56 protein-coding genes (1 of these 56 only partly in view) are annotated in these 55,859 nt (G+C 60.6%); 31 read left to right on the top strand and 25 right to left on the bottom strand.

Features of this window, described 5'->3' with window-relative positions; translation table 11 throughout:
- Positions 1–429: 429 nt before the first annotated feature.
- The 12 genes from J3P73_RS14265 (at position 430) to J3P73_RS14210 (ending at position 15,372) form a co-directional block, all read left to right on the top strand.
- Positions 430–1,665 (top strand): ABC transporter substrate-binding protein, encoded by a 1,236-nt coding sequence (locus tag J3P73_RS14265; RefSeq protein ID WP_024322073.1) that lies wholly within the window; start codon positions 430–432, stop codon positions 1,663–1,665.
- A gap of 183 nt (positions 1,666–1,848) precedes the next feature.
- Positions 1,849–2,754 (top strand): carbohydrate ABC transporter permease, encoded by a 906-nt coding sequence (locus tag J3P73_RS14260; protein ID WP_017964644.1) that lies wholly within the window; start codon positions 1,849–1,851, stop codon positions 2,752–2,754.
- Positions 2,747–3,691: a carbohydrate ABC transporter permease gene (locus J3P73_RS14255; RefSeq protein ID WP_024322072.1), complete on the top strand. Its 945-nt coding sequence runs from the start codon at positions 2,747–2,749 to the stop codon at positions 3,689–3,691. Before J3P73_RS14260 ends, J3P73_RS14255 begins: the two co-directional genes overlap by 8 nt.
- Before the next feature lie 4 nt (positions 3,692–3,695).
- Entirely contained in the window at positions 3,696–4,787 is a 1,092-nt protein-coding gene (locus tag J3P73_RS14250; RefSeq protein ID WP_018074626.1) for an ABC transporter ATP-binding protein, read from the top strand.
- A 124-nt stretch (positions 4,788–4,911) separates the two neighbouring features.
- The gene (locus J3P73_RS14245) at positions 4,912–7,374 is read left to right on the top strand and encodes a beta-mannosidase (RefSeq protein WP_024322071.1); all 2,463 of its coding nucleotides are present in this window, start codon (positions 4,912–4,914) and stop codon (positions 7,372–7,374) included.
- 37 nt (positions 7,375–7,411) lie between these two features.
- Positions 7,412–8,173 carry a sugar phosphate isomerase/epimerase family protein gene (locus tag J3P73_RS14240; RefSeq protein ID WP_130691946.1) on the top strand — a complete coding sequence of 254 codons (762 nt, stop codon included), beginning with the start codon at positions 7,412–7,414 and terminating at the stop codon, positions 8,171–8,173.
- A 9-nt stretch (positions 8,174–8,182) separates the two neighbouring features.
- Complete coding sequence (locus J3P73_RS14235; RefSeq protein WP_024322070.1) at positions 8,183–9,316, top strand: Gfo/Idh/MocA family protein; 1,134 nt, start codon at positions 8,183–8,185, stop codon at positions 9,314–9,316.
- A 323-nt stretch (positions 9,317–9,639) separates the two neighbouring features.
- Entirely contained in the window at positions 9,640–10,671 is a 1,032-nt protein-coding gene (gene mgrA / locus J3P73_RS14230; protein WP_018074630.1) for an L-glyceraldehyde 3-phosphate reductase, read from the top strand.
- 97 nt (positions 10,672–10,768) lie between these two features.
- A complete protein-coding gene (locus J3P73_RS14225) occupies positions 10,769–12,382 on the top strand; it encodes a glycoside hydrolase family 43 protein (protein WP_130655702.1) in 1,614 nt (537 codons plus the stop codon).
- 454 nt (positions 12,383–12,836) lie between these two features.
- Complete coding sequence (locus J3P73_RS14220; protein ID WP_130655701.1) at positions 12,837–13,763, top strand: ABC transporter ATP-binding protein; 927 nt, start codon at positions 12,837–12,839, stop codon at positions 13,761–13,763.
- A complete protein-coding gene (locus tag J3P73_RS14215) occupies positions 13,760–14,521 on the top strand; it encodes an ABC transporter permease (protein ID WP_018074633.1) in 762 nt (253 codons plus the stop codon). The genes J3P73_RS14220 and J3P73_RS14215 overlap by 4 nt, the downstream gene beginning before the upstream one ends.
- A gap of 113 nt (positions 14,522–14,634) precedes the next feature.
- Positions 14,635–15,372: an SDR family oxidoreductase gene (locus J3P73_RS14210; RefSeq protein ID WP_024322067.1), complete on the top strand. Its 738-nt coding sequence runs from the start codon at positions 14,635–14,637 to the stop codon at positions 15,370–15,372.
- On the opposite strand, the gene J3P73_RS14205 is transcribed toward J3P73_RS14210, so the two are convergent.
- The 5 genes from J3P73_RS14205 to J3P73_RS14185 form a co-directional block, all read right to left on the bottom strand.
- Positions 15,335–16,258: a LysR family transcriptional regulator gene (locus tag J3P73_RS14205; RefSeq protein WP_024322066.1), complete on the bottom strand. Its 924-nt coding sequence runs from the start codon at positions 16,256–16,258 to the stop codon at positions 15,335–15,337. The genes J3P73_RS14210 and J3P73_RS14205 overlap by 38 nt on opposite strands.
- 129 nt (positions 16,259–16,387) lie before the next feature.
- Entirely contained in the window at positions 16,388–16,825 is a 438-nt protein-coding gene (locus tag J3P73_RS14200) for an EamA family transporter (RefSeq protein WP_024322065.1), read from the bottom strand.
- Between the two features lie 166 nt (positions 16,826–16,991).
- Positions 16,992–17,693, bottom strand: coding sequence for a TIGR02281 family clan AA aspartic protease (locus tag J3P73_RS14195; RefSeq protein ID WP_024322064.1), 702 nt, complete (start codon positions 17,691–17,693; stop codon positions 16,992–16,994).
- Positions 17,690–17,908: a DUF1289 domain-containing protein gene (locus J3P73_RS14190; protein ID WP_024322063.1), complete on the bottom strand. Its 219-nt coding sequence runs from the start codon at positions 17,906–17,908 to the stop codon at positions 17,690–17,692. The genes J3P73_RS14195 and J3P73_RS14190 overlap by 4 nt, the downstream gene beginning before the upstream one ends.
- An 18-nt stretch (positions 17,909–17,926) precedes the next feature.
- Positions 17,927–18,709 carry an adenosylcobinamide-GDP ribazoletransferase gene (locus J3P73_RS14185; protein WP_024322062.1) on the bottom strand — a complete coding sequence of 261 codons (783 nt, stop codon included), beginning with the start codon at positions 18,707–18,709 and terminating at the stop codon, positions 17,927–17,929.
- 157 nt (positions 18,710–18,866) lie between these two features.
- On the opposite strand from J3P73_RS14185, the gene cobT reads away from it, so the two are divergent.
- Together cobT and J3P73_RS14175 are read left to right on the top strand one after the other, a co-directional pair.
- On the top strand, positions 18,867–19,883 hold the full coding sequence (cobT, locus tag J3P73_RS14180) for a nicotinate-nucleotide--dimethylbenzimidazole phosphoribosyltransferase (RefSeq protein ID WP_024322061.1): 1,017 nt from the start codon (positions 18,867–18,869) through the stop codon (positions 19,881–19,883).
- A gap of 139 nt (positions 19,884–20,022) precedes the next feature.
- Entirely contained in the window at positions 20,023–20,412 is a 390-nt protein-coding gene (locus J3P73_RS14175) for a diacylglycerol kinase (protein WP_130691942.1), read from the top strand.
- A gap of 105 nt (positions 20,413–20,517) precedes the next feature.
- Here J3P73_RS14175 and J3P73_RS14170 read toward each other — a convergent pair whose 3' ends face one another.
- Positions 20,518–22,053 carry a sensor histidine kinase gene (locus J3P73_RS14170; protein ID WP_024322059.1) on the bottom strand — a complete coding sequence of 512 codons (1,536 nt, stop codon included), beginning with the start codon at positions 22,051–22,053 and terminating at the stop codon, positions 20,518–20,520.
- A 106-nt stretch (positions 22,054–22,159) separates the two neighbouring features.
- Between J3P73_RS14170 and J3P73_RS14165 the strand changes: the two genes are divergently transcribed.
- From J3P73_RS14165 to J3P73_RS14145, 5 genes are all read left to right on the top strand, one after another.
- Entirely contained in the window at positions 22,160–22,717 is a 558-nt protein-coding gene (locus J3P73_RS14165) for a thermonuclease family protein (protein WP_024322058.1), read from the top strand.
- Positions 22,718–22,721: 4 nt separating this feature from the next.
- Positions 22,722–23,354, top strand: a complete 633-nt coding sequence (locus tag J3P73_RS14160) for a uracil-DNA glycosylase family protein (protein WP_024322057.1) — start codon at positions 22,722–22,724, stop codon at positions 23,352–23,354.
- Positions 23,355–23,423: 69 nt separating this feature from the next.
- Positions 23,424–23,912 carry an Lrp/AsnC family transcriptional regulator gene (locus J3P73_RS14155; RefSeq protein ID WP_003540387.1) on the top strand — a complete coding sequence of 163 codons (489 nt, stop codon included), beginning with the start codon at positions 23,424–23,426 and terminating at the stop codon, positions 23,910–23,912.
- Between the two features lie 716 nt (positions 23,913–24,628).
- On the top strand, positions 24,629–25,696 hold the full coding sequence (locus tag J3P73_RS14150; RefSeq protein WP_027689125.1) for a porin: 1,068 nt from the start codon (positions 24,629–24,631) through the stop codon (positions 25,694–25,696).
- Between the two features lie 452 nt (positions 25,697–26,148).
- Positions 26,149–27,045 carry a LysR substrate-binding domain-containing protein gene (locus J3P73_RS14145; RefSeq protein ID WP_018067940.1) on the top strand — a complete coding sequence of 299 codons (897 nt, stop codon included), beginning with the start codon at positions 26,149–26,151 and terminating at the stop codon, positions 27,043–27,045.
- A gap of 133 nt (positions 27,046–27,178) precedes the next feature.
- Here the strand turns inward: J3P73_RS14145 and J3P73_RS14140 are convergent, their stop codons facing one another.
- Positions 27,179–27,862: a DNA alkylation repair protein gene (locus tag J3P73_RS14140; protein WP_024321910.1), complete on the bottom strand. Its 684-nt coding sequence runs from the start codon at positions 27,860–27,862 to the stop codon at positions 27,179–27,181.
- Positions 27,859–28,728, bottom strand: a complete 870-nt coding sequence (locus J3P73_RS14135) for an NAD(P)-dependent oxidoreductase (protein WP_024321909.1) — start codon at positions 28,726–28,728, stop codon at positions 27,859–27,861. The genes J3P73_RS14140 and J3P73_RS14135 overlap by 4 nt, the downstream gene beginning before the upstream one ends.
- A gap of 162 nt (positions 28,729–28,890) precedes the next feature.
- Here J3P73_RS14135 and J3P73_RS14130 point away from each other — a divergent pair, with 162 nt between their 5' ends.
- From J3P73_RS14130 to J3P73_RS14085, 10 genes are all read left to right on the top strand, one after another.
- Positions 28,891–29,259, top strand: coding sequence for a hypothetical protein (locus J3P73_RS14130; protein WP_024321908.1), 369 nt, complete (start codon positions 28,891–28,893; stop codon positions 29,257–29,259).
- Between the two features lie 200 nt (positions 29,260–29,459).
- Positions 29,460–30,425, top strand: a complete 966-nt coding sequence (locus tag J3P73_RS14125; protein WP_024321906.1) for an aliphatic sulfonate ABC transporter substrate-binding protein — start codon at positions 29,460–29,462, stop codon at positions 30,423–30,425.
- 368 nt (positions 30,426–30,793) lie between these two features.
- The gene (gene ssuD / locus J3P73_RS14120; RefSeq protein ID WP_024321905.1) at positions 30,794–31,984 is read left to right on the top strand and encodes an FMNH2-dependent alkanesulfonate monooxygenase; all 1,191 of its coding nucleotides are present in this window, start codon (positions 30,794–30,796) and stop codon (positions 31,982–31,984) included.
- Between the two features lie 86 nt (positions 31,985–32,070).
- Positions 32,071–32,907 carry an aliphatic sulfonate ABC transporter permease SsuC gene (gene ssuC, locus J3P73_RS14115; protein WP_018067948.1) on the top strand — a complete coding sequence of 279 codons (837 nt, stop codon included), beginning with the start codon at positions 32,071–32,073 and terminating at the stop codon, positions 32,905–32,907.
- A 10-nt stretch (positions 32,908–32,917) separates the two neighbouring features.
- Positions 32,918–33,745, top strand: coding sequence for an ATP-binding cassette domain-containing protein (locus J3P73_RS14110; protein ID WP_024321904.1), 828 nt, complete (start codon positions 32,918–32,920; stop codon positions 33,743–33,745).
- A gap of 249 nt (positions 33,746–33,994) precedes the next feature.
- Entirely contained in the window at positions 33,995–34,318 is a 324-nt protein-coding gene (locus tag J3P73_RS14105) for an ArsR/SmtB family transcription factor (RefSeq protein ID WP_024321903.1), read from the top strand.
- Entirely contained in the window at positions 34,315–34,725 is a 411-nt protein-coding gene (locus J3P73_RS14100) for an SRPBCC family protein (RefSeq protein WP_018067950.1), read from the top strand. Before J3P73_RS14105 ends, J3P73_RS14100 begins: the two co-directional genes overlap by 4 nt.
- A gap of 57 nt (positions 34,726–34,782) precedes the next feature.
- The gene (locus J3P73_RS14095) at positions 34,783–35,004 is read left to right on the top strand and encodes a hypothetical protein (RefSeq protein WP_024321902.1); all 222 of its coding nucleotides are present in this window, start codon (positions 34,783–34,785) and stop codon (positions 35,002–35,004) included.
- A gap of 11 nt (positions 35,005–35,015) precedes the next feature.
- A complete protein-coding gene (locus J3P73_RS14090) occupies positions 35,016–35,486 on the top strand; it encodes a DUF1801 domain-containing protein (RefSeq protein ID WP_024321901.1) in 471 nt (156 codons plus the stop codon).
- Positions 35,487–35,587: 101 nt separating this feature from the next.
- Positions 35,588–36,055 carry a DUF1801 domain-containing protein gene (locus tag J3P73_RS14085; RefSeq protein WP_130691938.1) on the top strand — a complete coding sequence of 156 codons (468 nt, stop codon included), beginning with the start codon at positions 35,588–35,590 and terminating at the stop codon, positions 36,053–36,055.
- A gap of 55 nt (positions 36,056–36,110) precedes the next feature.
- Here the strand turns inward: J3P73_RS14085 and J3P73_RS14080 are convergent, their stop codons facing one another.
- The 4 genes from J3P73_RS14080 to J3P73_RS14065 form a co-directional block, all read right to left on the bottom strand.
- Positions 36,111–36,587, bottom strand: coding sequence for an SRPBCC family protein (locus J3P73_RS14080; protein WP_018068614.1), 477 nt, complete (start codon positions 36,585–36,587; stop codon positions 36,111–36,113).
- On the bottom strand, positions 36,584–36,925 hold the full coding sequence (locus tag J3P73_RS14075) for an ArsR/SmtB family transcription factor (RefSeq protein WP_018068615.1): 342 nt from the start codon (positions 36,923–36,925) through the stop codon (positions 36,584–36,586). The genes J3P73_RS14080 and J3P73_RS14075 overlap by 4 nt, the downstream gene beginning before the upstream one ends.
- The gene (locus J3P73_RS14070) at positions 36,922–37,608 is read right to left on the bottom strand and encodes a glutathione S-transferase family protein (RefSeq protein WP_207579652.1); all 687 of its coding nucleotides are present in this window, start codon (positions 37,606–37,608) and stop codon (positions 36,922–36,924) included. The genes J3P73_RS14075 and J3P73_RS14070 overlap by 4 nt, the downstream gene beginning before the upstream one ends.
- A 98-nt stretch (positions 37,609–37,706) precedes the next feature.
- Complete coding sequence (locus J3P73_RS14065) at positions 37,707–38,525, bottom strand: class I SAM-dependent DNA methyltransferase (protein WP_024321899.1); 819 nt, start codon at positions 38,523–38,525, stop codon at positions 37,707–37,709.
- A 115-nt stretch (positions 38,526–38,640) separates the two neighbouring features.
- Between J3P73_RS14065 and J3P73_RS14060 the strand changes: the two genes are divergently transcribed.
- Complete coding sequence (locus tag J3P73_RS14060) at positions 38,641–39,366, top strand: DUF2270 domain-containing protein (protein WP_018068618.1); 726 nt, start codon at positions 38,641–38,643, stop codon at positions 39,364–39,366.
- A gap of 165 nt (positions 39,367–39,531) precedes the next feature.
- On the opposite strand, the gene J3P73_RS14055 is transcribed toward J3P73_RS14060, so the two are convergent.
- The 4 genes from J3P73_RS14055 to J3P73_RS14040 all read right to left on the bottom strand — a co-directional run bounded on the left by J3P73_RS14055 (position 39,532) and on the right by J3P73_RS14040 (position 42,539).
- Positions 39,532–39,798, bottom strand: coding sequence for an usg protein (locus J3P73_RS14055; RefSeq protein WP_018068619.1), 267 nt, complete (start codon positions 39,796–39,798; stop codon positions 39,532–39,534).
- 221 nt (positions 39,799–40,019) lie between these two features.
- A complete protein-coding gene (locus J3P73_RS14050) occupies positions 40,020–40,850 on the bottom strand; it encodes an ABC transporter permease (protein WP_130691934.1) in 831 nt (276 codons plus the stop codon).
- Positions 40,847–41,653, bottom strand: coding sequence for an ABC transporter permease (locus J3P73_RS14045; RefSeq protein ID WP_024321898.1), 807 nt, complete (start codon positions 41,651–41,653; stop codon positions 40,847–40,849). The genes J3P73_RS14050 and J3P73_RS14045 overlap by 4 nt, the downstream gene beginning before the upstream one ends.
- 112 nt (positions 41,654–41,765) lie before the next feature.
- Positions 41,766–42,539, bottom strand: coding sequence for a transporter substrate-binding domain-containing protein (locus J3P73_RS14040; RefSeq protein WP_018480745.1), 774 nt, complete (start codon positions 42,537–42,539; stop codon positions 41,766–41,768).
- Positions 42,540–42,870: 331 nt separating this feature from the next.
- Between J3P73_RS14040 and J3P73_RS14035 the strand changes: the two genes are divergently transcribed.
- A complete protein-coding gene (locus J3P73_RS14035; protein ID WP_024321897.1) occupies positions 42,871–45,048 on the top strand; it encodes an OmpA family protein in 2,178 nt (725 codons plus the stop codon).
- 275 nt (positions 45,049–45,323) lie between these two features.
- On the opposite strand, the gene J3P73_RS14030 is transcribed toward J3P73_RS14035, so the two are convergent.
- From J3P73_RS14030 to J3P73_RS13990, 9 genes are all read right to left on the bottom strand, one after another.
- The gene (locus tag J3P73_RS14030) at positions 45,324–46,412 is read right to left on the bottom strand and encodes an ABC transporter ATP-binding protein (RefSeq protein WP_018068624.1); all 1,089 of its coding nucleotides are present in this window, start codon (positions 46,410–46,412) and stop codon (positions 45,324–45,326) included.
- A gap of 216 nt (positions 46,413–46,628) precedes the next feature.
- Positions 46,629–48,083 carry an extracellular solute-binding protein gene (locus J3P73_RS14025; RefSeq protein ID WP_018068625.1) on the bottom strand — a complete coding sequence of 485 codons (1,455 nt, stop codon included), beginning with the start codon at positions 48,081–48,083 and terminating at the stop codon, positions 46,629–46,631.
- A 44-nt stretch (positions 48,084–48,127) separates the two neighbouring features.
- Positions 48,128–49,156, bottom strand: coding sequence for a carbohydrate ABC transporter permease (locus J3P73_RS14020; RefSeq protein ID WP_018068626.1), 1,029 nt, complete (start codon positions 49,154–49,156; stop codon positions 48,128–48,130).
- The gene (locus tag J3P73_RS14015) at positions 49,153–50,028 is read right to left on the bottom strand and encodes a carbohydrate ABC transporter permease (protein WP_003560016.1); all 876 of its coding nucleotides are present in this window, start codon (positions 50,026–50,028) and stop codon (positions 49,153–49,155) included. The genes J3P73_RS14020 and J3P73_RS14015 overlap by 4 nt, the downstream gene beginning before the upstream one ends.
- Positions 50,025–50,957, bottom strand: a complete 933-nt coding sequence (gene rbsK, locus J3P73_RS14010; RefSeq protein WP_024321896.1) for a ribokinase — start codon at positions 50,955–50,957, stop codon at positions 50,025–50,027. The genes J3P73_RS14015 and rbsK overlap by 4 nt, the downstream gene beginning before the upstream one ends.
- Before the next feature lie 11 nt (positions 50,958–50,968).
- Positions 50,969–51,424, bottom strand: coding sequence for an RbsD/FucU family protein (locus tag J3P73_RS14005; protein ID WP_018068628.1), 456 nt, complete (start codon positions 51,422–51,424; stop codon positions 50,969–50,971).
- A 159-nt stretch (positions 51,425–51,583) separates the two neighbouring features.
- Positions 51,584–53,971, bottom strand: a complete 2,388-nt coding sequence (locus J3P73_RS14000; protein WP_018068629.1) for an aldehyde dehydrogenase family protein — start codon at positions 53,969–53,971, stop codon at positions 51,584–51,586.
- Positions 53,972–53,976: 5 nt separating this feature from the next.
- On the bottom strand, positions 53,977–55,005 hold the full coding sequence (gene deoC / locus J3P73_RS13995; protein ID WP_018068630.1) for a deoxyribose-phosphate aldolase: 1,029 nt from the start codon (positions 55,003–55,005) through the stop codon (positions 53,977–53,979).
- 177 nt (positions 55,006–55,182) lie between these two features.
- A protein-coding gene (locus tag J3P73_RS13990) for a DeoR family transcriptional regulator (protein ID WP_018068631.1) crosses the window boundary here: on the bottom strand, positions 55,183–55,859 show its 3' portion. The gene runs 46 nt beyond the window's last position; only the last 677 of its 723 coding nucleotides appear in the window; its start codon lies off the right edge, out of view; it ends in the stop codon at positions 55,183–55,185.

Raw genomic sequence — 55,859 nt, 5'->3', positions numbered from 1 at the left:
TGGTGTCGCTTATAGAGGCTTTTTCCAGCGTCGTAAGCCCGCCGCATGCCAAAATCGCACCTCCCTGAAGAATGCAATCTGTAACGATACAGTAGAAATGTCGAGTGCTTTTTGTTGTGTGCATTGCAGCATCATACGCATAGGTTGAATCGGCAATTCGTGCTCTGTTTTTTTGCGTTTGCGAAGAGGCTAAATCGCTCTGCTAAATTTATCATGTAAAATTATTACGTAAATTCAAATAGATAAATTGAAAACGCATGTGCGAGAACGGCCGACTGAATATCGCTTCAGGGGATGCGGCGCCTCTGATGGAAACAGCCAAAAGTAGCAATTCTCGTTATCGCGGAAAAATTTGCCTGCGGACAGTTGCGTGGAGAAATCGATTGATCTAAGTTTTTCCGGCAACGTTTCAGTGAGGGAGGAGAACTCATGAAAATCCGTATATTGGCGGCCGTGCTTGCCGCCTCGGTCGCGCTTCCGTTCGGCGGCGCCAACGCCACCGATCTCGAAGTCACGCACTGGTGGACTTCGGGCGGCGAATCCGCTGCCGTCGCCGAGTTGGCAAAGGCATTCGACGCCACCGGCAACCACTGGGTCGACGGTGCTATCGCCGGTTCCGGCGGCACTGCCCGTCCGATCATGATCAGCCGCATCACTGGCGGCGATCCAATGGGCGCCACTCAGTTCAACCATGGCCGCCAGGCCGAGGAACTCGTTCAGGCCGGCCTTATGCGCGACCTGACCGATGTGGCGACCGCCGAGCACTGGAAGGATATCATTCGTCCGTCGAGCCTGCTCGATTCCTGCACCATCGACGGCAAGATCTACTGCGCTCCCGTCAACATCCACTCCTGGCAGTGGCTGTGGCTTTCGAACGCCGCCTTCAAGAAGGCCGGTGTCGAGGTTCCGAAGAACTGGGATGAGTTCGTCGCTGCGGCTCCGGCTCTCGAAAAGGCCGGCATCATTCCGCTCGCCGTCGGCGGTCAGCCGTGGCAGGCGACAGGCGCTTTCGACGTGCTGATGGTCGCGGTCGCCGGCAAGGATACCTTCAACAAGGTCTTCAAGGACAAGGATGCGGAAGTTGCCGCCGGTCCCGAAATCGCCAAGGTGTTCAAGGCGGCCGACGATGCTCGGCGCATGGCCAAAGGCAGCAACGTTCAGGATTGGAACCAGGCCACCAACCTTGTCATCACAGGCAAGGCCGGCGGCCAGATCATGGGCGACTGGGCACAGGGTGAGTTCGCGCTCGCCGGTCAGAAGGCCGGTACCGACTATACCTGCCTGCCGGGCCTCGGCGTGAACGAGATCATCTCGACGGGCGGCGACGCCTTCTACTTCCCGCTGCTGAAGGACGAAGAAAAGTCCAAGGCGCAGGCGGTGCTTGCCAAGACCCTGCTCGATCCCAAGACCCAGGTTGCCTTTAACCTGAAGAAGGGTTCGCTGCCGGTTCGCGGCGACGTCGATCTCGCTGCCGCCAACGACTGCATGAAGAAGGGTCTCGACATCCTGGCCAAGGGCAACGTGATCCAAGGCACCGACCAGCTGCTTTCGGCCGACAGCCAGAAGCAGAAGGAAGACCTTTTCTCCGAATTCTTCGCCAATCCGTCGATGACGCCGGAAGACGCTCAGAAGCGTTTCGCCGGGATCATCGCTTCTGCTGACTGATCAGCAGATTTGCTGCCCTTGCGGTCCGGCTCCCATCGGGGCCGGATCGTTCCGGACGGTCGGTGATGGTCCGGCGGGCGGCGGCGTCTCTCTGGTATCTTCAGCAGGTTTCAGAGGTGGAGACGACAGGCGGCGCCTTGCCGTTCTGTTAGTTGTCGCAGTTGCGATTGAGGAGAAGTGTTTATGACGGGTCAAGCGCGAGCAGGCCGGCCAAACAAGTTACTGCGCAATCTGAATGCCAAGATTGCGTCTATCCCGATGATCCTGACAGCGCTGGTGATCTTTGTCGGCGGCACGTTTTGGACGGTCTTTTATTCTTTCACCAATTCCAAGCTCCTTCCGCGGTTGAGCTTTGTCGGCTTCGATCAGTACCAGCGCCTCTGGGCGGCACCACGCTGGGTGACGGCGATCGAGAATCTGGCTGTCTACGGCATCCTCTCGCTGATCTTCAGCCTGGTCATCGGTTTCATGCTCGCGGCGCTGATGGACCAGAAAATCCGCTTCGAAAACACCTTCCGCACCATCTTTCTCTATCCTTTCGCGCTGTCCTTCATCGTGACAGGCCTCGTCTGGCAATGGGTTCTGAATCCCGATTTCGGCATTCAGGCGGTGGTGCGCTCGATCGGGTGGACGAGCTTCACCTTCAATCCGCTCTATACGCCTGAAATCGTCATCTACGGCATTCTGATCGCGGCGCTGTGGCAGGGAACGGGTCTCGTCATGTGCCTGATGCTTGCCGGCCTGCGTGGGATCGACGAGGATATCTGGAAAGCGGCGCGCGTGGACGGCATTCCGATGTGGAGGACCTATCTCTTCATCGTGATCCCGATGATGCGGCCGGTCTTTATCACGACGATCGTGATCATCGCCTCCGGCATCGTCAAGGTCTACGACCTCGTGGTCGCGCAGACATCGGGCGGACCGGGCATCTCGTCGGAAGTGCCGGCGAAATATGTCTACGACTACATGTTCCAGGCGCAGAACCTGGGGCAGGGCTTTGCTGCCTCGACCATGATGCTCGTCACAGTCGCGATCATCATCGTTCCGTGGGCCTATCTGGAATTCGGCGGAGGGCGCAAGCGTGGCTGAAGTAGGAACTCTCAACACCACCGCTGCCGGCATCGACGCCGTCGGGGCTAAACTCGCCGAAGGCCCCAGCGGCCCCCGGCCACGCCCGGCACTGTCGGCGCGCAACATCATGCTCTACGGCACGCTGATCGTCGCAGCGCTTTACTATCTGCTGCCGCTCTATGTGATGGTGGTGACTTCGCTGAAGGGCATGCCGGAAATCCGGCTCGGCAACATCTTTTCGCCGCCGGTGGAGATCACCTTCGAACCCTGGGTGAAAGCCTGGGCGCAGGCCTGTACCGGGCTCAACTGCGATGGCCTGTCGCGGGGTTTCTGGAATTCGGTGCGCATCACGGTGCCGTCGGTCATCATCTCGATCGCGATAGCCTCGGTGAACGGCTACGCGCTGGCAAACTGGCGCTTCAGGGGCTCTGAGCTTTTCTTCTCGATCCTCATCATCGGCGCATTCATTCCCTATCAGGTGATGATCTATCCGATCGTCATCATCCTGCGCGAAATCGGCATCTATGGCACGCTGACCGGCCTCGTCATCGTGCATTCGATCTTCGGCATGCCGATCCTGACGCTGCTCTTCCGCAATTATTTCGTGTCGCTGCCGGAGGAACTGTTCAAGGCGGCGCGTGTCGACGGGGCGGGCTTCTGGCAAATCTTCCTGCGGATTATGCTGCCGATGTCGCTGCCGATCTTCGTGGTCGCGATGATCCTGCAGGTGACCGGCATCTGGAACGACTTCCTGTTCGGCGTGGTCTTCACCCGGCCGGATACCTATCCGATGACCGTGCAGCTCAACAACATCGTCAATTCCGTCCAGGGCGTGAAGGAATACAACGTCAACATGGCGGCAACGATCCTGACGGGTCTCGTGCCGCTCATCGTCTACTTCGTGTCGGGACGGCTTTTCGTCCGCGGCATCGCCGCCGGCGCAGTGAAGGGTTGATCTCATGAATATGAATGCAAGCGTCTCCATCAAGGATCTATCCCTGAATTTCGGCGCGGTCAGCGTGCTGAAGGATCTCAATCTCGACATCAACGACGGTGAATTCCTCGTTCTGCTCGGCTCGTCCGGCTGCGGCAAGTCGACCTTGCTGAATTGCATCGCCGGCCTGCTCGACGCCTCGGAAGGGCAGATCTTCATCAAGGGCAAGAACGTTACCTGGGAAGAGCCTAAGGACCGCGGCATCGGCATGGTGTTCCAGTCCTATGCGCTCTATCCGCAGATGACCGTCGAGAAAAACCTGTCCTTCGGTCTTCGTGTTGCCAAGGTGCCGCAGGCAGAGATCGACAAACGCGTGGCGCGTGCCTCCGAAATCCTGCAGATTCAGCCGCTCCTGAAGCGCAAGCCGGCCGAGCTTTCCGGCGGCCAGCGCCAGCGCGTGGCGATCGGCCGGGCACTGGTGCGCGATGTCGACGTCTTCCTGTTCGACGAGCCGCTATCCAATCTCGACGCCAAGCTGCGCTCGGAGCTGCGTGTCGAGATCAAGCGGCTGCACCAGTCGCTGAAGAACACGATGATCTACGTCACCCACGACCAGATCGAGGCGCTGACGCTTGCCGACCGCATCGCCATCATGAAGAGCGGCATCATCCAGCAGCTCGACGATCCGACGACGATCTACAACAGGCCGCGCAATCTGTTCGTCGCCGGCTTCATCGGTTCGCCGTCGATGAATTTCCTGCACGGCGAGCTGGTCAAATCAGGCGACGGCATTGCCTTTTCGGCCAACGGCGTCATTTTCTCGCTCGCTGCCTACGACGCCAGCGAGACGCTGCAGCCCGGCCGCAAGGTGGTGCTCGGCGTTCGTCCAGAACACATCAAGGTCAACGAGAATACCGGCGGCGAAGAACATGACGCCACCGTCGATATCGAGGAGCCGATGGGTGCGGACAATCTGCTGTGGCTGAAACATGCCGGTCACACGATGTCGGTACGTGTCAACGGCGCACGCCGCTTCAACGTCGGAGCCAAGGTGAAGCTCAGCTTCGACATGACGGTCGCCTCGGTCTTCGACGCCGAAAGCGAGCTGCGTCTCTAGAAGGTTCTGCGGGCGGGGCCGAAATGGCGCCGCCCTATTTCCAATCGGCCATCAGGCCAGCCAAATTCGGCCGCGGTCCGGCTTGTCCGGCGATTCCCAGGAGCGGTCCGATCAGGATATGACTATGACATCCTTGCCGAAGAACGGTTTCAACATCGACCTTTCCGGTTCGTGGCAGCTCGCCTCCGTCGACGGCGAGATCCGCACCGCGATCATGCTGCCGGGCGACGTGCACACGGCTCTGCACCGGGCAGGATTGGTCCCCGATCCCTATTTCGGCCGCAACGAGGAAAAGGTGCAGTGGGTCGCCGAGCGCGAATGGGCGGTCGAGCGCAGCTTCACGCTTCAGGAGGTCGAGGGCGACTGGTATCTCGATATCGACTATCTCGACACGGTCGCCAGCGTCCACGTCAACGGCTTCCTGGCGCTCGAAGCCGATAACAGCTTCCGCCGCTACCGGCCTGATGTCTCCAGCATGCTGAAATCAGGCGACAACAGTATCCGCATCGTCTTTGCCTCCAACATTGCCGTCGGCGCTGCGCGACAGAAGCAGCAGCCGTTCTACATTCCCTACAGTACCGGTAATTCGCCAATCCCCGACGGCAACATGCTGCGCAAGCCTCAATGCCATTTCGGCTGGGACTGGAACATCGCCATTGCCCCGCTCGGCCTTTACGGGACGATCGCGCTGAAGAAGCTCGAAACCGCGCGCATCGAACATGTGGTCACCCGCCAGACCCACAATAACGACGGCTCGGTCGACCTCAAAGTGACGGCGACGCTGTTTTCCAAGGGGCCAGACATTGCCCAGGTCTATTTTGAGCTCGACGGCGAGCGCGTGCGCCTGGATGTCGGCGTCAATGGCGAGACCCATGTCAACCACCTCTTCCATATCGACAATCCACGCCTCTGGTGGCCCTCCGGCAGCGGCGAGCAGGCGCTCTACAGGCTTTCCGTCGAATTGCCGACCGATGAAGTGACCAAGCAGATCGGCCTTCGCACCGTCGAGCTGATCACCACGCCGGATGCGTCAGGCAGCCGCTTCGCCTTCAAGGTCAACGGCCGCGAGATTTTCTGCCGCGGCGCCAACTGGATCCCGGCCGACGCGCTGTTTTCGCTGTCTTCGCCTGAGAAGACCGAGGATCTGCTGCAATCGGCCAAAGCCGCCAATATGAACATGATCCGCGTGTGGGGCGGCGGCTTCTACGAGCAGGATCATTTCTACGATCTCTGCGACCGGCTGGGCCTCATGGTCTGGCAGGACTTCATGTTCGCCTGCAACCTCTATCCCTCGACCGAGGACTTCCTCGACAATGTAACGATCGAGGTCGATTACCAGGTGCGCCGGCTCTCCTCGCATCCGTCGATCGTGCTCTGGTGCGGCGACAATGAGCTGGTCGGAGCGCTGACCTGGTTCGAGGAGTCGAGGAAGGATCGCGACCGCTATCTCGTCTCCTATGATCGGCTCAACCGCACGATCGAGCAGGCCGTGAAGAAGGCGCTGCCCGGCGCGCTCTGGTGGCCGTCGAGCCCGGCGTCCGGCTATCTCGATTTCGGCGATGCCTGGCATGCGGACGGGTCCGGCGATATGCATTACTGGTCGGTCTGGCACGAGAACAAGTCGTTCGACAATTACCGCACGGTGCGTCCACGCTTCTGCTCGGAATTCGGCTTCCAGTCCTATACCTCGCTGCCCGTCATCAAGACCTATGCCGAGGCGAAGGACATGAACGTCGCTTCCCCAGTCATGGAACTGCACCAGAAGAATGCCGGCGGCAACGAGCGCATCGCCGCCACGATGTTCCGTTATTTCCGCTTCCCCAAGGATTTTCCGAACTTCGTCTATCTCAGCCAGATCCAGCAGGGGCTGGCGATCAAGACAGCGGTGGAATACTGGCGGTCACTCAAACCCCATTGCATGGGCACGATCTACTGGCAACTCAATGACACCTGGCCGGTCGCCTCCTGGTCGAGCCTCGATTATGGCGGCCGCTGGAAGGCGATGCACTATCTCGTCAAGCGCTTCTTCCAGCCGGTCGCGGTCGCCGCCATTCCTTCCGACGACGGAAAGACGATCCGTTTCTCGCTCGTCAACGACACGCTTGCCGATGTCAGCGTTGATCTTGCAGTCTCGATCCTGACGGTAAAGGGCGAACGCCGGCACCTGAAGGACGTGCAGGCCAAATGTTCGCCGGATGCGGCCGTCACTGCCATGAGCATCGACGTTTCCGATATTCCCGAGGGAACGCTGCTTGCCTGGCACTTCACCGCGTCGAACGGCATGGGCGGCGAGGGGCATTACGTCAACGGCACCTACAAGGCGCTGGAGCTGGAGCCCGCGAGGCTGACGATCACCCACGAATATGTCGAGGAGAGTGGCTCTCTCGACATCAACGTCACCACTAGAGGACTTGCGCTTTTCGTGATGATCGAGACGGAGACGGACGGCAAATATTCCGACAACGCCTTCGATCTTGCCGCCGGCGAGAGCCGCCGCATCACCTTTACGCCGGCACGGCCGCTTGATCGCGGGGCGCTTCCGGAGTTCCGGTTCTACGACCTGTATTCCTGCCAGTCGGCGGATTGATCTTGAAAGAATGGGCACGAGGCCCAAGGAGAACATGATGACAAAACTCAGCTACCAGCTCTATAGCGCCCGCAACTTCCAGCCTTATTCGGCGATCTTCGAAAAGCTCGGCAAATCAGGCTATGCCGAGGTCGAGGGCTTCGGCGGCATTTATGCCGATCTCGACGATGCCGGGCTGAAGAGCCTTCGCGCTGAGCTCGACAAGAATGGCCTGGTCATGGCGAGCGGGCATTTCAGCCCCGATTTCCTCGAGAAGGAGGTCGAGAAGTCGCTGAACATTGCTAAGATTCTCGGCATGAATTCGATCTATGCGCCGCATCTGGCGGCCGAGGAACGCCCGTCCGACGCTGCGGGCTGGGTCGCCTTCGGCAAGCGCCTGCAGGAGATCAGCAAGCCCTACAAGGCTGCCGGCTACGAATTCGGCTGGCACAATCATGATTTCGAATTCTTCAAGCTGCAGGACGGCTCGCGGCCGATCGAGCACATCTTCGAAGGCGCGCCCGACATTTCCTGGGAAGCCGATATCGCCTGGGTGATCCGCGGCGGCGCCGATCCCTTCGCCTGGATCGAGAAGCTCGGACCGCGCATCACCGCTGTGCATGTCAAGGACATCGCACCGGCCGGCGAGGCGACGGATGAGAGCGGCTGGGCCGATGTCGGCCACGGCAAGGTCGAGTGGGCCAGGCTGATGACGGCGTTGCGCGCCACCAAGGCCAAGCACTACGTCGTCGAACACGACAACCCGAATGACATCGACCGCAACATCAGCCGCTCGATCGCATCCTTCCAGACCTACTGAGGCTTCATCATGACCAAGGAACTTGGCGTCGGCATCATCGGATGCGGCAACATCTCCACCACTTACTTCTCACTGGCACCGCTCTTCAGGGGGCTGAAGGTGCTGGCCTGCGCCGACATCAACGCGCAGGCGGCCGAGGCGCGCGCCAAGGAATATGGCGTCAAAGCGCAGACGATCGACGAGCTTCTCGTCAATGACGAGATCGACGTCGTCGTCAACCTGACGATCCCGGATGCGCATTTCCGGGTATCGAAGGCGATCCTCGAGGCCGGAAAACACGTCTATTCCGAAAAGCCGCTGGTGCTTTCGCTTGAAGAGGGCGAGGAGCTTCGCCACATCGCCAAGCAGAAGAACCTTGCCGTCGGCTGCGCGCCCGACACTTTCCTCGGCGGCGCCCATCAGCTCGCCCGCAAGTTCATCGACGACGGCGGCATCGGCCGAGTGACCTCGGGCGCCTGCTACGTGATGAGCCCCGGCATGGAGATGTGGCATCCCAACCCGGATTTCTTCTTCCTTCCGGGCGGCGGCCCGATCCTCGATCTCGGCCCTTATTACATCGCCAACCTGATCAACCTGATCGGCCCGGTCAAACGTGTCGGCAGTATGACCTCGATGGCGTCGCCGACCCGCACCATCACCAGCCAGCCGCGTAACGGCGAGATCATCCCGGTCAATACGCCGACGACGATCCAGGCGCTGCTCGAATTCGTCAACGGCGCCACGGTGACGCTGACGGCGAGTTGGGACGTCTGGTCGCATCGCCACGCCAACATGGAGCTCTACGGCACCGACGGCTCGCTCTACGTGCCGGACCCGAACTTCTTCGGCGGCACCGTCGAGGCAAGCGGCCGCGACAAGGACATCAAGCCGCTCGACGCCTGGGAGCATCCATTCGGCAAGATCAACCAGGAAAGCCCGAACGGATCGCGCGCCAACTACCGCACCGCCGGCCTTGCCGACATGGCGATGTCGCTGATCGAGGGCCGCGATGCGCGCTGCTCGCTCGACCGCACGCTGCACGGCGTCGACGTCATGACCTCGATCCTGAAATCGGGCGAAGAGGGTCGTTTCATCGACCTGACCACGACCTGCACGCAACCGGCCGCGCTTGGCATCGAAGAAGCGCAGGCGCTTCTGAAGTAGAGAGCACGCACGCCTTGGGCTTGCCGTATCGGCGCGCTTGTTACAATAGTTTCGTCAACCTCGGGCCTGTCCCACGGCTGTGCGGTTCGCGCCGATGGCTGCCCCTCACCCTAACCCTCTCCCCGTAAAGGCGGGGAGAGGGGACGCGCCAAACGCAGCGTCGAGGTCGAGGTTGAGGTTGAGGAAGGCGGCGCGGCGTGTCCCTTCGCCCCGTTTACGGGGAGAAGGTGGCGGCAGCCGGATGAGGGGCAGGTGTCGGCAATCTCTTGGGCCGATAATGTCTCATGACGACCATATAGCTATTTTATCAAGGAGACATTCAGATGAGCTGGCAACCGGCCGCAGACCGTTATTCGAAAATGAAATATAACCGCACGGGCCGTTCCGGCCTGAAGCTCCCGGCCGTCTCCCTCGGCCTCTGGCACAATTTCGGCGGCGACACGCCGCATGACCGCAAAATCGATATGTGCCGCACGGCCTTCGACCTCGGCATCACCCATTTCGACCTCGCCAACAATTACGGCCCGCCTCCCGGCAGCGCCGAGACCGCCTTCGGCGAAATCATGCGTACCGAATTCGTCGGGCTTCGCGACGAGTTGATCATCTCATCCAAGGCCGGCTACGACATGTGGCCTGGCCCTTACGGCGAATGGGGCAGCCGCAAGTATCTGATCGCCTCCTGCGATCAGAGCCTGAAGCGGATGGGCCTCGACTATGTCGACATCTTCTATTCGCACCGCTTCGACCCGGAAACGCCATTGGAAGAGACCTGCGGCGCTCTCGACCATATCGTCCGTTCCGGCCGGGCACTCTATGTCGGCATCTCCTCCTATAATTCGCAGCGCTCGAGAGAAGCCGCGGCAATCCTCAAGGAGCTCGGTACGCCGTGCCTGATCCACCAGCCGAGCTATTCGATGCTCAACCGCTGGGTCGAGGACGACAGGCTGCTCGATACGCTCGACGAGGTCGGCATGGGCTCGATCGTCTTTTCGCCGCTTGCCCAGGGCATGCTGACGACGAAATATCTCGGCGGCATTCCCGAAGACAGCCGCGCGGCGCAGAACCATTTCCTGAAGCGTGACTACATCCGCCCCTCGATCATCGACAATATCCGCAAGCTCAACGAGATCGCCGAAAGGCGCGGCCAGACTCTGGCGCAGATGGCGATCGCCTGGGTGCTGCGTGGCGGGCGCGTGACCTCGGCGCTGATCGGCGCAAGCCGCTCGTCGCAGATCGTCGATTGCGTCAAGGCGCTCGACAATCTCGAATTCAGCGTCGAGGAGCTTGCCGAGATCGACGTCTACGCCCGCGAGGCCGACATCAACCTCTGGGCAAAGTCCGCCGAACGCGAATAGCTACGTCAGGCCCGGAGGCAAGTCTTCCGGGCCTTTTTCTGCTATAATCTGATGTACGTACAGCAAAAAAGCACCGCCGGTCGGAGGAGACCCTGTCATGATCCGCAATCCCATTCTGCCGGGGTTCAACCCCGACCCGTCGATCTGCCGCGTCGGCGCGGATTATTACATCGCCACCTCGACCTTCGAATGGTATCCCGGCGTGCAGATCCACCATTCGCGCGACCTGGTGAACTGGACACTGGTGCGCCGGCCGCTGGAGCGCAGATCGCAGCTCGACATGCGCGGCAATCCCGATAGCTGCGGCATCTGGGCGCCGTGCCTGTCTTATGCCGACGGGCAGTTCTGGCTGGTCTATACCGACGTCAAGCGCTACGACGGCAATTTCAAGGACGCGCCGAACTACATCGTCACCGCACCCACGATCGAGGCCGAATGGTCCGAGCCGGTCTATGTCAATTCCTCCGGCTTCGATCCCTCGCTCTTCCACGACGATGACGGCCGGAAGTGGTTCGTCAACATGCAGTGGAACCACCGCACCGAAAGCTATGGCGGCTCGCCGAAATCGCCGGCCTTCGACGGCATCCTGCTGCAGGAATGGGATCCGGCGGCAAAGGCGTTAAAGGGGCCGATCAAGAACATCTTCGCCGGCAGCCCGCTCGGCCTCGTCGAGGGCCCGCATCTCTTCAAGCGCAATGGCTGGTATTATCTGACCACCGCCGAGGGCGGCACCGGCTACGACCATGCCGTCACCATGGCGCGGTCGCGAAAGATCGACGGACCCTATGAGATGCATCCGAACATGCATCTCATCACCTCCAAGGATCACCCGGGCGCGGTGCTGCAACGGGCAGGGCATGGCCAATATGTCGAGACGCCCGAGGGCGAGGCCTATCACACCCATCTCTGCGGCCGGCCGCTACCGCCGAAACGGCGCTGCACGCTGGGGCGCGAGACATCCTTACAGAAATGCGTCTGGCGCGACGATGACTGGCTCTATCTTGAAAACGGCACCTCAGTGCCCGATGTCGATGTGCCGGGCCTCTTTGGCGCGGTGCCGGTGGAAAAGCCGATGCGCAGCGAATACAGCTTCGACGGCGGCACGCTGCCTGCCGATTTCCAATGGCTACGCACGCCCGAGCCCGCGCGCATCTTCAACCTGACGGATCGTCCCGGCCATCTGCGCCTGATTGCGCGCGAAAGCATCGGCTCCTGGTTCGAACAGTCGCTGGTTGCCCGCCGCCAAGAGCATCACAGTTTCCGTGCCGAGACCGTGGTCGACTTCTCGCCCGACACCTACCAGCAGGTGGCGGGGCTGACGCATTACTACAACCGCCACAAATTCCACGCCGTCGCCGTGACGCTGCACGAGACACTCGGCCGCTGCGTGACGATCCTCTCCTGCAACGGCGACTACCCGAACGGACGGCTGAGCTTTCCCGCCGAAAGCGGGGTTTCGATTACCGCCGAGGGTCGTGTCCAGCTCGCCATGGAAATCCGCGAGAACGACCTGCAATTCTTCTGGCAGACCGAAGGTAAGGGCGCCTGGCAGCCGATCGGCCCGGTCCTCGACGCCGGTGTGATCTCAGACGAGGGCGGACGCGGCGAACACGGCTCCTTCACCGGCGCTTTCGCCGGCGTGTTTGCCTTCGACACGTCAGGCCGGGCGAAGATCGCGGATTTTGACTGGTTCAATTACGACGAGCTGTGAGGGCACCCCTGGTCGCTTTCATCCGCGGTGGACCACGGAAAGAATGAGGTGTGAAACGAAAAAAGAAAGCCGGCGCAGGGCCGGCTAAGACGAACGCGGCTGAACAGGGGATACTGGCCGGTTCCAAACACTTCGTGACTGAACAATAACTTTCACTACATGCCGAGGCAGCAAAAATGGGGCGCAACGAGAACACCCGGAGACGGCTCCGCAAAGGGGTGGGCGGCGGGGCGGATGCCGGTGCTGACCTCGGCTCTCTTATCGGGCACGAAGATCACCGGATGATGACATCTGAAGCCGGTCGCTGCCTTTCTTTCGCCGGCCAACCGCTTCGGCGGACCAACTATGTTAGCAGCGCGCGAATGCAGTGTTCATAGGCTTAAGGATGTTAAAGCGTTACAAAGGGACTATATAGCGGGCCGAAGTAACCTCCGAGAATCCGCAAGAGTCCCGCATGGCCCCCATCATTTCCGTTCAAAACCTTACCAAGACCTACGCCAATGGGTTCGAGGCCCTGAAGGGCATCAACCTCGACGTCGAAAAGGGTGAGATTCTGGCGCTGCTCGGGCCGAACGGTGCCGGCAAGACGACGCTGATCTCGATCATCTGCGGCATCGCCAATCCAAGCGGCGGCCGGGTACTGGTCGCCGGCCGCGACGTCGTGAAGGATTTCCGCGCCACCCGCGGGATGATCGGGCTGGTGCCGCAGGAGCTGACCACCGATCAGTTCGAAACGGTGTTCAATACGGTAAGCTTTTCGCGCGGTCTGCACGGCAAGAAAGCCAATCCTGCCCATATCGAGAAGGTGCTGCGCGCGCTCTCGCTCTGGGACAAAAAGGACAATATGCTGCGCCAGCTCTCCGGCGGCATGAAGCGGCGGGTGCTGATCGCCAAGGCGCTATCCCATGAGCCGGATATTCTTTTCCTCGACGAGCCGACCGCCGGCGTCGACGTGACGCTGCGCAAGGACATGTGGCATGTCGTCGAAGAGCTTCGGGCCTCCGGCGTCACCATCATCCTGACCACCCATTATATCGAAGAGGCCGAGGAAATCGCCGACCGCGTCGGCGTCATCAATGGCGGCGAATTACTGCTCGTGGAGGACAAGGCGGCGCTGATGGCCAAGCTCGGCCGCAAGCAGCTCATCCTCGATCTCACCGAACCGCTGAGCGGGCTGCCGGATTGTTTTGCCGGCAATGGACTGACGCTGGAGGCAGACGGCAACCGCCTGACCTATGATTTCGACACTGACGATGAGCAGGAAAGCATTGCGGCTCTGCTGACCCGGCTCGGCGAGAACAATATCCATTTCAAGGATCTCTCGACGCGGCAAAGCTCGCTCGAGGACATCTTCGTGGCGCTGGTGGGAGCGAGCAAATGAACGTCGAGGCCGTCAAATCCATCTATTTCTTCGAGATGGCGCGCACGCGCCGCACGCTGCTGCAGAGCGTCATCTCGCCCGTCATCTCAACCTCGCTCTATTTCATCGTCTTCGGCGCCGCTGTGGGATCACGCATTCAGGAGGTGGAGGGCGTGTCCTACGGCGCCTTTATTACGCCCGGCTTGATCATGCTGACGCTGCTTGGCCAGTGCATCAGCAACGGCTCTTTCGGCATCTATTTCCCGAAATTCACCGGCACGATCTACGAGGTGCTTTCGGCGCCGGTAGCGATGACGGAGATCCTGCTCGGTTATGTCGGGGCGGCGGCGACCAAGGGCATGATCATCGGCTTCATCATCCTCCTGACCGCCAATCTCTTCGTCGACGTCAGGATCGAACATCCCTTCATGATGATCCTATTTTTCTTGTTGACGGCGATCACCTTCAGCCTGTTCGGCTTCATGATCGGCATCTGGGCCGGTAATTTCGAGCAGCTGAACCTCATTCCCATGCTGGTCGTGCCGCCGCTGACCTTCCTCGGCGGGAGCTTCTATTCCGTCAGCATGCTGCCGCCGTTCTGGCAGGCGGTCAGCCACCTCAACCCGGTGCTCTATCTCGTCAGCGGCTTCCGCTGGAGTTTTTACGGGATCGCCGACGTCAACCCGGCGATCAGCCTGGCGATGATCACAGTGTTCCTGGTGATCTGCCTGGGAACACTCGGCTGGATCTTCAAGACCGGCTATCGGCTCCGAAACTGACCATTCACCCGAACACGTGTCATCGGAAAACTCGATGACACCATCGGTTTCTTCCGTTTTTCTTCCGCTCCGGTCCGAGGCATCTGCTGTATCAGCCGAGAAGGAGATGGCAGATGACGGATATCAGGATCGAAGGCGCGAGGATCATTATTGCTGGCGGCAGCTCCGGAATGGGGCTGGCGCTGGCGAGGCGTTTGCTCGGGGAAGGGGCGGCGGTGACGATCGCAGGACGCAGCGAAGACAAGCTTGCGGCGGCCCGCCGCGATCTCGGCGAGCATCCTGGATTGTCGACGGTTGCCGTCGATATATCGCGGGAGGAGGAGGTCGCGGCGCTGTTTTGCAATAGCGGGCCGGTCGATCACATCGTCAGCACGGCGGCCGATATCGAAGGAGCCTATCAGTTGCTGTCGTCGATTGAGCTGACGGCGGCGCAAAGGGTTGTCGAAAGCAAGTTCTACGGGCCGCTGCTGCTGGCAAAATATGGTGCCGTCCATCTGCCGGCCTCAGGATCGATTACCTATACGTCAGGTGTCGCGGCCTACCGGCCGGCGGCGCGTGGATCGGTGGTGGCGGCCGTCAATGCTGCGCTGGAAGGCTTGGTCAGGGCGCTGGCGATCGAGCTGGCGCCGATCCGCGTCAATGCCGTATCGCCAGGGTGGGTGGATACGCCGATCTGGAGCCTCGTTGCCGGTGACGCCAAACAGGCAATGCTGGAGGCGATGGCGGAGCGCCTGCCGGCCGGCCGCGTCGGTAAGCCGGAAGACATTGCCGATGCGATCCGCTTCCTGATCGGCAACGGATTCACGACAGGCACTATCCTGCATGTCGAAGGCGGACATCGGCTGGTCTGAGCGGCGAGAATTCTTCGCTTGCCGATTGCAGCAGGAGGGTAAGCACCGGCGGTTGCACGCGCCTGCGCCGCCACATCATCACCAGCGAGGCTGCAGGTGGTTTGCCCGGCCATGGCAGCTCGACGATGTTGCTCCGCGTTGCGGCCGGGCCGACCGCAAGGCGCGGGACGAGGCCAAAGCCGGCGCCGGATGCGACGAGCCGGACGATTGTCGCGATGCTGTCGGCTTCCGTGACGATTGGTGGTGCTGCAACATGTGCTTCTGCAAAGGCAGCGTCGAACAGGTGACGGTAGACGCAGCCGGTTTCGGTGGCGACGAAGGGGGCGGTGCTCAGGGCCGCAAGGCTCTCCGGTGGTCGGGCTTGCGAATCGCCGCCGGCAATCAGCACCAGCGGTTCGTCGCAGATGCGACGCGTCAAGAAGCGCTCATCTTGCTGCCCGCGATCGAAGGTGAAGGCGATGTCAATCGAGCCCTGCTGCAATTGCGCGAGCAATTCGCCGCTGCCGCCGACCTTGAGCTTGAGGCCGACGTTCGGGTTCTTCTTGCGAAAGAGTGCAAGCCACGGCGCCAGCCGCTCGGCGGCGATGGTTTCGAGCGTGCCCAAGGTGACGGACTGCTCCGCACTGCCGGCTGCCGCACCGACGGCGGCCTTCGCTTCCTCGTTGAGCGCTAATATCTCTTCGGCATAGGCCTTGAGGACCGCACCTGCCGGTGTCGGGACGACGCCCTGTCGGGAGCGGAGGAAGAGCTCTGCGCCGACTTCTTCTTCCAGCATCTGTATCTGGTCGCTGAGGCTTGATTGAGCCAGATTGACCTCGGCAGCGGCGCGCGTGAGATTTTCGTGTCGGATCACCGCAAGGAATGTCTTCAATTGTCGTGGGTTCATGTCGGGCTCCGGTATGGCGCGCGGAGGCGCCCTGACGCAGGATATCAACAAAGCAGAAGAGGCTGCAACGCAGGAGCATCTGGCGGCGAACTGATCATCTTGGTGCTGCGCTATTGCGTCCGATTCCCGTCAGGCGCGGCTGACGAGCAGGGCCCCGGAGATGATGAGGAGGGTGCCGGCGACGAGCTTTATTATGTCGAGCTCGGAGGCTTCGCCGAGAAAGACGGCGCCGATTGCCAGGGTCACCAGCACGTTGCAGCTCCAGATTGGGGCGAGTTTCGAGACCGGGACGCCGTAGGCGAAGAGCGTAAAGCTGATGAGGCCGGTACCGACGGCAAAGCAGGCGCCTGATGTGGCGGCAAAGCCAAGGCCCTCGGCGGTCCAGGGGGCGGGGCGCCAGATCAGTGCGGCGATCACGCCGGCGAGCGCGCAGGCAGCGCCGAAGGCGATCAGATAGACGGCGGAGCCGGTGGCGGCGGTCGCACTCTGCTTCTGGAAGATGGCGGTGATGCCCCAGAAAATGGCAGGCAGAATGCCGCCGATGACGATCGGCCAGAGTGAATTCATTGCGAAACTCCTGTCGCACCCATGGGTCAAGGCCTCGCCTTGGGCAAAGGCCGGTCGAACATGCGGTGCCACCAGACTAGGAGTTTCTTTTTGCTCTTTGTGGTCTTGTTGTTCTTGGGCTCAAGCTGTCAGATCCGGTCGTCGCCGTAAAGCGGCGGAGCCGCAATTAGTCGCGCATACGGAGTTCGTCGGTCTGCATCTGCAGCGAGCGCAGCGTTTCCAGGAAGCTCATGCCGAGCAGGCTCTGGTCGAGCCGGCCGTCCTCGGCGACGCTGGCTGCGACATTGTTGCGGACGATCGGGCCGATCGCCACCTGGTCGAGGGTGACAGGTGCTGCGCGGCCGCGGCCGTTGGCTGTCATGACCGTCATGGAATAGGTGAGGCGGGAGAGGTCGATACCGATCCGTTCGGCATCTTCGCGCGACAGCGCCACCATGCTGGCGCCGGTATCGACGAGCATCTCGATCGTCTGGCCGTTGACAGCGACATCGGCTTCGAAATGGCCGTTCAGCAGCTTGTGCAGAATGATTTCCTGGCCGCCCTCGCTTGTCGTGACGACAACGGCACGGCCGGGAACGAGACCGGCGAGCAGCCTGTTGCCGACGCCGAGTGCTTCCTGGCGATAGAGATAGACGGTCACGAGTGCCAGGATGATGACCAGCCAGATCATCATATGTCGCATCGTTTCACCGACGCTGCGCCGGCTCGCCCAGATGCCGGCCGATAGCATCAGCGCGATCGGCAGCAGGTAGACGACACGGCCGAAGTCATCACTCTGCAGGCCGAGGATGCGGCTGTTGTCATTGTTGACGATCAGCACGGCAAGGCCGATGCCGATTACGACGAGGAAGACAGTCAAACGAATCATAAAGGCCGCTCCGGCCCGGCGACGAGGCTTGATTTCATATGGTTCGGCACCGTGGTGGTGCCTGCAAGCCTTGCCGGCAGCAGTGCCATGATCTGTCTTCGCTCGGTGTCGGAGTAGCTCATCCAGCTGCTGATTTCCTGAAGAGTCCGCCCGCATCCGGCGCAAAATCCGGTGGCTGAAACGAGGGAGCAGAGGTGAATGCAGGGTGTTTGCATGAAGGATATATCGGAGTTTCAAAGAGCGGTGGCAAGGGCGCAAAGAGTGGCGATCTCGCAAATCTGCTGCGTCGCACCCAGCGTATCGCCGGTGTGGCCGGCAAGCTTGCGGCGGATGAAAGCGGTGAAGGCAAGGCCTGCGATACCGGTGGCGAGCAGGCTTACGATGAGCGGCCGCAGGCCGAAAGCCGGCCAGATCAGAAGCGCTGCGACGAGGCCGGCCGAGGCGAGCGCAAACTGCATCGCCGCCTCGTCCGGCTGGCCGGTCGAGGCGGCTACCCCATCGGCCTTTGCCGGTGGCAGCCGTTGCCAGTGCCAGGCGATGGCGCCGCGACTGAGGGCCGCGACTGCGGGAATGGCAAGGGCGGCAGCGAGCGGCGAGGAACGGCCGGCGATAGCGGCAAGCGCGGCTGCGCGGATCGCGAAGGAGAGGATCAGCGCTATCGCGCCATAGGTGCCGATCCGGCTGTCCTTCATGATGAGGAGGCTCTGCTCACGGCTCTTGCCGCCGCCAATGCCATCGGCCGTATCGGCCAGCCCGTCCTCGTGCAGCGCCCCGGTGACGATGACCTGAACGGAAAGCGCGATCAGGGCCGCCATCAGCGGATCGGCACGCAGCCCCAAAAGCAGGAAGAGGGCGAGTGCGGGGACGAAGCCGATGACGATGCCTGCGAGGGGAAAGGCGCGCACCAGCCGGCCAAGCCTGCCGTCATAGCCTCTGAACAGCGATTGCGGCAGGGGAATGCGGCTGAGGAAGGCGACGGCGCGGGCGGTATCGACCGCATGATCCTTGATCTTCATTCTACTTCGTTCCGCCCGGAGGTCTCGGCTTATGGTCGCGGCGGCGCTTTTAGAGTTGTTCGCCTCGTCCGCCCGCTTTAAGAGAGTTGCCACCCGCAAGGAAGCTGATTTGCGTGGAAAAAACAAGAATACCCGGATTCATAGGAAAACCGCACAAATGAGCGTTTCAGGCCTGCCGTTCGACGATTTCCGTACCCTGCTCCGCGACCTGCCGGGGCCGGATGCCCGCGCGCTGGTGGCTGCCCGCGAACGCGACGCACAACTGACCAAGCCGCCGGGCGCGCTCGGACGGCTCGAGGAGATTGCCTTCTGGCTTGCCGCCTGGACGGGCCGCACACCCGCCGTCAATCGGCCGCTGGTGGCGATCTTCGCCGGCAATCACGGTGTCACCAAACAGGGCATCACGCCCTTTCCGCCCACGGTGACGCAACAGATGGTCGATAACTTCGCGGCCGGCGGTGCTGCGATCAACCAGATCTGTGTTGCCTATGATCTCGGGCTGAAGGTCTTCGACCTGGCGCTCGATTATCCCACCGGCGACATTACCGAAGAGGCCGCGCTTTCCGAGCGCGATTGCGCCGCCACCATGGCCTTCGGCATGGAGGCGATCGCCGGCGGCACCGACCTGCTTTGCATCGGCGAAATGGGCATCGGTAATACGACGATTGCGGCGGCGATCAACTATGCGCTCTACGGCGGTTCGGCGCGCGACTGGGTGGGACCCGGCACCGGTTCGGAAGGCGAGATGCTGGAGCGCAAGATCGCGGCGGTGGAAAAGGCGGTGGCACTGCATGGTGACCATCTCGACGATCCGCTCGAGATCATGCGCCGGCTCGGCGGCCGCGAGATCGCGGCGATGGCCGGCGCCATTCTTGCCGCCCGCATGGAGCGCATCCCGGTGCTGATCGACGGTTATGTCGCGACCGCCGCGGCAGCGATCCTGAAGGCCGCCAATCCGTCCGCGCTCGATCATTGCCTGATCGGCCATGTCTCCGGCGAGCCCGGGCATCTTCGCGCAATCGAGATGCTCGGCAAGACGCCGCTTCTGGCGCTCGGTATGCGGCTCGGCGAAGGCACCGGTGCGGCGCTTGCCGCCGGTATCGTCAAGGCGGCCGCCGCCTGTCATTCCGGCATGGCGACCTTCGCCCAGGCAGGTGTGTCGAATAAGCATTAAGGCCGCGACGGGCGCCGTCGATCCGCACGCGTTCGCTTGCGCGCCTCAAGTGGATTCGGTATTTGCGTATTCGCTCATCAAAGAGGAGACGGCAAAGCCTCTCCCGGTCTGTGATGCAACGGGAAGAGGAGAGGGCATCTTGACGAAGCCTGCGGTGACGAAAGAGACCGGACTTCGGCATTTCATCGCCGCCGCCAGCTACTCTTGGGCGGGCTTCCTGCGGGTGCTGAAAGAGGCGGCCTTCCGTCAGGAACTCCGTTTCTTCGTCGTTTCGATCGCGGCGCTGGCGCTGGTGGGAGCGACTGCGGGCGAGATCGTCGTCGCGGTGCTTCTGTTTCTCGGGCTCTTTTCGATGGAGGCGATGAATACCGCCGTTGAAGAGGTGATCGACCGGATTTCGCCGGAGATTTCAATCGTCGGCAAACATGCCAAGGATCTCGGCTCCTTCGCGGTGACCTGCATGATCGCCGCCTGCAGCCTCTATCTCGGCTTCGTCCTCAGCAAGCACCTGTTCTTTGGATCCGGATGATTTCGCGCTGGATCGGCCTGAAGTCATCCGGATCCAAGTCTAAAAATTGGAGCATGATATTGCCCGAAAACCGTTCACGCTTTTCGGCATCATGCTTTAGCTGAATCAGGCAAAACTCTTGCGCTTGCGCGCGACGGCCTGAGCCTCCTCGACGGCCGGCAGGCTCTGGAGCACGCGCTTGGCGGGCAGGATGGCGATAACTTCGGTGCCTTCGCGTAGCTTCGATTTCAGCAGGAACTGTCCGTCATGCTTGGCAAGGATCGCCTGGACGATCGGCAGGCCGAGGCCTGTACCCTGTTCGGCGCTCTTGATGGCGATTGAGCCCTGGCCAAAGGCCGACAGGACGACGGGAATCTCTTCTTCCGGAATACCGGGGCCGTTGTCCTTGATCGAGATGTACTGTCCGCCGCCGGCTGTCCAGCCGACCTTGACGTGGATCTCGCCGCCCTGCGGCGTGAACTTGACGGCATTGGAGAGAAGGTTGAGCACCACCTGGCGCATCGACTTCTCATCCGCCCAGATGGCCGGCAGCTGGCGCTCGAACTGGTCCGAAATGGCAATGTTCTTGGCGCGGGCGCGCAGCTGGACCATGCCGATGCAATCTTCGGTGATATCGAGCAGCGAAATCGCCTCCTCGCTCAGTTCGTATTTGCCAGCCTCGATGCGCGACAGGTCGAGGATCTCGTTGATGAGATCGAGCAAGTGTTGGCCGGAGCGGTGGATATCGCCGGCATATTCCTTGTAGGTCGGATTGGCGAGCGGTCCCATGACTTCGGCCGACATCACCTCGGAAAAGCCGAGGATGGCGTTTAGCGGGGTCCTGAGCTCGTGCGACATGGAGGCAAGGAAGCGCGACTTGGCGAGGTTTGCCTCTTCGGCGCGGCGGCGAGCCTCGTCCGACATCGATTTCGCCACTTCCAGCTCGGCGATCAGGTCGTCCTTCTCCGACTGATAGGAGAGAATCCTGAGGTTCGACTTGAAGAGCCGGTCGCTGATATAATTGAAGAAGACAAGGGTGGTGGTGAAGGCCCCCGTCAGGCTGATTTCGAGGAGGTCGCGTGACAGGCCGCTCTTGGCGGCGAGTGCCAGGACCGCAGGTGAAAAGGCGGCGAGCACGGCCGGCGTCAGCATGAAGTTCGACATCGCCGTAACGGAGAGCGCGATCAGCAGCGTCGTGCCCTTATAAAGAATGAAGCTCGACGGCTCGCAGGTATCGCAGCCCTGCAGCGCAAAGACGGCCCAACAGCAGCCGAGGAGGAACTGGCCGAGCAGCAGCAGCCGGCGCCATTTGCGGGCGCTCTCGGAGGTAATCTCCTGCCGGCGCGCGCGCCTCGCGAGCAGGATATTACCGGCGTGACAGGTGAGCGTCAGCAGCGCCCAGAAGAGCAATTGCGTGTTCTGGGTGAAATAGACGCCAAGCGCGGTGATGATGACGACGAAGAGGGGCATGATCGTCGCGCTCTGCAGCACCGACGCCACATACATCTTGAGCACGTCAAGATCGAAGGAGGAATTGGACGCGTGACCGGACTGAAGACGTTCGCGCGTCTGCCGCACGGCCTTGGAAACGGCCTTGTTGCGGTGGCTGCGCGACCTGTCGACGATGATCTTGTCGGTCGATGTGCTTACGCCGGTACTCATGTGCACGTTGAAACTTCATCCCAGGGTGGATAAGAGCTTAACCGGCAATTCTTAAGAAGATGTTTGCCATCTTTGCCAAGGATTTGTTTTTTAAGGAGGCGAAAGCGTGACACGGGGCCTGCGCCTGATTCGCGACGGCGTGACCGCTTTTGCCCTGCTGGCGCTCGTGGCGCTGATCGCCGCCAAGCTCAACGATGCAGCAAAAATCGAGCACGCCGGCGCCTTTCATGCTGCCGACGGTGACAGTCTGACATTGGGAGACGAGCGGTTGCGCCTCGAAGGCATCGATGCGCCGGAGCTCAACCAGAGCTGCGAGCGGGCGGGGAAAGCCTGGGCCTGCGGGCGCGCGGCGCGCGAGGCGCTGCAGGACATGGTGCTGGCATCGGGAACACTTTGTCAGGGCAGCCGGCGTGACCGCTACAACAGGCTGCTCGTCATCTGCCGGAGCGGGGCAGGCGGCGACATCAATGCCGCCATGGTGCGCCGGGGCATGGCCATTTCCTATGGCGATTATGGCAAAGAGGAGGCCGAGGCGAGGGCTCAGAAGGCAGGCCTCTGGGCCGGAACTTTCGAGCGGCCGCGCGACGTGCGCAATCATGCGCACCAGAGGTCGGGTTTCGACGGCGCCCTGCGTTTCATCGCGCAGATCGTCGGATGGGAGTAAAGTCATGACCGACGAAGCCATGCTGGAGACGCTCCGGCGGGAGATCGCCTCCTGTCGGATCTGTCGTGACACGCCGGCGAAAGGCCCCGAACACCGGCTGCCGCACGAGCCGCGGCCGGTGGCGGTGATCTCGTCGAGCGCGCGCATACTGATCGCCGGGCAGGCGCCGGGGCTTCGGGTGCATGAGAGCGGCCTGCCATTCGACGATGCCTCGGGCGACCGGTTGCGGTCATGGCTTGGCGTTGACAGGGCAAGCTTCTACGACCGCGGCCGATTCGCCATCGTGCCTATGGGCTTCTGCTTTCCTGGCTATGACGACAAGGGCGCCGATCTGCCGCCGCGGCGCGAATGCGCGTCGTTCTGGCGGCAAAGAGTGATCTCAGCCATGCCGCAAATCGAACTGGTGCTGGTCATCGGCCAATATGCGCAGGCCTGGCATATGGCCGGTGAAAGGCGGGACAATATGACCGAGACGGTGCGGGCATGGCGTGACTGTCTTCTGTCCGACCGATTGCCGGCCGTGCTGCCGCTGCCGCATCCGAGCTGGCGCAACAGCGGCTGGCTGAAGCGCAATCCCTGGTTCGAGAAAGAATTGCTCCCGGTCTTACAGGAACGAACGAAAACGCTGCTTTCCTGAAACAAAATTCTTTTAGTTGCGCGGAATCGAGTTATACAAAGAAAATAATTCGAAAGGACTGTTGTGCGCATGGACCGCCTCGACCGGAAAATACTGCGTCTTCTGCAAGAAGATTCGACACTTGCCGTTGCCGATCTCGCCAAGAAAGTGGGTCTCTCGACGACGCCATGCTGGCGGCGCATCCAGAAGATGGAAGAAGACGGCGTCATCAAGCGCCGAGTCGCCATCCTCGATCCGGAGAAGGTCAACACCAAGGTCACCGTCTTCGTGTCGATTCGCACTGCCACGCATTCGATCGAATGGCTGCGCCGCTTTTCCGAGGTGGTCGCCGAATTCCCCGAAGTGGTGGAATTCTACCGGATGAGTGGTGATGTCGATTATCTCTTGCGAGTCGTCGTGCCCGATATTGCCGCCTATGACGCTTTTTATAAGCGGATGATCGCCAAGATCGAGATTCGCGACGTTTCCTCCGCCTTTGCGATGGAGCAGATCAAGTATTCGACGCAGCTGCCGCTCGACTACATGATTCTCGATAATGCCAAATCCAACGAGGATTGAGGTCAAGTGTGCGGCCGTGACCGCACGCGACACGGCAAAGTCCAGCGCGGCCTCATACCAGGCGTGAGTCTGCGACCTCGGATATGCCCGTTGGAGGCGACTTGTGACATCCTGGCCGCACGTGGGAATGCCAGTTAGCAAGGCCGAGTTTGGGGATGTGCGGTCCCGCGACTGAAAAAAAGCCTCAAAAATAGCGAAAAAACGCTCAAATCGAACCAAATTCCTGGAAAAATGAATAGCCTGGTAAGGATTCTGGGGTTATGGTCGATTAAACCAGTGGGCGATATGTCATAATTTTGTCTCATTGGTATCGAATTCAGAACACTATGTTCTAAACCGCCACCTTGTTTGTGCTTGTTAGCCGGCGGTAGAGTTTACGCGCTTCACCAGTATGTTCGACGGGGTCGGACGGTGGAGAATTTGACAATGGGTGTAGCGTGTGCGGCTTGCGATGGAGGATCTCCGTCGCGGAGCCGTTTTGCATGTTTTTCGTATAAATATTTGAAATTGTTGTATAAAAATCACGTTGCCGGGGAAAGTAGCCCGTGAGAACCCATCTGGCGTATATCGACAATTGCTTGATAGAGCCTTGTATGTGATGACGGTTTGGCGGTTCGATCGATCCGCACGCCGAGATGGCTGTTCAAACTGGGCCGGCTTCAAATCGACTACCCGATCTGAAGCCAGCCCCGATCGACAAAGGAATGGATTGGTAAATGAACATCAGAATGGTTTTGCTTGCATCAGCAGCAGCATTTGCTGCATCGACGCCGGTTCTTGCAGCTGACGCTATTGTTGCTGCTGAGCCGGAACCGGTTGAATATGTTCGCGTCTGCGACGCTTACGGCACCGGCTACTTCTACATCCCGGGCACCGAAACCTGCCTCAAGATCGAAGGCTACATCCGTTTCCAGGTCAACGTTGGCGAAGATGTCGGCGGCGATTCGGACTGGGATGCCGTCACCCGCGGTCAGGTTCAGTTCACGGCCAAGAGCGACACCGAGTATGGTCCGCTGACCGGCGTCATCGTCATGCAGTTCAATGCTGACAATGCCACCGATCAGGACGCCATCCTCGACTCCGCTTACCTCGACGTCGCGGGCTTCCGCGCCGGTCTGTTCTACAGCTGGTGGGACGATGGTCTCTCTGGCGAAACCGACGACATCGGTTCGGTCGTAACGCTCCACAACTCGATCCGCTATCAGTATGAAAGCGGCACCTTCTACGCCGGCCTCAGTGTCGATGAACTGGAAGACGGCGTTTACCAGGGTACCTTTACTCCCGGCGTCATTCCCGGCACCACCGACTTTACTGCGGACGATGGTCCGAACAATGTCGGCGTTGCCTTCGGCGTTGGCGGCACTGCCGGCGCATTCAGCTACCAGGTCACTGGCGGCTGGGACTTCGACAACGAAGACGGCGCTATCCGTGCAATGGGTACGGTTGACATCGGTCCCGGTACGCTCGGCCTCGCCGGCGTTTACTCTTCCGGCCCGAACTCCTACTACTCCTCAGCTGAATGGGCTATCGCTGCCGAATACGCTATCAAGGCAACCGACAAGCTCAAGATCACCCCGGGCGTTCAGTACTACGGCAACTACTTCGGCGGTGGCACGGAAGTTCCGGAAGACTTCGACGGTCTCGGCGATGCCTGGAAGGCTGGTCTGACGGTTGATTACCAGATCGTCGACAACTTCTACGCCAAGGCTTCGGTTCAGTGGCTCGATCCGGAAGATGGCGACGACACCACGACGGGCTACTTCCGTCTGCAGCGTTCGTTCTAATCCACTTGGTGGATATGCTCCCGGTCTTCGGACCGGGAGCACTTAAATCAGTTTCTGATCCGAGTGACCTCCGATCAGCTACGGGGACGGGTCCGGTCTTCCCTGCCGGACCGTCCTTGCAGCGTTTTTGACGCACAGTCTTCAAGGCAGTCTTTCTGGATCGTCTTTTCAGGTGAGCCGAACAGGTACGTTTCGTATCGTATGTCGGCATTTTGTTAGCCTCGGCTATTGAGGCACCCCCGTTTTCAATTTTTCAAGCAAGCTGGATCGGCCGAGATATTGCCGTGCGGACGGCTGTCGATTGATTGACTTCGTCTGCATCGGCTAGCTTGCCGCAACGGGTCGTGAAAAGAAAATCTAATGCCGACAATGTGATTACAGCTTTTTGGGAGAGAGGATACAACCTTTGCTGGGGGCTGGCATTCATTCACACTCTCGGATAGCTTGTTCTTATGGACGATCTCAACGACTACTATTATTTCGCCGCTGTCGTCTCCAGCGGCGGTTTCGCTTCTGCAAGTCGCGATCTCAAAATACCACGTTCGAAACTCAGCAGGCGGGTCAGCCGTCTCGAGGATGGGCTTGGCGCAAGGCTTATAGAACGCTCGACGCGTCACTTCCGGGTGACAGAGATCGGTCAAGCTTTTTACGAAAGATGCCAGACCATCCTGCAGGAGGCCGACCGCGCCAAGTCGATCGTCACCGAGGCCCAATCCGATCCACAGGGCGTGGTGCGGATGGGGTGCCCGCTCGCTCTCGTCGACATCTCGGTCGGGGGCATCCTGCCTGAATTCTTGGAACGTTACCCGAAGATCAAGCTGCAGATCATCGGCTCCGACCGGCGCGCCGACCTCATCAACGAACGGATCGATCTCGAGGTGAGGGCGACCAACGAGCCGGAGACGCAGACGAGCCTGACGATGCGCAAGCTCGACCGGGCGCGACGTATCCTGGTCGCAAGTCCCTCGCTCGTCGAGCGTACCGGCAGTTTGAATTGCGTTGACGAGCTCGCCGACCTTCCGACGCTGGCAATGACGTCATGGGTGTCGTTCCACACCTGGGAACTGGTCGGTCCGAATGACGCCAAACAGGTGATTCGTCATCAGCCGCGGCTCACCTGCCGCAGCATGACCGCCATCCTCGACGCGGCCCGGGCCGGTCTCGGCTTCGGGCTTCTGCTCGAAAGCGCCTGCGAGGCCGATCTCCAGGCTGGCAAGCTGGTGCGGGTGCTGCCGGAATGGCAGTCGGAGGAGAGCCAGTTCTACATCGTTTTCACGACGGCCAAGGGCATGCCGCCGGCGGTGCGGGTGCTGATCGATTTCCTGGTCGAGAAATCCAGGCAGCATTGACGAAGAGGCTTCAGCCTGAAGCGCGTCGCAATCTTTCAGAATCGCTCCTTGCACTTTGGGGCTTTATTTTCCGTATGTCGTCATCGCAAAACACTGCACAGTTTGCGCGACATAGTTTGGGAGCCGATCGGCCTTATCTCAACCGTGCCAGCAGCTTTTCGCCGGCCAGCTCCCTGACGGCATCCTTGCCGATCCAGCGGGCAGTTTTATCAGGGCTTTCCGCCAGGGCCTTTGCGAGTGCCAGCGCCGGCGCATGGCAGGCCAGATTGCGCTTGCCGACATTGCGCAGCGCCCAATTCACCGCCTTGCGCACGAAGTTTCGGGGGTCGCCGGAATGAGCCTTGATCAGCGGCAGCCAGGCAAGAATGGTGGCGTCGGGCTCCTTTTTCCGGTGGACGGCACCGCCGGCAATCATGGCGAAGGCTGTGCGCCGGACGAATTCGCGCTCGTCGGCAGCGAATTCCCAGATGAGCTCGTCCAACCGGGCCTCGACGAAGAGATCGGCGGCGCAATCGACGATCTCCCAGGAGTTGAAATCATCGGCCCAATTTTGGGCTTCTTCCGTCGTCAACCGCTTCGGCTCGGCCGTGTAGAGGGCAAGTAGGCGGGCTTCGCGGATATCGCTTCGCCAGAGCTGCATTGCCCTGACGTGATCCTTCTTCGCCACTCTGGCGACCGCCTTGATATCGGGATTGGAGATACCGAGGGCGCGGCCGGTAACAATACCGAAGCGCGCCATGCCGGCGACATTCTCCTCCGAGCGCAGCGTTTCGAGATGCGCGATCAATTCGGCCGCATCGGAGGAGGGGCCGATCATTTTTCCAGGCGGGCGAGCAGCGAGGATGTGTCCCAACGATTGCCGCCCATCGCCTGCACGTCGCCGTAGAACTGGTCGACGACGGCGGTGACCGGCAGCTTGGCGCCGTTGCGGCGGGCTTCGGTGAGCACGATGCCGAGATCCTTGCGCATCCAGTCGACCGCGAAGCCGAAATCATACTTGCCTGCGTTCATGGTCTTGTGGCGGTTTTCCATCTGCCAGGAGCCGGCTGCCCCCTTGGAAATCACCTCGACCACCTTTTCGATATCGAGGCCGGCACGCTTGCCGAAATGCAGCGCCTCGGCAAGTCCCTGGACGAGGCCGGCGATGCAGATCTGGTTGACCATCTTGGTCAACTGGCCCGAGCCTGCCGGTCCCATCAAACCAACCATGCGGGCATAGGCGTCGATGACAGGCCTGGCGCATTCGAAGACGGCCTCGTCGCCACCGCACATGACAGTCAGGACGCCGTTTTCAGCGCCGGCCTGGCCGCCGGAGACGGGAGCGTCGATGAAATCGACAGCTTTTTCCTTCGCCGCGGCATAAAGTTCGCGGGCGACTTCAGCGCTGGCGGTGGTGTTGTCGATCAGCACCGAACCGGGCTTCATGCCGTGTAAGGCGCCGTTCTCGCTCAATGTCACCGATCGGAGATCTTCGTCATTGCCGACGCAGACGAAGACGAAGTCGGCGCCAGCGGCGGCCTCAGCCGGAGTAGGGGCCGATTTGCCGGAGAATTTCTCGGCCCAAGCGGCGGCTTTTGCCGGCGTGCGGTTATAGACGGTGACATCGTGGCCGCCTTTCGTCTTCAAATGCCCCGCCATTGGGAAACCCATGACGCCGAGACCGATGAACGCGACTTTTGCCATATGTCCTATCCTTTTCCTCAAGTGCAGGCCCGAGGATTAACCGAAACGGCGGGAGCAGAAAAGCCCGTGAAGGCAGACTTCCTTCCGATTGACGCATATGAGGCTGGCTACCGTTCGGCCGAGCCCTAAATTGGAAGGAAGGCATTATGTTCCTGGGGTGACATGAGCGAAATTCCGACGATCAAGCCGCGGCGCAAAGGCCGTAGCGGAATGCAGGCGATGCTTATTCCATCGCAGCAGATGGTCGCAGAGCAGATTCGATCGGCACCGGAAGGTGTACTCACCGAAGTCGGCGTTCTCCGCCGCCGTCTTGCCGCTCAATACGGGGCGGACGCCTGTTGTCCGGTGACCGTGCAGCGGCATTTGCGTGCGATCGCCGAGTTGTCCTTCGGCGCGCTGGAGAAGGGCGAGCGGGTTTCGACGGTTACGCCCTATTGGCGCATGGTCGATCCCGCAAGCCTGCTTGCGAAGCGTCTTGCCGGCGGCCCCACCTTCATCCGCGAGCGGTTGGCCGCGGAAGGTCGGGAGTGAGCCGGGATAGTACTCAGCATAAAGGACGCGCGAAAAAATTCCGCTTAAGGGCGATTTCCGGGCCGCAAAATTTCAGTAAAGGCGGAATCTTGCAAATAAAATTGTCGATATAAATTATAGATTTAATCATCATGGCATTCATCACTGACAGGGTCGACCAGCCGAAAACAGGCCCGGCACCATCAAAAAAGGGGAAAGTCATGATTTCACGTCGACAAACGCTCGGGCTTTTCGCAGCCGCTGCGGCCACGGCAATCCTGCCGGCTGTCCGGCCGGCACGCGCTGCCGCCAGCGAATTCCGTATAGGCTGGCAGAAGAACGGCGTGCTGGCGCTCGCCAAGCGTCGCAGCGCACTTGAAAAGCGGCTTGCCGACCACGGCATTACCGTCAGCTGGTCGGAATTCACCTCCGGCCCGCCGCTTCTCGAAGCGCTGGGCGCCGGCGCTCTCGATTTCGGTGCGACCGGCGATGTGCCGCCGCTCTTTGCCCAGGCGGCTGGCGGGCAGCTCTATTATGTCGGTCTCTACAAGGGCAGCCCGGCAGCCTCGGCTATCCTCGTGCGCAAGGATTCGTCCATCAAGACACTTGAAGACCTCAAGGGTAAAAAGGTCGCTTTCAAGCGCGGCTCCAGCGCGCATAATGTAACCGTTAAGGTTTTGCGCAAGGCGGGCCTGAAGCCCGAAGATGTCGAGCAGGTCGATCTTTCGCCGCCGGATGCCGCCGCCGCGTTCAAGAATGGCAGCATCGACGCCTGGTCGATCTGGGATCCTTATCTGGCGATTGCCGAAGCCGATCCGGAGACACGTATCCTGACGACCGCTGAAGGCGTCGTTGATTCCTACAGCTTCTTCCTCGCCAATCGCGATTTCACCGATGCCAACGCGCAAGTGATCGTCGACGTGATCGATGAGCTTGCCAAGGTCGGGAAGTCGGCACAGAGCAATCTCGACGAAACGGTCAAGGAGCTTTCCGAAATTACCGGCGTGCCGGCTGACGTGACGCGCGTAACATTGACGCGCAAGGGCGCCGATCTCGGCAGCGTCTCGACCATCACCGATGCCGCCGCCGCCTATCAGCAGGCACTCGCAGACGAATTCTACGGGCTCGGCATCCTGCCGAAGAAACTCGCGACCGGCGATATTATCTGGCGTCCCAAGGCGAGCTGATTTTCCGCCCGGTGCCAAGATTTCCGGTTCAGCGGCATGGAGAGGGCTTCCATGCCGCTGAACCGGAAAAATATTCTCCAAAACGGATTACAATAGCAAATTGATATTGTCGATCTAATTACTGGTCTATGTCAATATCCTCTCGATTGGAGCGGACACCGAAAAGCATCGGCCAGCCGCCATCCGATCGACAGGGACATTTTAGATGCTCACGCACAGACAGACAGCCGGCCTTCTTGCACCCTCCGCCACCACCACGATCCTCCCAAGCATCCGTGCGGCGGCGTTATGCGGGCAGACGGTCTGTGCGTCGTCACTTGCAGAGAGCCATCTCGACCGCGAATTCCGCAGCTAAAGGACCGTCTTCTATGACCACCACCTCCCATACAGGTATATCCGGACCTATCAATTTCCTCTGGTTCATCCCGACATCGGGCGACGGCACCTATCTCGGCTCCTCCGAGCTCAACCGTGCGCCGGAGATCGGTTATCTCACGCAGATCGCCCAGGCCGTCGACCGGCTCGGCTATTCCGGCGTGCTGCTGCCGACCGGGGTTGCCTGCGAGGAATCCTTCGTGACGGCGGCAGCCCTTGCCGCCAAGACCGAGAAGCTGCAGTTCCTGGTGGCAATCCGCCCCGGCACGGCATCGCCTGCCTATTACGCGCGTCTTGCGACGACGCTCGACCGCATCTCCAACGGCCGGCTGCTGCTCAACATCGTCGTCGGCGGCAGCCCGGCGGAGCTTGCCGGCGACGGCATCCATCTCGAGCATGACGAGCGCTACGCCCATGCCGAGGAGTTCTTCACCGTCTTTGAGGAACTGCTGGAAAAGGGAACGGCAAGCTTCGACGGCAAATACATCAAGGCGACCAATGCGCGCCTCGGCTTTCCCTCGGTGCAGAACCCGCGCCCGCCGCTCTATTTCGGCGGTTCGTCGGATGCCGGCATCGATTTCTCCGTTGGCCGGGTCGACAAGTATCTGACCTGGGGCGAGCCGCCGGCACAGGTTGCCGAGAAGATCACCAAGGTGCGCAAGGCCGCCGGCGAACGCGGCCGCGAGGTGAGCTTCGGCATCCGCCTGCACTTCATCGTACGCGAAACCGATGATGAGGCATGGGAGGCGGCCGAGCGGCTGATCCGCCATCTTGACGATGATACGATCCGCGAGGCGCAGGAGCGCTTCGTCCAGGAGTCCGACTCAGTCGGCCAGAAGCGCATGGCCGCCCTTCATGGCGGGCGCCGCGACAAGCTCGAAGTCTCGCCGAACCTCTGGGCCGGTGTCGGCCTGGTGCGCGCCGGTGCGGGCACGGCGCTTGTGGGATCGCCGAAGACGGTGGCTGCGCGCCTTCGCGAGTATCAGGAGATCGGCATCGATACGGTGATCGGCTCCGGCTATCCGCATCTCGAAGAGGCCTATCGCGTCGCCGAGCTGCTTTTCCCTGAGCTCGGCATTACCCGCGACCAGCAGCGCCTGGGTTTCAACAACGAGTTCGGCCGCAAGCAGGTCTTCGCAGGCGGCAGCCATGGCGGCAATCTGAAAGTCGTCTCCGGCTCCTGATCTCGAACGAAGACGCAGAGCGTGACACCGTCGCAAGCCGCTTGGGGCTTGCGGCATCCTGCTCCCGATAAGCGCGAGGACAATGCATGTCGACTTTCGATACTCCGTTCGTACGGTCGGTCGCTTCCGAAAAGGCCGGGAAGGCGCGGTTCCGCCTGCCGCTGCCCGGCCTGGAGAAGCTAACGCCCTATCTGGTGCCGGTGGCGATCGTGGCGTTCTGGCAGCTTGCCTCCTCGGCCGGCTGGATCTCGTCGCGCATCATGCCCTCGCCGGCCGATGTCGGCCTCGCCTTCTGGTCGACGACGGTTTCCGGCCAGTTGCCGAATGACGTGCTGGTGAGCGCCGGCCGCGCCTTTGCCGGCCTTCTCGTTGGCGGCTCGATCGGCTTCCTGCTCGGTATCGCCAATGGCGTATCGCGTATTTCCGAGCAGCTGACCGATACCACGCTGCAGATGCTGCGCACCATTCCGCACCTGGCAATGATCCCGCTCGTCATCCTGTGGTTCGGGATCGGCGAGGAATCGAAGCTGTTTCTCACCTCGCTCGGCGTGCTCTTCCCCGTTTATCTCAACACCTATCACGGCGTGCGCAATGTCGATCGCGATCTGATCGAGATGGGCAAGGTCTATGGCATGGGCAACTGGACGCTCTTCCGCAAGGTGATCTTTCCAGGCGCGCTGCCGTCGATCTTCGTCGGCCTGAGATATGCCCTCGGCATCATGTGGCTGACGCTGATCGTATCGGAATCGATCGCAGCATCCTCAGGCATCGGCCACATGGCCAACAATGCCCGCGAATTCATGATGACTGACGTCGTCGTGCTCGCCCTCGTCATCTATGCCGTGCTCGGCAAGCTTGCCGATGTCATCGCCCGGGTTCTGGAGAGGCGGCTGCTCGCCTGGAACCCGGTCTATCAGAAATAGGAGAGACGCCATGACATCGATCGCGCATGAGCGTTTTCACGCCGTCGCCGAAGAGCCAGCTTATGCGCGCGAAAACGCGCCCACGGCCGGTCGTAGTGCACCCGCGGCGATTAGCCTGAGGGGGCTTGAAAAGAGTTTTGGGGCCAACCGCGTGCTGCGCGGCATCAACCTGCATATCCCAGCTGGCCAGTTCGTCGCCGTGATCGGCAAGAGCGGCTGCGGCAAGAGCACGCTGCTGCGCATTCTGATGGGCCTCGACGAGCCGAGTGCCGGCGCGTTGCATTTCGAGGATGCCGATGGCGCGCCGGCGAGCCCGAACGCGCGCATCGTCTTCCAGGAGCCGAGGCTGCTGCCCTGGCTCAGTGTCGCAGATAATGTCGTGGTCGGGCTCGGAGACGGCATCGACGGCCGGGCTGCGGCGAAGGCGGCTGAGGCCGTGCTTGCCGAAGTCCAGCTCGGCGAAAAGACCAGGGAATGGCCGGCGCGGCTTTCCGGCGGGCAGCGGCAGCGCGTGGCGCTGGCGCGGGCGCTGGTGAGCCGGCCGGGCGTGCTGGTGCTCGACGAACCGCTCGGTGCGCTCGATGCGCTGACGCGGATCAGCATGCAGGAACTCATCAACCGTGTCTGGCGCGAACTCGGCTTCACCGCCGTGCTCGTCACACATGATGTCAGCGAGGCGGTGCATCTCGCCGACCGGGTCATCGTGCTCGACGAGGGGCGGATCGCACTCGATCTTCCCATTCCCTATCCGCATCCGCGCCGGCACGGCCATCCCGGCCTTGCCGAGCTGGAGGGCCGACTGCTTGCCGCGATCCTCGGTACAGACAGCGGCCATTGATCCCGGCGCTATTCGCGAGGTTGCATGACCTCGGCATAGGCGAGGCGTGTCGGTGCGAGCATGCATCACCAATGGCGAAGATGTATAGCCGCCTGGGTATGAGAGAATCAGCCGTCTCTGCCGAAGTGCGCTGCGGCACGCGCCAAAATCAGCAACAATAGTTTTCCTAGCTCGCCTTACGTCCAGCTTGACACACTCATACCTTCATGGCTATACGTCAACCCATAGCCAACGGGGTATGGATTGTAGATGTCGGACACCCAAGACGTGCTCTTCAGAACGCTCGCCGATCCGACCCGGAGGGCTCTTTTCGAACGGCTATGCCGCGAAGGAGAAAAGACGGTCGGGGCTCTGACGGCTCGGGCCGGGGTCTCGCAACCGGTCGTCTCAAAACATCTCGGAATCCTGAAACAGGCCGGATTGGTGCGTGATCGTCACGAAGGTCGCCAGACGCATTACAGCGCGCAGCTCGGTGCGCTGGCGCCGCTGGTCGACTGGACAAGTGAGATGGCCGACTTTTGGCAGAATCGGTTCGACCAGCTGGAAGATCTACTGAAAAGGATGGACCAATGACCGAAATATCCACCGAAACTCGTTCCGTCGTCGTCGAACGAGAGATCCCTTTTCCGCCGGAAAAGATCTGGCGGGCGCTCACCCAGCCACATCTGATCGCGGACTGGCTGATGAAGAACGACTTCGTGCCGGTCGTGGATCACCGTTTCAAGCTGAGCGCGGATTGGGGCTCCGTCGATTGCCAGGTCCTGGAGGTCGAGCCGAACAAAACCCTGTCTTACACCTGGGCTGCCTATGATCTCGCGAGCGTCGTCACCTGGACTCTCACGCCCACGAGCGCGGGCACGCAGCTGCGCATGGAGCAGTCGGGCTTCCGACCGGATCAGCGGCAGGCCTACGGGGGCGCCAGGAGCGGGTGGGAGCGGTTCTTTGCAAATCTCGAGCAGGTCCTGGCGCGGATAGAGTGAGGCCGCGGCCAAACGGATCACGCCATCCGCTTCGGCTTGTTTTCGCAGGAGGTTCCCTTGAATTGGAATAACTGGTTTCGGCAGATCCACCGTTGGCTGTCCATTGCCTTTACGCTGGCCGTCATAATTAATATCATCACGATGGTGCAGGAGAAATCATCCGTCTGGGTGGGGCTCATGGCGCTGCTGCCGCTGACCTTGCTCCTGCTCACTGGTCTCTACTTGTTCGCGCTGCCATATGCCACCAAGTGGCGCGGCGCGGGACGCAGCGGAGGGTAGGAGTGACGGCAATGTCCGGGAAGACATCCAAGACCGCAGCGAAGATCACGAAGAAGACAGCAGCCACGCCTGATACCGCGGAGCCGACCCTTCTCTCGGGCGGCAACCCTCAGATCGCCAAGGGTTACGGCGACGCTCCCGTGCAAGCCTACATCGCCGCCATGCCGGGCTGGAAAAGCGACATCGGGCATCGCCTCGATGCGCTCATCACGCGCATGGTGCCGGGGGTGTATAAGGCCGTGAAATGGAACTCGCCGCTCTATGGCATGGAAGGGCAGGGCTGGTTTCTCGGTGTCCATTGCTTCGCGAAATACATCAAACTTGCTTTCTTCCGTGGCACGTCGCTCAGTCCCATCCCACCCGGCGAGTCCAAGCAAAAGGAAGTGCGTTACTTCCACATCCATGAGGAAGACCAACTCGACGAGGCTCAGCTCGCCGCCTGGGTGGAGCAAGCCAGCCGAGTGCCCGGTGAACGAATGTAAGCGGATGCGTAGATTTAATGCGTTAGAGCGTCCTTTGTGCGTCTGAAAGGACGCACGGCGCTCTAGGTCATCAGCACTTAAGGGATGGAGGAGCGATATTGATGAAGAAAGCCACGGCAACCATGAAGAAGAGCGGCTCCAGCGAAGAGAAAGACGGAGACTCTCCTTCTCGTTTGATCGATGCGAGAATCGAGGAGTTGAGCGATTGGCGAGGCGAGACGCTCGCCCGGGTCCGAACTCTCATTAGGCAGGCCGCGCCCGACGTGGTCGAGGAATGGAAGTGGAGAGGCGTTCCGGTGTGGGAGCACGCCGGCATCATCTGCACCGGCGAGACCTACAAAAGCGTGGTGAAGCTGACCTTCGCCAAGGGCGCATCGCTGGAGGACCCTTCAGGCCTCTTCAACTCCAGCCTTGACGGCAATACCAGGCGCGCCATCGATTTCCATGAGGGCGATGAGATCAACGAGCAAGCATTGAAGGCGCTCGTTCGCGCCGCCGCCGCACTCAACACGTCAACGCGGGCTGCCGCTCGCCCCGCCGGCTCCCGAAAAAAACCAAGCAGCGCTTGAGGCTTGGCAATATCGCCTGAAACGCGTCGCATCGAACTTGATTTGGCGACATGTGTCAGTGGATCGGGCTTTCCTCGCGCTCGAGGAAGAGTTGCAGATTGTCGAGGCCGATTTCGGTGCCCTGGAGGCGGGCGCCGTTGTCAGCGTAGCCGTCGAGGAAGACCACCTGTTCGGTGAAGACCATTTTCGTGCCGCCGGGTTCGGCTTCAAAGGCGATGGTTGTGAGCGATGCGGAGATGCGGCTTTCCCCAAGCTTCATCTCATAGGCATAGATGATGCGGGCATCGGGCACGATATCGATGTAATGGGCGTCATAGGCGTGCAGGAGGCCGTCAGTATCGGCGACGTAGTTCCTTTCCTTGCCACCGGGGCGGAAATCGAGCCCGTAGTCCAGCGGCACCCATTCGCCGTGGCAGGCGAACCATTGGCGTTTGGCCTCTGGCGCCGACCAGGCGCGGAAGACGCGGGCGACGGGCGCCTTCAGGTGACGCTCGATGACGAGAGTGGCGTGTTCGGCGGATCGTGTCGTCATTCGGAAAATGTCTCCGGTTCATCAGCCAGAAATTGGTCGAGGCGGTCGAAGGTGGTGGTCCACTGGATCTTTCGCTGCTCCACCCAGCGCTCGACGGCGGCAAGCGCGTCCTTCTGCAGGCGGTAGGTGCGCACGCGACCGGCCTTTGCGGAAAGGACAAGACCGCTTTCCTCCAACACCTGCAGATGTTTCAGCACCGTCGGCAGGGCAACGGCAAGCGGCGCCGCCAGTTCGGTGACTGAGGCGGGGCCGCGACCGAGCCGGTCGATCATACCGCGGCGGCTGCGGTCGGAGAGCGCGTGGAACATGCGGTCGAGATCAGTCTGGCTCTCGATCATCCCGCCGCATCCCGAAAGCGCGCCGGCAGCCTTTCCTTATAGGGATAGAATTTGAAGTAGGGGCGGGCCTCTTCCAGCACCCGTCCAAAGGATGGCCGCGCGAGCAGCCGATCGTAATAGGCGCGAAGGTTCCGCTGCTCCTGGCTGAAGGGAATCAGCGTCTCGGCATAGAAGAGCGCTGGGGCTGCAGCGCAATCGGCCACGGTGAAGCCGTCGCCTGATATCCACGGCTTATCGACGAGCTGCTTTTCGATCATTGAGTAAGCGGTGGCAAGCGTCGCCTTGGCGGCCTCAACCTCGCGTTCGTCGGCCGTGCCCTCTGGGCGCATGTGGTTGCTGACCAGCGTCTGCATAGGTGTCTGGACATAGAGATCGAAAAAGCGATCCCAGAGACGGACCTGCAGCGCCCGGTCGATCTCCAGCGGCAGCAGGCGGATAGGCCCCGGATAATATTGCTCGAGATATTCGATGATGATTGATGTTTCGGGAATGGTGCTGTCGCGCGCCTCGTCGCGCAGCAGCGGCATCTTGCCGATCGGCCAGAAGCGGAAAAGATCGGCGCGCGACTCCTCGCTGGAAAGATCAACGATGCGGTCCTCGAACGGGGTACCGTTCTCGTAAAGCGCGATCAGCACCTTGTGGCAGAAGGAGGCAAGCGGATGTCCATAGAGCACGAGCGACATATGGCGACCTTTCCTGTCGAATACTTTACCGTTCGACTAAGTATCAGGTTGCAGAGCATCGCGCAAGGGATAGTTCGCCGATCGTGCAAGTATCGGCCTCAGCCGATATGCCTGGCGATGACGAGATGGCCGGGAGTTGGCTCGCCGTCTTCCATGCGCACGTTGATATCCGATATCTCGACGAGTTCGAAACCGGTGGCCGTCAGGCGTTCTCTCACATAGGCGTCGGCATGGGCGAAGCGCTGGTGCGGGCCGACCATATAGGCGCGGCCGGCGAGTATTTCCTCGGGCAGGGTTTCCGAGGAGAAGATGAACAAGCCGCCCGGCGTCAGGTTCTCGGCGGCGCCGAAGAAAAGCGGTTCGAGCGCGCCGAGATAGGGCAGCACGTCGGTGGCGGCGATGATGTCGAAGGCCTCCTCGTCGTTGTCATCGAGGAAATCCTCGACCTCGGCGACGAAGAGCGTCTCGTAGAGATCCTTCTCATGGGCGATCTCGACCATCTTCTCCGATATGTCGATGCCGGTCATATCGGCGCAGAGGTCGCGTAGCGCGCCGCCGGTGAGGCCTGTGCCGCAGCCGAGATCCAGCAGCCGCTTGAATGGTCCGAGCTTCAGTTCCTGCAGGCGCTGGCGCACCAGCATCGGAACGTGATAGCCGAGCTGCTCGACGAGCACGTCCTCGAAAACCTCGGCATGCTGGTCGAACAAGGTCTCGACATAGGCGTCGGGCGCCTTGACCGGCGTTTCGCCGCGGCCCATCGCGGCGATGCGCACGGCCGCACCGCCGTGATCGTCGGGATCGATTGCCAGGACTTCCTGATAGGCTGCAACGGCCGCGTCGACATCGCCGGCCTTTTCCAGCGCCAGCGCGCGGTTATAGGCCTCGCCAAGGGCTTCTTCGTCGATCTTCTTTGCCATCGCAGTCCATCGTCCTTTTGTTTCAGGCATGCGTCTAAGGCGGCTTTGGATGTTTTGCAATGGCGCGCTTGCGGGCGCAGAATGGCCGAAAAGAAGACGAAGGGAGGAACGAGCCATGAAAATGGAGCAAGACAGGACGTTATCGGCAAGGGAAGGAGAGGGCGCGCGGCCATTGTTGCTGCCTAGGACACCAATCGAGGTCACCAATGCGCTCTGCCACTATTACCGTGGTGAACTCGGGCGGATGACGAGTTGGCGCGACCGCATCGACCGGACGTCCAATTGGGCGATCACGGTGGTCGCAGCACTCCTTTCGGTGTCGCTGTCGACGCCGACCTCGCATCACGGCGTGCTGCTGTTCGGGATGATGCTGGTGACGCTGCTTTTGATGATTGAGGCGCGGCGCTATCGCTTCTTCGATATCTACCGCGCCCGCGTTCGCCAGATCGAGCGCTGCTATTTCGCTGAGATTCTGGCGCCCGAGGCTGAGGCCGGCGGCGAATGGGCCGTAGTGGTTGCCAGCAGCCTGCGCAAACCACGCTTCCTGCTCAGCTATCAAGAGGCGATGCACCGCCGGCTCAAACGCAATTACGGCTGGATGTATTTCATCCTGTTGCTCGCCTGGTGTCTGAAGATCTCGACGCCGAAACTGCAGACGGAAGGCATGCCGGCGTTGCAGGCGCAGTCATGGACCTATGTCATCGATAATGCCGCACTCGGGCCGGTTCCCGGCCTTGCGGTGATCGCAATCGTCATCGCATTCTATCTCGGCATGCTCGGCTTCGCCCTTCGCCGGGATCGCGACGAAGGCGAATTCGGCCATGGCGAGGCGCATGTCTGATGCGGCCTACAGCGCCGCGCGTCTTTTGAGACGCGCAAAGGACGCTGTAGCACTTTGAGTTGCTGCATAATTTTATCCTTAAATCGATTCCGATTTAAGGAATTATGCAGTGGAGCATGATACGGCCTGAACCATTCGCCCTATTCGGCACCACACTCCAGCCGATCAGTGCAGGATGAACTCGCCCTTCAGTGCCCGCCACTCGGTTGCCGAGATCAGCCTGCGGTGGATGTAGCGCACCGAATGCAGCGGCCCGTCGAGCTTCTCTTCCCAAAATTTCAGGAAGCCGCGCATTTCGGGAAAATCGGGGGCGAGGTCGTAATCCTGCCAGACATAGGTCTGCAGGATCGCCGGGTGGTCCGGCAGGTGGTAGAGGATCTGGGCGGTCGTCAGACCATAGCCATTCAACTGTTTTTCCATGTCCTTGTGCATCGTATTCCGCTTCTTCTTGTTCCCACTCGCGCGCTTATTAGCGCTACATGATATGGAAACATGCGAGTGGTTAACGGAAGCTTTACAGATACTCCGTAAAAGGACAATTCATTTTTAATATCAACGGTTTGGCAGCATAACGCAGAGAGTGCTGCCAAACTGGATTTTGTTAAATGCATGCCGTTATCCCAAAATCTCGACACAGTTTTGGGTGTCATGCATCAGCGCTTGAGATGCCGGGTCAGGCGGCGCTCGATCCAGGCCCAGAGATGGCGTAAGGCCTCGACGATGGTGAGATAGAAGATCGCTGCCCAGAGATAGGTCTGGTAGTCGAAAGTGCGGGAGAAAGCGTAGCGGGTTTCGCCCATCAGGTCGAGCACTGTGATGATGGCGACGACCGCCGAGCCCTTGATCAGCAGGATGATCTCGTTGCCATAAGGGCGAAGTGCGACGATGAGAGCCTGCGGCAGGATGATCTTGCGGAAGGCGATGTACTTGTGGATACCCAACGCATTCGCGGCCTCTTGCTGGCCATGCGGCACGCTTTCAATGGCGCCGCGCAGGATTTCCGCCTGATAGGCCGCGGTATTGATGGTCATGGCGAAGAGGCCGCAATACCAGGCATCGCGGAAGAACCACCAGATACCGACGGCCTCAAGCTGCGGCCGGAATATGCCGAGGCCGTAATAGACCAGGAACAGCTGGGCAAGCAGCGGCGTGCCGCGGAAGAAATAGATGTAGCCGTAGGCCAGCGCATTCAGCAGCCGGTTCTTTGACATGCGCGCCACGGCAAGCGGCAGCGACAGGATGGCGCCGCAGATGACGGAAATGAAAACGAGGCTCAGCGTGACCCCGAGGCCGTGGACGTAACGCGGCCCGTAGCGGATGAATTTTTCCGGATCCCAGCCATTGATGACGGAAATGACGAGAAGTGCTGCGAGCACAGCCCAGATGGCCACGAGAATATAGCCGGCCATGCGCGCCGGCGTCATCGGCTTCATCACCGCGCGGGGGGCTGGCTGCGGCGGGATCAGCGTTTCGGCATAGCTCATCGACGGATCTCCGAACGCTTGGCCCAACGCTCGACATAGACGAGCAGAAAGGAGGAGAGGATGGCGAGCACCAGATAGAGGCAACAGGCCAGACCATAGAAAAAGAAGGGTTCTTTGGTCACTCGCACGGCGACGCTCGTCTGGCGCAGGATATCGGCAAGGCTGATGATCGAGACGTAGGAGGTGTCCTTCAGCAGCACCATCCACAGGTTCGTCAGGCCCGGCAGCGCGATGCGCACGAGTTGCGGCAGGATGATCAGGCGCAACGTGCGGCCGCTATGCAGCCCAAGCGCGTCGCCTGCCTCATATTGCCCCTTGGGAATGGCGCGGAAGGCCGAGAGCAGCACTTCCGAACAGTAGGCGGAGAAGACGACCGAAAGCGCGATGACGCCGGCGAGGAAGGCGTTGATCTCGATCGGCGGCCCGTCATAACCGACGAAGGTCAGCAGAGACTGGATCAGCATCTGCATGCCATAGTAGATGATGAAGAGCGTCAGAAGCTCCGGCAAGCCGCGGAAGATCGTGGTGTAGATGCCGGAAGCCAGCCGCAGCGGCTTTTCCTCCGACTGCTGGCCGAGCGCCACCAGGAAGCCGATGGCGAGGCCGATCGGCAGGGTGACGATCGCCACCGAAATGGTGACCTGCAGGCCAAGCGCGATCTCGTCGCCCCAGCCGGTATCGCCGCAGGCAAGGATCGTCGACTGACCCCACCAAGTGAAGATGCCAACGGGTCCGCACAGCGGATCGAAAATGTGCACAATCCAGCTCCAAAAGGAGCCCAGCGCGGAAAATAATCCGCCCATGCGAGAATTCCCCTCACGGCTTTTGCCGTTTTGATCTTGTAATCTTTGTCAAACAAAAATGGCGGAAGAGCAAGCCTCCCGCCATTACCTTCATCGCCGGATAGCGAATTTCTTATTGGCCGTAAACGTCGAAGTCGAAGTACTTGTCCTGGATCTTCTTGTACTCACCGCTGGCGCGGATCGCAGCGATCGCCGTGTTCAGCTTCTCCCTGAGCGGATCGCCCTGGCGGATGGCAATACCTGCGCCGTTGCCGTTGATTTCCTTGTCGACCGGCAGGGTCGTCAGGATCTTGCAGCAGGCGCCGGCGTCGGACTTCACCCATTCGGAGAGAACGACGACGTCGTCGATGACGGCGTCGACACGGCCGCTGGCAACGTCGAGCTTGTATTCGTCAGCTGTGGGATAAAGCTTGAGTTCGGTGTCGGCGAGATGCTTCTCGGCATAGTTGGCGTGCGTCGTGGAGGTCTGCGCGCCGATCACCTTGCCCTTGAGGCCGGCGACATCGGTGATCGTCGAATCCTTCGGCACGGCAATGGCCGGCGGGGTGTTGTAGTATTTGTTTGAGAAGTCGACGAGCTTCAGACGCTCCGGCGTGATCGACATGGAGGAGACGATCATGTCGAACTTCTTGGCATTGAGCGCCGGGATGATGCCGTCCCAGTCGGTGCTGACGAAGGTACATTCGGCCTTCATTTCAGCGCACAGCGCCTTGGTGATGTCGATGTCGAAGCCCTGGATCGTGCCGCTGGCATCGACGAATTCGAAGGGCGGATAGGTCGAATCGGTGCCGATCACATATTTCTCGCCATCGGCCATTGCCGAGCCGGCAAAAAGGGACATCGCCGCGATCGAGGCTGCCGCGAAAATACGGGTAGGATTAAGCATGAGGATCCTCTCTGTTGGTAGCCGTCGCTCCTTTTTCTCTTGGGCTGACGGCCGCAGTTCAACGGTGCCGAGACCGCCTTGCGGCGATAATCAGACTTTTTTTCACAGAATTGCAACACAAATCCCATCGCAATTGTGCGGTGCAAATAACAGGCGAGATGAACGCCGGCAGACTGCAACATTCACGCGAGGTTAATCCTCCACTTCCTAGAACCGGAACAAATCGGCGGCTCGGCAATTGCCATTCCGCCGTTTCGCCTCATTGCGAAGCTAGGGGCGGAACCAGGGCCTGGCGGCCTTCAAGAAGCTCAAACAGGATCGAGGAAACCCGATGGGCATGAAATCAAGATTGTTCGCGAGCGCGGCTTTTCCGCTGCTTTCTCTTTCGCTGGCTTTGCAGCCGGCATCGGCGATGGCGGCCGTACGCGACGTCGCGACGCAGGCCTCGGCCGTGCAGCAGGCCGAGCAAGGCAGCTTCGAGGTGGCGCAGGATGCGCCTTCCGAAGAGGAGCTGCTGAAGAAGAAGCGCAAGCAGAAGGAGGAAGCTCCGGCCGAACAGGCGCCGGCCGCCGAGAAGCCGGCGCAGAAGGAAGCGCCCGCCGAAAAGCCGAAGGCTGAGCGTAAGGAAGCTCCGGCGCCCGAACCCAAGGCAGAGCCGGAACCGCCCAAGGCCGAAGCGGCGCCGAAAGAGGCGCCTGCGCTGCAGCCGGAAAGCAAGCCGGAGCGGAAAGCCAAATCGGAAGCCCAGCCCGAGGCGAAGCCGGAGGCCGAGCCGCAGCCGGAACAGCAGCAGCCCGTAACCCAGGACAAGCCGAAAAAGCCGAAGAAACAGGAAACGCAGCAGGCCGAGCCCGAACAGCAGCCGGCGGCAAAGGAAGCGCAGCCGGAGACGGATCAGGCACAGCCAGAAGCCAAGCCGGAAGGCGGCAAGCGGGACAAAGGACAGGACAAGGCCCAGGGCCGGGATAAAGGCAAGGGCAAGGCCGAGAAAGAGGCCCAGCCTGCCGCTCCCGAGGCCGTGACGCCGACTGCGGAAACGGCCAAGCCCGAAGCCACGCCGGAGGAAAAACCCGCCGCCGAGGCGCCGGCCGAGAAAAAGCCGGCAAAGGGCAAGACTGCGGCACCCGCAGACAAGCCGAGCGAAGAGAAGGCGACCGAAGACAAGGCGGCGGCCCCGGAAGCTGCGCCCGCCGAAAAGCCCAAGGATGGTACGGCGGCAAAGCCTGCCGGTGAACAGCCCGCCGCGCCCGCGACCGACACTGCCCAGCCGCTGCCGGATGCCAGCGGCGGCCAGCAGGTCGAGCAGGCCATTCCGGCGCCGGAAAAGGCTTCTCCCGAGGAGCTGGAGCGCCGCAAGAAGATTGCCGCCGATCCGGCCAAGAGCAACGAAACCGTCGTGCTGCCGGTCGAGAACGGCGCGGCCGTGCTCGACAGCGACAAGGATGCCGACCGCAGCAAGGGCCGGGAAGGCCGCCGCGACCGCGACAAGCAGCGCGCCGACAGCCAGGAGGTGAAGGTGCCGACCTCGGATGCCGATGCACAGGCTTTGAGCGGTGCCAAAGCGCCGGCGCCAGTCAAACTCGAGGCGGTGACCCGCGAGAAGGGCAGGAAGCTCGACGAGCGGCCGCAATTCGTCCGTCCCGACGGCGCGCGCTTCGACGACCGTGGTGACGACAGCCGTGTGATCATCCAGTACGACAACAGGACGATCGTGCGCGGCGACGACGACAGGCGCTTCCTGCGCGACGGCGAACGGCCGAGCTACGAAGAGCTGTCCGGCGACCGCTACCGCGAGACGATCGCGCGACCGGAAGGCTATCGCATCGTCACGATCCGCAACCGCTACGGCGACATCATCCAGCGGTCGCGCGTTGATGCCCGCGGACGCGAGGACGTGCTCTATTATTCCCAGGACCTCTATGACGATCCGGACCGCGACTATTTCGAGGATCCGGGCGCCGACCTGCCGCCGATGCGGCTGCGCGTGCCGCTCAGCGACTACATCATCGATACCCGCAGCGACCCGAACCGGGACTATTACGAGTTCCTGAGCGAGCCGCCCGTCGAGCCGGTGGAGCGCGTCTATTCGCTGGATGAGGTGAAATATTCGGCCCGTATCCGCGACAAGGTGCGCCGCATCGACCTCGACACGATCACCTTCGCGACCGGCAGCGCCGAGATCCCGATGACCCAGGCGCGCACGTTGCGCAAGGTCGCCGACGCGATCAGCCAGGTGCTCGAGAAGGATCCGAGCGAAACCTTCCTGATCGAGGGTCATACGGATGCTGTTGGCTCAGACCAGAGCAACCTGATCCTCTCCGACCAGCGGGCCGAATCGGTCGCTAACGTGCTCTCCGACGTCTACGGCATTGCGCCGGAAAACCTTGCGACGCAGGGCTATGGCGAGAGCTACCTGAAGGTCAACACGGTAGGCCCGGAACAGGAAAACCGCCGCGTCACCATCCGCCGCGTCACGGCGCTGGTCCGCCCGGTCGCTGCCAACAGGTAATGATATTGCCCCTCCCCATTTCCGGGGAGGGGCATCTCGGTCTTGCTTCTTCTTTCAACGTGGCTTGAAAGGTGATTGAGCCGTACGGCTCGCTCCCTCTTCTCCCAGCGGGGAGGTGGCGGCAGGAGAGCGGATTGTCGTCGAACATCGGAGGCATTGCGACGCCCTTTAGCGCCTATGCCGCGCTGCCGACGCCCCTGTCTTTGAATTCATACGGCGCAGATCGCGATGTCGGAATGTCCTCTTGGTGGATTGCCGTATAGTTCGCGGTGCTTTTAGCCCACCGTGTCTCCGGTACTTTTAAGGAAAAAGTGCATTTTCTGGGTATCAATTGGAACACTAATCCTGTCATCCGGGCCAACGCGCGATGACGCGTGGATCTGGGCAGTAAAGGCCGCTGACCCGACCTTGCCGATCGCCAGTGTGTATGGACCGAGGGGCTCGATATCGGCGACATGAAGGCTCACAGTTGAAACGTTGGAATCCCCAACCATAGTATGTTCCGGTCGGATCCCGAGAACCACTGACTGTCCCACTGCCGCCGAAAGGCGCTCGGCTCTTTGTGGGGGAACCGGAATGTTGACCCCACCCTCGGCTTGGAAGGCAATTCCACCGGCGTTTTGCACAAGTTGCCCCTCGATGAAGTTCATGCTTGGCGAACCGATGAAGGCAGCGACAAAGAGATTCTTCGGAGATTCATAAAGGGTGATCGGATCTGCGGCCTGTTCGATCCGCCCTTGATTCATAACCACGACCCGATCTGCCATCGTCATCGCCTCTACCTGATCATGTGTAACGTACACGATCGTGGTTTTGAGCCTGCGGTGTAAGAGCTTGATTTCTGTTCGCATTTCAATGCGCAGTTTAGCGTCGAGATTGGACAACGGTTCGTCGAACAGGAACACATCCGGCTGGCGAACAATCGCCCGGCCAATCGCCACGCGTTGGCGTTGGCCACCTGAGAGCGCGTTCGGCTTGCGTTTCAAATAGGCACCGAGATTGAGAATGCGCGCCGCATTTGCAACGGCGGCATCGATGTCCTGCTTCGGCGTTCCGCGCACCTTCATGCCGTAGCCGATGTTTTCGGCGACTGTCATATGCGGATAGAGCGCGTAATTCTGAAACACCATCGAGCAATTGCGCAGACCCGGGCGCAGCGCAGTAACGTCCCGCTCGCCGATACGGATTTCCCCTGATGTCGTCTGTTCCAGCCCCGCGATCATCCGCAGTGTGGTTGTCTTCCCGCAGCCGGAAGGTCCGACAAGAACCACGAATTCCTTGTCGGCAATTGCCAAATCGAGCGGAGGAATGACCTCAACGCTACCAAAGGATTTGGTGACCTGATCCAAACTCACCTGGGACATGCTGTAACCTTTTCATGAGAATTCCATCGCCTGGCCCAGCGCATCGGCCCCAAAATCGGAATCGATTTTCGGAAAGCACGATGCGAGGATTGAAAGAGTTAGAGCGTCCTTCGTCCGAAAGGACGCACGGCACTCTAAGCGGCGATGGTTTGCTTCTTCTTTCAACGATGTCTGATCTCATCCCGGCACCGCCGGGATGAGATGTTGAGGATGGGCTTACTTCGCAGGCAGGCCCATCGACGAACGATAGGCTGCCAGTTGCTTGTCGCGGCCGAACTCCTCCGTCAGCTTGTTCCATCCGGCAGCCACGGTATCCAGCGCCTGCTGCGGCGTCACCTCTCCAGCCAATGCCTTGGAAAGCTCAATTTCGAGAATTTCCGTATAGGAGAAATAGCCCGGCAGGCGCATGTCGAGCGCCGTGTTCTTGGCGGTCACCGCGTCCTTCTGGCTTCCAAGATATTCCTTGGCCTCACGCTCGGAAAAGATCTTCGACCACAACGCCGTATTTGTCGTGTGCGAAAGACGGTATGGATTGACGCCTGTGCCGCCGGTAATCGCCGCCTGACCGGAAACCGCCGGGCTCGTCAGGAACTGGATATAGTTCCAAGCGGCCTCCTGGTTCTTGGAGGACGACGGTACGGCTGCCTGCCAACCGCCGAAGGCCATGAAGGAAGTCTGGACGACCTCGGGCTGCTTGTCCCACTTCTTGGTCTTGTAGTTCCAGATCTCGTCGGAGCCCGGCAGCGATGCCGAACCGACATTGCCGGCGACCTTGGACTGCTTCGGGTCGGCGGCGATGACGCCGGTATCGCCCCAGCCGATCGATTCCGCGACCTGGCCACCGGCAAAGGCCGCGTTCACTTCGCCGAACGAGAAGTTCAGCGCATTTGGCGGCGCCAGTTTCGAAGCGCGAATATATTCCTCCAGGCCGCGTACCCAGCCCGGATTGTTGACCTGTGCATCCATCGTATCCGGATCGAAGAACATGCCGCCGGGATTGTCGGGATGGCTGGTGTATCCCGCCACGTGACTGAACAGGAACCAGAATTGCTGGCCACCACGGCGGAAGGCTTCCGCCGTGCCCCAAAGGCCCTTGTCCGGCTGCTGGAAGAATTCAGCGATGTCGAGATACTGCTTCCATGTCTTCGGCGGGGCAAGATCGTAGCCATACTTCGCCTTGAAGGCGCTCTGGTTCTCCGCGTTTTCAAACAGATCAATGCGGTAGGTATAGGTATGGGCATCACCGTCCATGGTCTGCGACAGGACCTTGCCGTTCCAGACCATCAGTTGCTCGCGGTAAACCGGCGCGATGTCCTCCCAGTCGGCACCTGATTGCATCGCCTTGGGCATTTCCGAGAGAAAATCGGTGAAGTCCGGTGCCCAGGCCGGCGCAAAGGCGACCACGTCGAACGTGTCTTCGCCCGAGGTCAACGAGGTTACGATTTTCGGATAGAGTTCCGACCACGGAAATTCGACGACATTCACCTTGCCGCAGGTCTTTTCTTCCCAGCCCTTGGCCGCGAGTTGCAGCGCAGAGGCGATATAGGGGCCTGTCTGCGTCGTGGCGGTGAGCGTGACACCGGTGTAGTCCGGTTCGCACGCGAGCGCGGATGTGACGCCCGCCGCAGCAAGTAGTCCTGCGGCCGTTGAACTCAATAGCAATCTTCTCATGTTTTCCTCCCCGGAATTGAACAATGACTAGGCTTGTCGAACGGTCACTTTATTGCTCCTAAAAGCAGGCCAGACCGCATCAGCCTGCTCAAAATGCCCGCCATGACGACCATGGGTATGATCGCGACCAGGGCGGCTGCCGATATCGACCACCACTCGTCGCCGCGCTGGCTGTTTTGCCCTGCGACGAGAATGGGAAGGGTCTGCCATTTGGAACTGGTCAGGAAGAGTGCGAACAGGAACTCGTTCCAGACGAAGGCGAGCGTGATCATGAATGTCGCGATCAGGCCCGGCTTGGACATGGGCAGGACGATACCGAAGAAAATTCTCCACGACGGCACATTGTCGACCATCGCCGCCTCTTCGACTTCCACCGGCAGTGCCGCAAAGAAATCGCGCATCAGCCAGATCACGATCGGCAGCGAGAAGGCGACATAGGCGAAGGTGAGCCCTGTATAGGTGTCCACCAACTTGAACCCCAACTTGCCCATTTCCGTGTACATCAGGAACAAGGCAAAGGCGGCGACGATCGGCGGAAACATGCGCTGGCTGACAAACCAGAAGACGATATCATCATTGCCGAGGAGCGGCCCTGGAAGCTTCATTCGGCTGGAGCCGATGGCGAGCGCAAGCGCTGCAACAAAGGCAAAGATCAGCGAAATAGCCTGCCCGTAGCCCAGCACATGACGGCCGAGAAGATATCCGCCAAAGGCAACAACGACGAAAATCACGCCGGACAGCAGCTTGACCTCGAAGGTGAAGCGCACCAGCGCATAGGCTGCCATGGATCCGATGAAGGTGGCCAGCACCGATGCGGAAAGCCCGATGATCGTCGAGGCGATGAAGGTGTTGTAGAACTGGCCGCGCGCGCCCGACAGAAGCTCGCTCCAGGCTGTCAGCGTCGGGTCGAAGTCGACAAATGGAATATAGGTCGGCCCGCCGACGACGCCGAGCGGCGACTTGAACGAGGTGATCGCCACCCAGTAAAGCGGAAAGAAGGTGAAGGCGAGCCAGAGCAGGCAGCCTGCGAGCGCCCACCAGCGGCCGGATCCTTTGAGGTTACGCACGCTCATTTGTGCTTCTCCAGATAGGGCTTCAGGATGGCGAGATAGACGAGCCCGATCACGGTAATGACGATCAGGAACAGGAAGGAGAGGGCGGAGGTGTAGCCGAGGTTGAACTTCTTGAAGCCCTCCTGATACGCGAACAAGGTCAGCGTTTCGGTCGAAATGCCGGGCCCTCCGCCTGTCATCACGAACACCGTGTCGATGATCTTGTAGCTCTCGATGAGGCGGATGAAGACCACCGCCACCGAAATCGGCAGCATCATCGGGAAAGTGATCCCCCAGAACTGCTGCCAGGGACTGGCATTTTCAAGCGCGGCAGCCTCGTAGACGTCCTCCGGCAGGGTTTGCAGCCCGGCAAGAAGCATCAGGATGACGAAGGGTGTCCACTGCCACACTTCGACGGAAATGATGGCGCCGATAGCCCATCTGGTCTGAGTCAGAAACGGCAGGTTGGGAAAGCCGAAGGCGGTCATCAACTCATTGAGCGGGCCCATTGTCGGGTTGAGGATCTGGCGGGCAATGAGTGCAACGGCGACGGGCGCCACCAGCATTGGCACCAGGAAGCTGACCCGGAACAAACCTTCGCCAGGCACCCGACGGCTGAGCGCCAGCGCCACGGAAAAACCGATGACATACTGCAGCGACACCGCAACAAAAGCGATGATCGTCGTCGTCCAGGTGACACTCCAGAAGCGCGGGTTCTGAAGCAATTCCGCATAGTTGCCGAAGCCGACGAAATGCGCGGGGATCGGCGGTACGAGCCGCAGGCTCATGAAGCTGGTGGTCAGCGAATAGATCAGCGGGAAGATCGAGATTACCAGCACGATCAGCAACGCCGGCCAGATGAAGAAATGTTTGACCGGATCGTTGCGGGTCATAATGCGCCTCCTTTCCGCAGAAGCGCCTCGATTTCCTCGATATTCGGCATTGCAGGCGCGGTACCCCGCCGCGTCACCGCAATACCGGCGGTCGCGCAGCCGAAACGCACGGCCTCGACCGGACTAAAGCCCCGCGAGAGCGCTGCCGAGAAGCCACCGACAAATGCGTCGCCGGCGCCGGTGGTATCGATGACTGCTCCCGCCGAGACCGCCGGAACATGAACCGATTGCCCGGCCGTATGATAGAGCACACCGCGACCACCCAGTGTGATCAGCGCGGCTTTCACGCCTTTGGCAAGAAAGGCGTCGCCAGCCCGTCTGGCGTCGTCGAGCGTGTCGAGCGGAAAGCCGACGATGGCCGCTGCCTCGGTCTCGTTTGGCACGATATAGTCGCAGAGCGGATAGATCGTGTCCGGAAACGGCTCGGCCGGCGCTGGATTGAAAACAGTGGTAACGCCGGCCGCATGGGCGATTTCGAGGGCGCGCTGCGCCGCTTCGGCCGGTTGTTCGAGCTGGGTCACGAAAACAGCCGATTGCTCGATGGTTTCGCGTGCCGCCTCGACATCACCCACGCCGATGGTGCCTGCGGCGCCTGGATAGACGATGATCGCATTGTCGCCGTTACCGTCATTGACGTAGATGAAGGCAGCGCCGGTCGGCATATCGTCCATCTGCACAACCTTCGGCGTCACGCCTGCTTCCGAATAGGTCTTCAGCGCCATATCGCCGAAGGTGTCGCGGCCGATCTTCGAGATGAAGGAGACTGTTCCACCGGCGCGGGCAGCAGCGACAGCCTGGTTGGATCCCTTGCCGCCCGGGCCTACTGCAAAACCGGTCCCGGTGATGGTCTCGCCAACGTTTGGCATGCGCTTGGCCAGATAGGCCGTGTCGGCGACGAAAATCCCGAGGATCGAAACACCCACCTTCATTTTGTTTCCCCTCATACGGTTTCCGGCGGAATCACGCCTTTGGTGAAGAGGAAGCAGCCGTAGAAGCGGTTTTCGCCCGTGGTGATGACGCAATAGGCCTTTTTGGCTTCCTCATAGAAGGCGAAACGCTCGATGCCATACATCGGCGCCGGTTTGCCCTCGGCGCCGTCGATAACGGCCTGGACTTCCTGCTGCACGGGAGGGATCTCGTCCGGCGCGCCCATGATTTCCATTCGTCCGGCAGACGGCTGCAACGGCGTATCCAGCGGCATTACCGAAAGAATAGCTTCGATGGCGCGGGCAGACGACACATTGTCTATGCGCAACAGCTTGCCGAGCACCGTTTGCCGGGCAATGGAATCCGAAGGAAAATTGGTGTCGGAAACGACGACCGTGTCGCCATGCCCCATGGACCGGAGCGCGTGCAGCACATCCGCATTCAGAGCCGGATCGATATTCTTCAGCATGAGAATCCTCCCTTAGTTGCACCATTTCGCAGCACCTCGTGCCGCGAAACAGAGCCCAATAACCGCAAGTCCGTTACAACTCTGCGATTCCCTCAAATTCCGTTGTTCTTGCCTGCCGGTGCGGTTCTCCTCCCGCCCGGATGACCAGAGTTGGAGCCCTTATTCTCCGTAGGGGATCCAGATATTCTTCACATCCACAGCGCGGCGAAGGTATAGCGCGCCTTCGGCAGCGGCTCTGTCCATCCAGTCCGTCGCCTTGCCATTGTCCACGAAGGTTCGCTTGAGATTGCCCGAAGACAGCTTCTCCACCGTCGTCGAAAGTTCCGCCGAGCCGAAGGCCCACACCGCATCGACGTCATTGTGCGCGGCAAGGATCTTTGCCAGTTCGATAGCCGACCCGGTGACGATATTGACGACACCGGCAGGCACATCCGACGTTTCCAGAACGGAATAGAAATCCGTGGCCGAAAGCGGGAAGGCCTCACTCGGCACGGCGACGACACGATTACCGGTGGCAATCAACGGCGCAATCAGACTGATAAAGCCGAGCAGCGGCGCTTCCGGCGGGCAAATGACGCCAACGACGCCGATGGCTTCCGGCATGGCCAGGGCAACGCCGCGAAGCGGCGGCTGGTGAATGCCGCCTTCATATTTGTCCGCCCAGGCTGCGTAGGTGAAGAGACGGGAAATCGCGGAGTCGACCTCGGCGTTTGCATTGGCTGCGGAAGCTCCGGTCATCGCTGTTATCCGCGAGGCGAACTCGTCGGCGCGGCCACTGAGGTTTTCGGCGATGTAATAGAGAACCTGGGCGCGGTTATGAGTGGTCGCATTCGACCAGGCGGAGGCGGCCTGTGCGGCAACCACCGCATTGCGGATGTCCTTGCGGTTGCCTTCGCCGACCTCCCCGATGGCCTTGCCCTTGGGCGAGGCGATGACACGGGAATAATTGCCGTCTGGGCGTGCCTGCTTGCCGCCGATGAAGAGCTTTGCCGTCCGGTCGATGCTTGGCAGGGCAAAATCGCCGGCAACCGGCTTTACTTGCGAAAGTGCCGGCATTGCTGCGCGCGCCTTGCGACCGACCCAAGCCTTTGGCTTCAGATATTCGTAGCAACCTTCGCGTCCGCCTTCGCGTCCGAATCCGGATTCGCGCTTGCCGCCAAAACCGACGGCGGCATCAAAAAGATTGGTGGCATTCACCCAGACCACGCCGGCTGCGAGCTTTGCCGCAACGTTCAGCGCCAAGCCGATCGTCTCGCTCCAGACGCTGGCGGCGAGGCCGTAGCGGGTGTGATTGGCAAGCTGGATGGCCTCTTCCGGTGTGCGGAAAGTCATGGAGACCGCAACCGGCCCGAAGATTTCCTCGGTCGCGACGATCGATGTCGGCTGCACGCCGCTCAGAAGCGTCGGCGGGTAGAAGCTGCCGCCCTTCGGCAGGTCGATCTTGGCCTGATGCAGTGTCGCGCCTTCTGAAACTCCCTTTTTCACCAGCGCTTCGATACGCGTCAATTGCACGGGGGCTATGATCGCACCCATATCGATGCACTTGTCCAAAGGCTGACCGACCCGCAATGTCTCCATTCGGCGCTTCAGCCGCTCATGGAAAAGATCGGCAATGCCTTCCTGGACCAGAAGCCGCGAACCGGCGCAGCAGACCTGTCCCTGGTTGAACCAGATCGCGTCGACGACGCCTTCCACGGCGCCGTCGATATCGGCGTCGTCAAAAACGACGAAAGGTGACTTGCCGCCGAGTTCCAGCGTCAACGACTTACCGCTACCTGCGGTACGCTCGCGAATAACGCGCCCGACTTCGGTCGATCCGGTAAAGGCAATTTTGTCGATATCCTCATGCCCGACGAGCAGCGCGCCTGTTTCGCCTTCTCCCGTCACGATATTGAGTACGCCCGGCGGAAGGCCCGCCGCGGATGCTAGTTCGGCAAAGAGAAGCGCCGTCAGCGACGTGAATTCGGCAGGCTTCAGGATGACGGCGTTGCCGAGCGCCAAAGCCGGCGCCACTTTCCAGGCCAGCATCAGGAATGGGAAATTCCACGGGATGATCTGGCCGACGACGCCGACCGGCACATGATCTGCAAATTCCGTGTCCTGGATTTGTGCCCATCCGGCGTGATGATAGAAATGACGGGCTGCCAGTGGCACGTCGAGATCGCGGGTTTCGCGGATCGGCTTGCCGTTGTCGATTGCCTCGACCACAGCAATCAGACGCGCATGGCGCTGGATCATCCGGGCAAGCGCATAGAGATGGCGCGCCCGCGCATGGCCCGGCAGTCGCGCCCATGACGCCTGTGCCTTGCGGGCCGCCGCAACTGCGTTGTCCACATCCGCCGCGCCGCCGTTCGCGAGCTTCGCCAGGACCTTGCCGGTGGCTGGCTCGAACGTTTCGAAGTTCTTGCCCGACGCGGAGGGCACGAATGCGCCATTGATGAAGTGACCGAAACCGGAAGCGTGGCGCGCCAGCCAGTCGCGAGCTTCGATATCGGATTCAGGGGCGGGGCCGTAGGACATTTCGTCGAAATACTTTGCAACAGTCATCTGGATCATCCAATCGGGTGTCTGTTGAGGGCCGAATAGGCACCGGTGACGTGATGCTCCAACTGCCGCTCGATATCCGCAAGCAAGCTTGATGCACCGATGCGGAAGAGATCGGACTCCAGCCACTCGCGCCCCAGTTCGTCCTTCATCAGGAACTGGTAGTTCAACACGTCCTTCGCCGCGGAAATGCCTCCGGCCGGCTTGTAGCCGATCTTGATACCGGTGCGCTCCTGATAGGCGCGGATCGCCCGCAGCATGGTCAATGTCACGGCCAGCGTCGCATTGACGCCTTCTTTGCCGGTCGAGGTCTTGATGAAATCGGCTCCCGCCATCATGCAGACCAGCGAGGCCCTGGTGACATTGCGGAGCGTCTTCAGGTCGCCGGTCGCCAGAATGGCTTTGACATGCGCATCACCGCAGGCGGCGCGATATTCTTTCATTTCCTCGTAGAGTGCAGTCCAGTTGCCGGTCAGCACATGCTCGCGGGTGATGACGATGTCGATTTCCTTCGCGCCATCGGCAACTGACGCCTCGATTTCCTTGACCTTGAGGTGGTGCGGGCTGAGGCCGGCAGGGAAACCGGTCGAAACCGCGGCGACCGGAATGCCGGAATCTCCAAGCGCCTCGACGGCCGTTGCAACAAAACGATGGTAGACGCAGATGGCGCCGGTGGTGATCGAACGGCCGCTCATGCCAAGGGAATCCAGAATGTCGGCGCGTATCGGATTCATCGCCTTCGCGCACAACCGCTTGACGCGTTCGGGGGTATCGTCGCCGTTCAACGTCGTCAGGTCGATGCAGGTCACCGCCTTCAGGAGCCAAGCCGCCTGCGCGTCCTTTTTGACGGTGCGGCGTCCAGGAAGCGAGGCTACGCGGCGCTCGGTGGCAGACAGGTTGACCCGGGTATCAAGCACCCACGACAGATCGAGTTCCATACCGGTATTGCGCGGCCGGTTATGGGTGCCGTCCGGCAATCGCGAAGGGCCCCCATGATGCGCCGCGTTTGCCGCATTGTGAACAGCAACGGTCTCCAACTAGAATCCTCCCGATCCGAACGTGAAGATCCTGTTGCCATCAGTGCAGAGGCACGCAGAGGAAGCTTCACGACTGGTACAAATGTGATTTTTTTTTCACTGATTGTGAAGTTTGCATCACCGCGCCGCTGCGTCAAGTTTAGATTTCGGCAGAGGCGGAAAAAAATGCGGGATTTCTCAATCGAAATCGTTCATGCCGTTTTCGGTGATGACCACGTCGAACGACTTCATGTCGCTGAAAAAGGCTGGCTTAAGCTTGCCGATTTTGCTGCTGTCGGCGAGAAGAATATTCTTTCGTGCCCGGGACATCGCCTTTTTCTTGATCTCCGCTTCGTGAAAATGCGCGCAGGTTGCGCCACGCCGGGCATCGACACCGGCTGCCGATAGAAATGCCACGTTGATCACAAGCTGATCGAGCATTTCCAGCCCCGTGACACCGGAAAAGCTCGCCGATGCTGGGTGGTAAAGACCACCGAGCATAACAAGGCGAACGTTGGGTTTTCGCGTCAGACGATCAGCGACATTCATGGCATAACAGATCGCCGTTATGTGAATCTGGTCTGGGAGGAGATCGACCAGATAGGGTAAGGTGGTGCCGCAATCGAAAAAAACCGTATCATCATGGTGAATGTAATCAATGGCTTGTGTGCAAACTTGCCGTTTTGCAGCGGCATGACTGTCGGCTGCCTTGGAAATTTCATAGGGATCGTTTTCCGCTTCGACAGCTGCAACGATATGGCCGCCGAGAAACGCGAATTGGTCTGCATTGGCGCTGACATCACGCCGAACCGTCATCTCTGAGACGCCCAGGATCTCCGCAGCATTCTTGATGTGCAGAATGCGATGTTGTGAAA

Origin of the sequence: Rhizobium ruizarguesonis (genome assembly GCF_017357285.1) — a bacterium.
In the GTDB taxonomy this organism is placed as follows: domain Bacteria; phylum Pseudomonadota; class Alphaproteobacteria; order Rhizobiales; family Rhizobiaceae; genus Rhizobium; species Rhizobium ruizarguesonis.
The sequence above is the reverse complement of the archived record's forward strand: the minus strand, read 5'-3'. Positions and strand labels throughout refer to the sequence as shown.

Excerpts from the sequence above, each read along its gene's own strand:
- ssuD (WP_024321905.1), top strand. The coding sequence starts at position 30,794 with ATGACCACCACCTCCCATACAGGTATATCCGGACCTATCAATTTCCTC.
- J3P73_RS14150 (WP_027689125.1), top strand. The coding sequence starts at position 24,629 with ATGAACATCAGAATGGTTTTGCTTGCATCAGCAGCAGCATTTGCTGCA.
- J3P73_RS14085 (WP_130691938.1), top strand. The coding sequence starts at position 35,588 with ATGAAGAAAGCCACGGCAACCATGAAGAAGAGCGGCTCCAGCGAAGAG.
- J3P73_RS14015 (WP_003560016.1), bottom strand. The coding sequence starts at position 50,028 with ATGACCCGCAACGATCCGGTCAAACATTTCTTCATCTGGCCGGCGTTG.
- J3P73_RS14185 (WP_024322062.1), bottom strand. The coding sequence starts at position 18,709 with ATGAAGATCAAGGATCATGCGGTCGATACCGCCCGCGCCGTCGCCTTC.
- J3P73_RS14195 (WP_024322064.1), bottom strand. The coding sequence starts at position 17,693 with ATGATTCGTTTGACTGTCTTCCTCGTCGTAATCGGCATCGGCCTTGCC.
- J3P73_RS14110 (WP_024321904.1), top strand. The coding sequence starts at position 32,918 with ATGACATCGATCGCGCATGAGCGTTTTCACGCCGTCGCCGAAGAGCCA.
- J3P73_RS14225 (WP_130655702.1), top strand. The coding sequence starts at position 10,769 with ATGATCCGCAATCCCATTCTGCCGGGGTTCAACCCCGACCCGTCGATC.
- J3P73_RS14140 (WP_024321910.1), bottom strand. The coding sequence starts at position 27,862 with ATGATCGGCCCCTCCTCCGATGCGGCCGAATTGATCGCGCATCTCGAA.
- J3P73_RS14000 (WP_018068629.1), bottom strand. The coding sequence starts at position 53,971 with ATGACTGTTGCAAAGTATTTCGACGAAATGTCCTACGGCCCCGCCCCT.
- J3P73_RS14090 (WP_024321901.1), top strand. The coding sequence starts at position 35,016 with ATGTCCGGGAAGACATCCAAGACCGCAGCGAAGATCACGAAGAAGACA.
- J3P73_RS14125 (WP_024321906.1), top strand. The coding sequence starts at position 29,460 with ATGATTTCACGTCGACAAACGCTCGGGCTTTTCGCAGCCGCTGCGGCC.
- J3P73_RS14210 (WP_024322067.1), top strand. The coding sequence starts at position 14,635 with ATGACGGATATCAGGATCGAAGGCGCGAGGATCATTATTGCTGGCGGC.
- J3P73_RS14035 (WP_024321897.1), top strand. The coding sequence starts at position 42,871 with ATGGGCATGAAATCAAGATTGTTCGCGAGCGCGGCTTTTCCGCTGCTT.
- J3P73_RS14005 (WP_018068628.1), bottom strand. The coding sequence starts at position 51,424 with ATGCTGAAGAATATCGATCCGGCTCTGAATGCGGATGTGCTGCACGCG.
- J3P73_RS14105 (WP_024321903.1), top strand. The coding sequence starts at position 33,995 with ATGTCGGACACCCAAGACGTGCTCTTCAGAACGCTCGCCGATCCGACC.
- mgrA (WP_018074630.1), top strand. The coding sequence starts at position 9,640 with ATGAGCTGGCAACCGGCCGCAGACCGTTATTCGAAAATGAAATATAAC.
- J3P73_RS14220 (WP_130655701.1), top strand. The coding sequence starts at position 12,837 with ATGGCCCCCATCATTTCCGTTCAAAACCTTACCAAGACCTACGCCAAT.
- J3P73_RS14065 (WP_024321899.1), bottom strand. The coding sequence starts at position 38,525 with ATGGCAAAGAAGATCGACGAAGAAGCCCTTGGCGAGGCCTATAACCGC.
- J3P73_RS14260 (WP_017964644.1), top strand. The coding sequence starts at position 1,849 with ATGACGGGTCAAGCGCGAGCAGGCCGGCCAAACAAGTTACTGCGCAAT.
- cobT (WP_024322061.1), top strand. The coding sequence starts at position 18,867 with ATGAGCGTTTCAGGCCTGCCGTTCGACGATTTCCGTACCCTGCTCCGC.
- J3P73_RS14215 (WP_018074633.1), top strand. The coding sequence starts at position 13,760 with ATGAACGTCGAGGCCGTCAAATCCATCTATTTCTTCGAGATGGCGCGC.
- J3P73_RS14145 (WP_018067940.1), top strand. The coding sequence starts at position 26,149 with ATGGACGATCTCAACGACTACTATTATTTCGCCGCTGTCGTCTCCAGC.
- J3P73_RS14060 (WP_018068618.1), top strand. The coding sequence starts at position 38,641 with ATGAAAATGGAGCAAGACAGGACGTTATCGGCAAGGGAAGGAGAGGGC.
- J3P73_RS14130 (WP_024321908.1), top strand. The coding sequence starts at position 28,891 with ATGAGCGAAATTCCGACGATCAAGCCGCGGCGCAAAGGCCGTAGCGGA.
- J3P73_RS14020 (WP_018068626.1), bottom strand. The coding sequence starts at position 49,156 with ATGAGCGTGCGTAACCTCAAAGGATCCGGCCGCTGGTGGGCGCTCGCA.
- J3P73_RS14075 (WP_018068615.1), bottom strand. The coding sequence starts at position 36,925 with ATGATCGAGAGCCAGACTGATCTCGACCGCATGTTCCACGCGCTCTCC.
- J3P73_RS14100 (WP_018067950.1), top strand. The coding sequence starts at position 34,315 with ATGACCGAAATATCCACCGAAACTCGTTCCGTCGTCGTCGAACGAGAG.
- J3P73_RS14265 (WP_024322073.1), top strand. The coding sequence starts at position 430 with ATGAAAATCCGTATATTGGCGGCCGTGCTTGCCGCCTCGGTCGCGCTT.
- J3P73_RS14040 (WP_018480745.1), bottom strand. The coding sequence starts at position 42,539 with ATGCTTAATCCTACCCGTATTTTCGCGGCAGCCTCGATCGCGGCGATG.
- J3P73_RS14245 (WP_024322071.1), top strand. The coding sequence starts at position 4,912 with ATGACATCCTTGCCGAAGAACGGTTTCAACATCGACCTTTCCGGTTCG.
- J3P73_RS14155 (WP_003540387.1), top strand. The coding sequence starts at position 23,424 with ATGGACCGCCTCGACCGGAAAATACTGCGTCTTCTGCAAGAAGATTCG.
- J3P73_RS14070 (WP_207579652.1), bottom strand. The coding sequence starts at position 37,608 with ATGTCGCTCGTGCTCTATGGACATCCGCTTGCCTCCTTCTGCCACAAG.
- J3P73_RS14240 (WP_130691946.1), top strand. The coding sequence starts at position 7,412 with ATGACAAAACTCAGCTACCAGCTCTATAGCGCCCGCAACTTCCAGCCT.
- J3P73_RS14250 (WP_018074626.1), top strand. The coding sequence starts at position 3,696 with ATGAATATGAATGCAAGCGTCTCCATCAAGGATCTATCCCTGAATTTC.
- J3P73_RS14135 (WP_024321909.1), bottom strand. The coding sequence starts at position 28,728 with ATGGCAAAAGTCGCGTTCATCGGTCTCGGCGTCATGGGTTTCCCAATG.
- J3P73_RS14200 (WP_024322065.1), bottom strand. The coding sequence starts at position 16,825 with ATGAATTCACTCTGGCCGATCGTCATCGGCGGCATTCTGCCTGCCATT.
- J3P73_RS14050 (WP_130691934.1), bottom strand. The coding sequence starts at position 40,850 with ATGAGCTATGCCGAAACGCTGATCCCGCCGCAGCCAGCCCCCCGCGCG.
- rbsK (WP_024321896.1), bottom strand. The coding sequence starts at position 50,957 with ATGAAGGTGGGTGTTTCGATCCTCGGGATTTTCGTCGCCGACACGGCC.
- J3P73_RS14190 (WP_024322063.1), bottom strand. The coding sequence starts at position 17,908 with ATGCAAACACCCTGCATTCACCTCTGCTCCCTCGTTTCAGCCACCGGA.
- J3P73_RS14025 (WP_018068625.1), bottom strand. The coding sequence starts at position 48,083 with ATGAGAAGATTGCTATTGAGTTCAACGGCCGCAGGACTACTTGCTGCG.
- J3P73_RS14055 (WP_018068619.1), bottom strand. The coding sequence starts at position 39,798 with ATGCACAAGGACATGGAAAAACAGTTGAATGGCTATGGTCTGACGACC.
- J3P73_RS14235 (WP_024322070.1), top strand. The coding sequence starts at position 8,183 with ATGACCAAGGAACTTGGCGTCGGCATCATCGGATGCGGCAACATCTCC.
- J3P73_RS14045 (WP_024321898.1), bottom strand. The coding sequence starts at position 41,653 with ATGGGCGGATTATTTTCCGCGCTGGGCTCCTTTTGGAGCTGGATTGTG.
- J3P73_RS14030 (WP_018068624.1), bottom strand. The coding sequence starts at position 46,412 with ATGTCCCAGGTGAGTTTGGATCAGGTCACCAAATCCTTTGGTAGCGTT.
- ssuC (WP_018067948.1), top strand. The coding sequence starts at position 32,071 with ATGTCGACTTTCGATACTCCGTTCGTACGGTCGGTCGCTTCCGAAAAG.
- J3P73_RS14080 (WP_018068614.1), bottom strand. The coding sequence starts at position 36,587 with ATGACGACACGATCCGCCGAACACGCCACTCTCGTCATCGAGCGTCAC.
- J3P73_RS14205 (WP_024322066.1), bottom strand. The coding sequence starts at position 16,258 with ATGAACCCACGACAATTGAAGACATTCCTTGCGGTGATCCGACACGAA.
- J3P73_RS14170 (WP_024322059.1), bottom strand. The coding sequence starts at position 22,053 with ATGAGTACCGGCGTAAGCACATCGACCGACAAGATCATCGTCGACAGG.
- J3P73_RS14160 (WP_024322057.1), top strand. The coding sequence starts at position 22,722 with ATGACCGACGAAGCCATGCTGGAGACGCTCCGGCGGGAGATCGCCTCC.